The organism is Acidobacteriota bacterium (assembly GCA_030697165.1).
In the GTDB taxonomy this organism is placed as follows: domain Bacteria; phylum Acidobacteriota; class Vicinamibacteria; order Vicinamibacterales; family UBA2999; genus 12-FULL-67-14b.
The window spans coordinates 1-57340 of the sequence record JAUYQQ010000003.1 but is presented as its reverse complement, the minus strand read 5'-3'; the positions used below and the strand labels follow the sequence as shown (position 1 = coordinate 57340).

Genomic DNA, 57340 nt, shown 5'->3' with positions numbered 1-57340 from the left:
CACCAACCTGTTGATTGCGGCGCTGTCCTGGCAGGACGTCGCCGACACCATCGTGTGCGGTGATGATGTGGCGCAGGGCCGCCCGGCACCGGATCTGATCCTGCGGGCGATGGCCGAGACCGGCGTGACCCGTCCCACGACGGTCGCTACCGTGGGCGATACGACGCTGGACCTGGAGGCAGGCGCGGCTGCGGGTGTGGGCTGGAATATCGGGGTGTTGTCAGGGGCGCACGGGCGAGACGCGCTCGCGCGCTCGCCGCATACACATCTGGTCCAGTCGGTAGCGGCGTTGCCAGAACTCTGGCGGCCGGCGTAGAGGCGGGACTTCAGTCACGCACTGACAGGTCCGGCTAACCACCTTCGCCGAGGCTTCGGCGGTCAAGAAGCCGGACGCCACATCAAGCGCTTTTTGAGCCTTTGAGGATCTCATCCACCACGAACACGTCCGTCAGGAGGGCGCGCACGTGGATCGAGGCATTCACGTTATCCACCATCTGTGAGCTGATGCCCGGCTGGCCAAGCAACAACCGAATGGCGGCCTGCGTCGCCGCGGCGTCGCGCGCCAGCACTTCCAGGAAGCCGTTGAGGGCGTCGGCCGGACCCACGCCGAGGGCGGTCGCGCACGCCCGATAGGTGTCGGCCAGGCCGGTGAGCGCGGTATCGAAGCGGGTGAGGTGATCGCGGAGCTGCCCGCTGTTGGCAGCTCCTTGATCGCTGTGTATCCCCTGGGCCGCGTAGCCCAGCATCAGTTCGTAGCCGCCTTCAATCGCGTCGGCGCGACGGGCCAGCTCCTCGCGTGCCGCCTCGGGCGTCAGGTTCCCCGAACTCAATTGGAACCGGACTTGTCGGCGACCCAGCGATCCGGATCGTGGTGCTCGAGGTACTGCCGGCGCGAGATGGTGCCGAAGATCATCGACTTGGTGATCCAGAGCTTCTCGGGCCGCAGCGCGAAGTAGATGTGCGCGATGACCAGGCCGACGAAGCCGACGCCCATCAAGCCGTGCACGACGTAGGTGATGCCCCACGTGGCGTCGCTCAGGATGTATGGGTTGCGTTCGACGATCCCGGTACGCACGCGCCACATCATCAGGATGCCGGTCGCGATCACCGCCAGCCCAGCCACCATCACCGCGAGGTGATAGAGGCGGTTGCCGAGCGGATACTTGCCCGGCTTGGGCCCCGGCGCGTCGATGCCCACTTCACGCAGCATCTCGGCCTTGAACTCCGGGATGTCCCGCGGCCCCACCCAGATCGACCAGAAGTCGAGGACGAAGGTGGCGTGCACGATGTGGAACATGATCGACGCGGTCAGCAGGATGCCGGCCATCCAGTGCCAGTAGACCCACGCGAACTGGACCCCGACGATGGGCAGGAACGCGGTGATCAACAGGGTCAGCATGGCAAACGCCATCACCCAGTGGAACACCCGCGACACGAAGCTGTGGCGCAGGATGTTCGCCGGGAGACCCTTCATGTCGGCCTCCATGCGATCCACCTCGGACGCCTCGCGCTTGTGGTGCTGCGAGAACAGCATGTAGCCAGCGTGCGCGAGCAGGAACAACAGGCCGCCAACGAGCGCCGCCCAGAACAGATCCCATGAGATGTGGACGAGAACCGACTCACCCCACGGGCTGCGCGCCCATTCTACGAAGTTGTCCATTCAGCCTCTCCACGAATGGCGCGCTTCACCAGCGCCTTGACCAGCGGGATCTTGTACGCGTTGTGTTTGAGCGGCACCGCGCCCTGCACGGCGAGGTCGGCCGCGAGGTCGGCCGTGGCCTGGTCGCGGGCCTTGCCCCTGATGGCGGCCTCGACCGCGTCGAGCCGCATCGGTTCGGCGGACACGCCGTTGATCACCATGCGTGATTCGCTGATGGTCGAACCCGACATGTTCAGCGAGGCGGCAATGTTGACCAGCGCGAAGTCCCACACCTGGCGATCGCGCACCTTCTCGAAGTAGTGCGCCTTCCCTGCCCACGTGGCCGGGATGCGGATCGCGGTAAGCAAATCGCCCTGTCGCAGCACCGTGAGCCGGGTGATGTCGATGCCGGGGCCGATGAAGAACTCGCGGGCCGGCACGACGCGCTCGGCCGAGCCGCGCCTGATCACGAACTCGGCATCGAGCGCGACGAGCGCTGGGGCCGTGTCGGACGGGTTCACCGCGACACACCGGTCGGCGTTGAAGATCGCGTGCTCGCGATTGAGCGCCGTAGGCGTGTCGGCGTAGCAGATGTTGCCACCGGCGCGATAACACGGCCAGCCGGCGCGGTAGTACCAGCAGCGCGCGTCCTGCGACACGTTGCCGCCGACGGTGCCCTGGTTGCGAATCTGCGGCGAGGCGACAATCAACGCCGCCTCGGCCAGCAGCGGGAACCGCTCCTTGACCAACGGGTCGTTGGCAACCGTCGTCAGCGTCGTCATGGCGCCGATCTCGAGGCCGCCGGCGGCGTCCTTGATGCCGCGCAGTTCATCGACCATGCCGAGGTCAACGACGACCTTCGGCTGCTTGATGCGATCCTTCAACCAGTCGAAGGTATCCATCCCGCCGGCCATCACCCAGGCGTCGGCGCCATGGCGGTCGAGAATTCCGAGCGCATCACCCACACTCGCGGGTTGGAAGAGCTCAAATGCCGACATTACGTCACGAATCGGTGGCATCTTCGTTTCCCCTTTAGATGAACGCCTGAAGCGGGTTGGCCATCATCGACTTGCGTCCGTTGGCCAACGTCGCGGCGATGTCTTCCGGCAGCACCGGTGTGCGCCGGATGATGTCGTCGCCGACCGCGTCGGCCAGCGCCGCCAGCACCGCGCCGGCTGCCGCGACGGTTGACGGCTCGCCGATGCCCTTGGCGCCGGTTGGGTTGGTCGGATCCGGCAGCCCCACGGCGGCCCACCTGGCATTGGTGGGGACATCCAGCATCGTCGGCGGTTTGTTGTTATACATGCGGCCCGAGAGGCCCGCGCCGTACTGCGGGTCGTAGACCAGCTTCTGGCTGCGGATGTGGCCGATGCCCTGCAAGCTGCCGCCGTTGATCTGGCCGCCGAGCGAGTTCGGGTGAATCACCGTGCCGACGTCGGCGACGCCGACGAAGTCAACGATGGTCCAGACGCCGGTTTCGACGTCGACCTCGACTTCGGCAAACGCCGACATGAAGCCGTAGGTCTGGCCATCACGCGGCAGGTTGTCGCGGGCCACGCCCATCAACCCCCGGCCCTTGTGCGCCGCCGCGGCCGCCTTGGTCATGGCGTTCAGTTCCTTCGGCACTTCCGTGCCGTCATAGATCCCGCCGAGCGCAATCGCGCGTTCGGCCGCCTTGGCCCAGGTCAGCCGGAGACCGCCGCCCTTGCGGATGACGCCCTGCGCATTGGTGTCGTACTGATCCGGGGTGCCGCCAAAGTCCTTCGCAGCGATCTCGGTCAGCTTCTTCTTCAGGTCGTTGCCCGTCGCGAAGTTGGCGCGGGTGTGGGCGTAGGTCGTCTGGCTGCCCGCCTGGATCGAGGACCACGGCAGGCCCTTCGAGGTGTCGCCCCAGACCACTTCGCAGTTTTCCCACGGCACATTCGAGACCTCGGCGATGACGCGCGCCGTGTCCATCACCGAGTGCGTGCCGAGGTTGCCGATGCCCTGGTGAATCTCCAGCTTGCCGTCAGGCCGCAGGATGCAGAGGCCGTCAACACCGATCGAACCGGCGGTGTAGGCGCCCGTCCCGACGCCGATGCCACGCACCTTGCTGCCGGTGCGCTTGCCGCTGTTGGCCTTGCGCGCTTCCCACCCGAACAGCTCGGCGCCCTGGTCGAGGCACTCTTTCACGAAGCAGCTGGTCAGCTTGTTGCGCGGACGTCCCGGTGGTGTGTCTGGCGCGACGAGGCCGAACAGTGCCTGACCTTCGGGCGCGTTCATCCGTCGAATCGCGACCTGGTCGATGCCCAGTTTCTTCGCGGCTTCATGCACCAACGGCTCGAACCAGACCGAGGCCTGCAACCCGCCCGGCGCCCGCTGCGACGTGCCCGGCGGCGTGTTCGTCGCGACCGAGAGGCCGCGGAAGCGCATGTTCGGCGCCTGGAACAACAACGAGCCCAGGTTCGCGGTGGTGGCGTGATCGCCCTGGCGGCGATACGGACCGGCGGCTTCGACGATGAAGGTGTCGATCGCGGTGACGCGGCCGTCCTTCTTGAAGCCCATCTTGATCCAGCCCTGATAGCCGGGACGCGTGCGGCCGATGTAGGTCTCTTCGGCGCGCGAAATGCGCATCATCACCGGGCGGCCATTGAGCTTCTTCGACATCAGCGCCGGAATCGCCATCGACTGCGCGCCCGGAATCTTGCTGCCGAAACCGCCGCCCGTGTACTCGCTGATCAGCACGAGCTCTTCGGGCTTCACGCCCACCCAGTTGGCCACTGCCGCCACCGTGCGCGCCAGGCTCTGCGTCGACACGTGCATGTAGCACTTGCCGTTCTGCCAGTACGCCATGGCCGACCGCGATTCAAGCGGCTGGTGCGACGTGGTCTGTTGGTACATGTCGCGCTCGACGATGAGATCGGCTTCGGCGAAGCCCTTCGCGACATCGCCGAATACGGTGGTCTCGGTGGCTTCGGCGTTCACGGGGAACTTGCCGGAATCGACAATGGCCATGTCGTCGGCCGTCCACTTGAGCGTGCGCATGCTCGGGCCCACGAACACGTTGCCCTGCGTGCGACCGTTCGGCGAGCCCGGCCGCAGGGCCTGGAGCGGATCGATCACAAACGGCAGCGGCTCGAACGTGACGACGATCTTGTCGATCGCAGCGGAGGCCAGCTCTTCGCTGTCGGCCGCGACCGCGAGAATGGGCTCACCCTCGTAGACCGGCTCGTCGGTGAGCGCGAACTCGGGGGGCATGGGCGGCGAAGGCGGCGCGGCCGCAGCAGCGGCAGCAGGTGCGCCAGCGGCGCCAGCAGCCGGAGCGGCACCGGCAGCGGGAGCGGCGCCTGCGGCCGGGGCCGGAGGAGCGGCCGCCGGAGGCGGTGTGGGCGGAGGCGGCGGTGCCGGCAAGTCCTTGGCGGTCAGGATGCCGTGCACGCCCGGCATGGCCAGGGCGGCCGAGGCGTCGATGTTGATCACGCGCGCATGCGGGCGCGGGCTCGGCATCAACTTGATGAAGACCATGCCCTCGGCACGAAAGTCTTCGGCGTACCTGGCCTTGCCGGTGACCTTCGCGACCAGGTCGGCGGTGACGTAATTCTTGCCGAGGAGCCGGAACTCCATCTTCTTGGGCGGCTCGACGGGCTTGGCCGGCGCGACGGGTGTAGCCGGCGCGACCGGCCTCTGCTGTTCAGCCATGGTTTACGCCCCCCTCGACTTGTCGGCTGCCACCATCATGACATCCAGGATCTTGTTGTAATCGGCGCACCGGCACAGGTTGCCGGAAATGCCGTGCGCCATTTGCTCGCGCGTCGGCGTGGGATTGGTCTTGAGGAAGCCCACCGTGGCCATAACGAAGCCCGGCATGCAGAAGGCGCACTGGAAGCCCTGGCCATCGACCACGGCCTGCTGCACCGGGTGCAGCGTGCCATCGGGAGCCGCGAGTCCTTCAATGCTCTGAATCTTCTTGCCGCGCACGCTGTGCGTCAGCACTGAACACGCATACCGCGGCACATCGTCCACCAGCACCGTGCAGGCGCCACACTCCGACCGGTCACAACCGAGCTTGGTGCCGGTCAGACCGAGCTTGTAGCGCAAGGTGTTGGAGAGCGTCTCGTTCTTCAGCACGTCCACACGGCGCTGCTGGCCGTTGACGTCGAGCGTGATGAGACGTTCGACCGCACCCGCCATGCCATCGTTTTGGCCCATGATGGTGGTGCGGAAGAGGTATGCCGACGCAGAAACGGTCGCGCCAGCTGCGATCACACCCTTGATGAAGTTCCGTCGCGAATGGCCGGGCTGTGGGCCCGGAACGCCTGTCATACCTTCTTGACTCATTGAGCCATCCCCCCAGAATTTCTGCGCATGATAGCACCAACTGTTCCGATGGAATACGCCGACTGCGGTCGTAGATTCAACCTGAACGAACGTTCAAGACTGGACTAGACCCTGCGGACTCGCCCCTCGGCCGCACGCGTGAGCCGATCCACGACGGCGAGCCCTAGACCGCCGGCGTCGGTGGCGGTCGCCAGGATATAGGAGACGCCGCAGGCATCAAGCGCCCTCAACCCGGCGAACAACTCCCGCGCCGACCGCTCCGGATCGCTTCGCGACCCATAGGGCTGCACTTCCACGCGCCCCGTTGCCGCCAACGGAGCCAGCTCCGGCGCGAGAGCACGGAGATCCTCCTCGGGCGCGAGGATGCCGACGCGCGCGCCCCTGGCGGTCAGCGTCCTGGTATCGGCGGCCACTCGAGCCACGGCCAGGTGGGCGGCGCCCAGATAGAGGGTCAATTCCGCTTGCGGCGCATAGTGCCGCGTCAGTTGACCGGGCGCAACCTGCGCCACCCCGGCGCTGCCCTGATCGTTGACGGCCACCACTTCCGGCACCACGCTGCGGATCTGCTCGAGCGTCAATCCACCGGGCCGGCGCATCACGGGCGGGTCCACGGTGAAGTCCACGATGGTCGACTCGACGCCGATGTCGGTGGCGCCGCCGTCGAGCACGACATCGATCCGGCCGTCGAGATCGGCGAGCACGTGCGCGGCGGTCGTGGGACTCGGCCGCGAGAACCGGTTGGCGCTCGGCGCTGCCACCGGCACTCCCGCCATCTCCATCAGCGCGCGCGCGACCCGGTGCGAGGGCACCCGCACCGCGACGCTGGGCAAGCCGGCGGTCACGCTGTCGGGGATCTGCGGCTTCTTCGGCAGGATGATCGTGAGCGGCCCTGCCCAGAAGGCCAGGCCCAGCTTCCGCGCCGCCGGCGGCACCTGCGACGCGCACATGGACAGTTGCCCGATGTGGGCAATGTGCACGATGAGGGGATCGGTAGCGGGCCGCCCCTTGGCCTCGAAAATCTTCGCCACCGCCGCGGGATCCAGCGCGTTGGCGCCAAGGCCATAGACGGTCTCGGTCGGAAACGCCACGAGCTTGCCGTCGCGAATGGCCTGCGCCGCTTCCTCCACGACGCCGGGATCGGGCTGGCTGGGATCGACTTTCAGGACACGGGTCTTCATTGGCTCGGAATCTTCAAGGCATCACTACCAATCAGGAGTTGGATCACGCGGCTGTAGCTTCGCACACCTTCTTCGACCCCTTGCGACTTCAGCAACTGATCGTACGTGGACCATGCCACGCGTTCGACGGGTTGCACCAGCGCTTTCAGCCGTTCACGAATCGCCTGCTGATCCCGGCGCGGCCCTTCTGCCAACGGCTCGAGCACCAGCCGCTGCGTCACCGGCTGCAGCTGGTTCGAGGCTTCCGACACCAGGTCCAGCCACACGCTATATTCCGCGGCGGGGCCCGCACGCAGCGCCGCGAGGTAGCCGACGAAGCTGGCATCCGATTCAGGAGCGAAGCCCGACAAGTGCGCCCACTCGTGCGCGAGCACCGCCGGCCGCTCGGGGCCGGTCAGGTCCGGATTGAGCAGCGTCTCGAGGAAGAACGGCGCGAGTTGTCCACTGACGCCGGAAGCGCGATAGAACGGCGACAGGATCGACGACTTGGGCTGCGCCAGCAGGGTCGGACGTGGACGTCCCAGTTCGCGCTCCACCTGGTGCAGCGCGTCGGCCAGTGCCGACGGCCGGTCGTGAATCCCGGGGAACCCGGCGGCATGCGCCGCCGCGTAGGTGCGGTTGGCCTCGCGAACCGCGTGCTCCGCGAGCAAGCGCACGGCGATTGGCGTGATGCGCGACTCGTCGAAAGACATGACCGACTCGAGCGGCGGACGCACGTAGTTCAGCCCCCACGCAGCGACGAACCACAGGTAGACGATCGAGGCGCCAGCGAGCGTCGCGAACAAGCCGCGGCCAATCGGCTTAAACCACCGCTCGCGACGAATACGGCGCAGCCAGTAGATCCAGCCGCCGATCAGCAGCGCGATGACGATGCCGAGAGTGAAATCAAACAGCGGCCACGCCGCGCGATTCGAGAACGCCGTCAGGTTGGCTTGAAGCGCGGGATACAGCCAGCGCGCGTAGAACCGTTCCACGGTTACCGGCGCGGGCGGAAAGCCAGCAAGAATCGCCGCGATGGCGATCGGTGTCAGTTGAAGGAGAGTCTTTGCGGAGAGTTTCAAGGTTGGTCGGGATGCCGAGATTCGAACTCGGGACCTCCTGCACCCCAAGCAGGCGCGCTACCAGGCTACGCTACATCCCGTCCAGACTTGCGCTGACGGACTTCAGGGGTAAATCGATTCTATTTTCTCTTGGCGGCTTTCGCTACTGTCTTCTTCTTCGCCTCGGCGGGCGCAGGCGGAGGCACCAATTGCAGCTCTGCGGCCTCGACACCGTCTTTGGAGAGCATCTGCAGGATCGACTGCAGCCCGGTCTTCACGTGCCGCAGGCGGTCCAGCACGCGATCGCCGACGACCTCTTCCACCAGCATCGCCGCCGCGCCGCTGTCGGGGCCTTCGCCGTCTTCGTCCAGGCGCCTGCGGGCGCCCGACAAGGTCAGGCCTTCATCGAAGACGAGCTGCTTGATGCGGAGGACCAGCTCGACGTCCGAGCGGCGATAGAGGCGCGGGCCGCCGCCGGCCGGCACCTGGCCGATTTGCGGGAACTCGGCTTCCCAGGACCGCAATACGTACGGCTGAACCTGCACCACTTCGCAGACGTCCGCGGCCTTGAATAGCTCGCGCTTGGGTGCAGCCATCGAGGCAATATCCAGCGGGGAGTATAGCACGCAGGCCCTAGCGGCCCGACCGCCGCGGCCCCTTGCCGGCGCGCGACTTCTTCGACAAGTTCGGCTGCGCCGCGCGCGACTTCTGCTTCGCCGACACGGGCTTGCTCTTCCCCTTACCCGCCTTACCCGCCTCACCCGCCCGACCAGCCCCACCCGCCTTACCAGCCCCACCCGCCTTACCCACCCTGGCTCGGTCGTGAACAGGCTTGTCCCAGGCCCCACCCGCCTTACCTGCCTTACCAGCCCTACCCGCCCCACCCGCCTTACTAGCCGCCTTCAAGCGCTCGTGCTTGGAGCGCTTCGAGCCGGGCCCCTTGCGAACCGGGCTGCGCCGCTCGGGCGCACGCTCTCGCGCCGTCTTGCGCGCATCGTCGCCGCGCTGCTCGGCGCGGCCGCGAATCTGGATGCGGATCGGCGCGCCCAGAAACTGGTATTCCTCGCGCAGGCGGTTCTCGAGAAAACGCTCGTACGAAAAGTGCAGCTTCGTGAGGCTGTTGGTGAACAGGATGAACGTCGGCGGCGCCACGGCCGCCTGCGCGGCGTACATGACGCGCATGTTGCGGCGGCTCGCCGTGACCGGGGGCGCGGCGCTCGTGATCTTCTCGATGAAGCGATTCAGTTCACCGGTGGGCACCCGCTTGCGCGTCGCGGCGTAAACCTTGTCCACCATCTCCAGCAGTTTCGGCGTGCGCTCGCCGGTGGCGGCCGAGATGTGCAGGATCGGCGCGAAGTCGAGGAACTTGAGTTGATACCGCAGGTTCTCGTCGAACACCTTCGCCGCCTCGGGTCCCTGCTCTTTCATGAGGTCCCACTTGTTGGCGGCGACAATCACGCCGCGGCCAGCATCCTTCGCGGCGCCGGCAATGGCGCCGTCCTGGTCGGTGGGGCCGACGGTCGCATCGATCACCAGCACGACGACGTCGGCGCGCTCGATGGCGCGCTTGGCCAGCATCACGCTGAGGGTTTCGACCTGCCCCGACTTCGAAACCTTACCGGGCTTGCGAATGCCGGCGGTGTCGACGATGCGGAACTGCCGGCGATGCCACATCAGTACCGAATCCACCGAGTCGCGCGTGGTGCCCGGCATCTCGGACACGATCATGCGCTCCTCGCGCAGCAGCCGGTTCACCAGCGACGACTTGCCCGCGTTGGGCCGGCCGACAATGGCGATGGCGGTTTCGACGGGGGTATCGTCGGCGGCCTCAACCGCGGCTTCGTCATCAATGACAGGCTCCGGCTCCACCGCCCTCGACCGGGTCTGCGGAAGGATCGCCACGATCACCTCGAGCAGGTCGCCGACGGCTTGCCCATGCTCGGCGCTGATTTCGACGACCGAGTCGAAACCCATCTTGTACAACTCGAGCGCGCCGTCGCGGCCGCGGCGGTCATCCATCTTGTTAATGGCCAGGATCACGGGCACGCCGGTTTCACGGGCGGCGGCGGCAATCTCCTGGTCGCCGGGAATCAGGCCCTCGCGGCCATCGACGACGAAGATGATGAGCTCGGCGGACTTGAGCGCGCGTTGTCCCCGCTCGACCACCAGTTCGTGCAGCGGATCTTCACTGGCCCCGAACAGGCCGCCGGTATCGGTCAGGTCAAACCGCGCGTCGCCCCACGTGACCGGATGGGTAATGACGTCGCGCGTCGTCCCGGCAATGGAGGTGACGATCGACCGCCGGGCGCCGCTCAAGCGATTGAACAGCGTCGACTTACCGACATTTGGCCGGCCGACCAGCACGACGCGGGGCAAGGGCTTCTGTGACACGATTCCCTCTATCTTACAGGTTTAAAAGGGCTTGCGGCGGACTCTCCCCTACAGCCCTGCACGCGGCTGCCGATAAATACATCCAGACAAAGCACTTATCCGTTTGACAGCGTAAGTGCCCTGATTTAAGCTAGTTACACTGATCGAGGAGCGACCAGGGAGCATGATCAAGGTCGACATCGTGAACGAGGTCTCGCGGGTGGCAGACGTCACCAAGGTGAAGGCCGAGCTGGCAGTGGATGCGGTATTTGAAGCGATGCGTCACTCGATGCAGCGCGGCGAACGCATTGAGCTGCGGGGGTTTGGCGTGTTTCAGGTAAAGCCCAGAAAGCGCGGGATTGGCCGCAATCCCCGGACCGGCAAGGAAGTGCGCATCCCGCCGGGCCGGACCATTCGCTTCAAGCCCGGCAAGGAACTGCAGAACATCGGTTAAGGCCCGTGCACCCGCCCCCGGGGCCGCCAGGTCCCTCGTCTTTGCCCATTCCAGATCCGGTCGATCGGTACGACGATTTCGTGCCGGTCTTCGTGCCGGCCGAGCTGCCACCACCCGACCACGGCAGGCTGTGGGTCCAACTCGCCTTGCTGGCCGCAACACTCGTCACGACCACGCTGGCCGGCGGTTGCCACTACTACAGCTTCTCGATCGACCTGGCGACGGTCAATGACCTGCCGGCTGATCCCGCCGCGAGTTCCATCTTTGCCGAGCCGATGTTCTGGGTCCGCGGCCTTTGGTATAGCCTCACCATCCTGGCCATTCTCGGCTGCCACGAGATGGGGCACTACATCGCGTGCCTGCGCTACGGCGTGGAGGCAACGCGTCCCTACTTCCTGCCGGCGCCCGTCTTCCTCACCGGCACGCTCGGCGCCTTTATCCGGATCCGAACGCGCATCCCGAACAAGATTGCCCTTTTCGATATTGGCATCGCCGGCCCGCTGGCCGGCTTCGTCGTCGCGGTGCCGGCGTTGTTCATCGGGGTCTGGCTCTCGCGGGTCGATCGGCTGCCCGCCGACGCCTCGAACCTGATCGAACTGGGCGAGCCGCTGCTGTTCCGGTTCGCGGCGTGGCTGATCTGGGGCGACGTCGGCGACGGCTACTCCATCAACATGCATCCGATGGCGTTTGCGGCGTGGTTCGGGCTGCTCGCCACGGCCCTCAACCTTTTCCCGATCGCACAACTGGACGGTGGTCACATTGCCTATGCGGTGTTCGGCCACCGCGCCACGGCCATCACCATCGTGATGGTGGGCGTCGCCGTTGGCCTGACCTACGTCTCATCCAGCTGGATCGCCTGGACGGTGCTGCTGGTGATCATGATTGCGCTGATGGGCCCGCGGCATCCACCGACCCTGAACGACGATGAGCCTTTGGATCGCGGACGGCTGGTGCTGGCGGGCGTCGCCCTGGCGATCCTGATCGTCTGCTTCACGCCCGCGCCGATTGGGCCCTTCCTCGGCGCGCCCTGATCTTCAGCCACGGTCTTTCTTACAGCATCGATAACGGATCGACGTCGACGGCGACGGCTTTCGACATCTTCGTGATCCGCGACAGCGCCAGCTGCAGGCTTTCGCGCATGGCCTTGCGGCTGGTGCCCTTCAGGAACAACTGCACGCGATGCTCGCCGCGCAGCTTGGTGAGCGGCGCCGGGGCCGGACCCAGCACGACAAAGCCCGCCGTGCCGCGCATGGCGCCGGCGAGTGCCTGCGCGCCGGCCATCGCGCCCTCGAAGGTCTGGTCGCGCACCACGACGTTCACCATCGCCACCTGTGGCGGGTAGCGCATGGCGCGACGGAACTCGATCTCCTTGTCGTAGAACGCGCGGTAATCCTGATCGCACGCCAGCTTCACGCTGTAGTGTTCGGGCACCAGCGACTGGATGATCGCCTGTCCCGGCGTCTCGCCCCGGCCGGCCCGGCCGGCGACCTGCGTCAGCAACTGGAAAGTGCGCTCGGCCGAGCGGAAGTCGGCCAGCCCAAGGCCGACGTCGGCCGAGATCACGCCGACCAGCGTACACTCGGGAAAATCGTGGCCCTTGGCGATCATCTGCGTGCCGATCAGCACGTCCACCTCGCGCCGGGCGACCTGCTCGAGGATCTCCACGAGGCTGCCCTTCCGCCGCACGGTGTCGCGATCGACGCGCGCCACGCGCGCGGCGGGAAACGCCGCGCGCACCTCGGCCTCGACGCGCTCGGTCCCGAAGCCAATGCGTTCCATGTACGGCGCGGCGCACTTCTCGCACGCCTTTGGCACCATCTTCGTGAAGTTGCAGTAGTGACAGCGGCCCCGGTAATCATCGCGCCCCTGCGTATGCACGGTGAGGGTCACGCTGCAGTTGGGGCACTCCAGGCTGGCGCCACATTGCCGGCACAGCACCGAGTTGGCGAACCCGCGGCGGTTGAGCAGAATCAGCGACTGCTGCCCTTCGGCCAACCTCGCGGCAATGGCGTCGGCCAGCGCGCGGCTCAGCACCACCTCGGCGCCGGCAGCCGCAATCTCTTCGCGCATGTTGACGACCTGCACTTGCGCCATCGGGCGGTCGAGCACCCGCCGGCGCAGCGTGACCAGTGAGTAGCGGCCGTCGAGCGCGTTGGTATACGACTCGAGGGTCGGCGTGGCCGAGCCGATCACCACCAGGGCGCCGGTGAACTTGCCCCGCATGATCGCGACATCGCGCCCGTGATAGCGCGGCGTCTCGTCCTGCTTGTACGAGGTGTCGTGCTCCTCGTCCACGATGATCAGCCCCGGATTGGCCAGCGGCGCGAACACCGCCGACCGCGTGCCGATCACGACATCGACATCGCCGCGGCGAATGCGATGCCACTGGTCGTGGCGCTCGCCGTCGGACAGGCCGCTGTGCTGGATGGCGACCGCCGCGCCGAAGCGCGCGCGAAACAGCGCCGCCACTTGCGGCGTGAGCGCGATCTCGGGCACCAGCATCAACACGCCACGCCGGCGCTGCCGCACGGCGTCGGCCAGCCGCAAGTAGACCTCGGTCTTGCCGCTGCCGGTCACGCCGTGCACCAGCGCCACGTGAAAGGCGCCGGCGGCGGCGAGCGGCGACAGGTGCGACATGGCCGCGTCCTGCTCGCTGGTCAAGGCCCGCGGCGATGCGGCCACCGAAGGGGTGTGCGCGGTGACCGCGTGCTCGAACGGATCGCGATCGACACGGTCGTGGCGAATCGACACGTAGCCGAGACCGGCGAGGCGCGTGATGGTGGCGGCGGCAATGCCCCGCTCGGCGAGCGCCGGAGCGCTCACGCCGTCGGGAGCGTCAGACAACAGTTGCAGGGCGTGCAGTTGCTTCGCCCCTAGCGAGGTCCGCCTAAAGGCGGACGCTACATCGGACTCCAATGTGGCGTCCGGCTTTAGCCGGACCATCCCAAACGACGATGTGGCGTCCGGCTTTAGCCCGACCATCCCAGACGACGATGTAGTGTCCGGCTTTAGCCGGACCCATCCCTCTGCCGTCAGCGCCACGACGCGCACCGTCTTGAATCGATCGACCCGGTTCGAGAGCCCATATGGCGGCAAGGCCGCGGCCAGCGCGGCGCCAGGTCCCGCGAGGTAGTACTCCGAGACCCACTGCGTCAGCTTCACCACATCGGGCGGGACGAACGCCCCGGCGTCCAGCACCTGGATAATGTCCTTGAGCTTGAACGAGCTGTCGGCAGCACTCACCTGCCCGACGGTGACACCGGTCAGCCGGCGAGGCCCGAGCGGCACGACCACGCGCGCGCCCGGCTCCGGCATGGCCTGGTCGGGCGGCACGCGATACGTGAGCAGGCCGAGCGCGGGCACCGGCACCGCGACAGACACGAGACGTTCGCTCAAGGCGGGCCTACGCGTCGCCCTGGAGGATGGCGCGAACCAGCTTCATGTCTTCCCACACTTCGCGCTTCGCCGACGGGTTGCGCAGCAGGTAGGCGGGATGAAACGTCGGAACCAGCGTGGTGCCGCGGTAGTCGAAACGCCGCCCCCGAAGCCGCGTGATGGGATCGGTCGTCTTCAGCAGGCACTGCGCCGCGAACTTGCCGAGCGGCACGATCACCGCGGGCCGGATCACGTCGATCTGCCGGAACAGGTACGGCTCGCACGCCGCCACTTCGTCGGGTTCGGGATTGCGATTCTCAGGCGGGCGGCACTTGATCACGTTGGCAATGTAGACCTGCTCGCGCGACAGGCCAATTGCCTCGATGATCTTGGTCAGCAATTGTCCGGAACGACCGACGAATGGCTCGCCGCGCTGGTCTTCTTCCTCGCCCGGGGCTTCGCCCACTAACATCAGCCGCGCCTTCGTGTGCCCCATGCCGAACACCACCTGCGTCCGGCCGAGTGAGCACAGCTTGCACCGCATGCACGCCGGGCCGAGGTCGGTCCTGATGTCATCGAGCGATTCGACCGCAACCGCAGATGTAGCGTCCGGCTTTAGCCGGACCGAGTCGGCCTGGCTAAGGCCAGACACCACATCGTCAGGTCCCTTGTCCGCGCGCTCGCGCCAGGCGGGATCGCGGCTGAGGCCGGTAACGCCCATGTCCGCGTAGTAACGCAAGTGGTCGGCAATTTCGCGAGACATGGCTAGGAGTCCGTCTGTTTAATCGGTGTCAATCGGTGTGAATCTGTGGCCTACGCCTTGGCGGCAGCGTTACGGACCGGCACGGCGATCAGCAACTGCTCCACGCGATCGAGAATGCGCGCGGCCACTGCGGCCTTGCTCTGCAGCGGCACGTCTTCCACGCCGGCCGCCGTGACCAGCGACACGGCGTTGGTGTCGACATCAAAGCCGGCATCGGCCCGCGAGACATCGTTGGCCACCACCAGGTCGACGGCCTTCTTCTCGAGCTTGCCCTGCGCGTACTTCACGACGTCGTGGGTTTCGGCGGCAAAACCAATCAGCACCGGCACGCCCTGGGCGCGCGACGGCAAGCGGCCCAGGTCGCCCAGGATGTCCTTGGTGCGGTTGAGCGTGATCGTCAGGTCGCCCTCGGCCTTCTTGACCTTGCCTGCCGACGGCGCCGCCGGCGTGTAATCGGCCACGGCCGCGGCCATGATCACGGCGTCCTGTCCGTCGCTCCGCGACATCACCGCGGCGTGCATCTCGGCCGCGCTGCGGACGGCCACGACCGCGGCACCGTTCGGCGCGGTCAAATGGGTCGGACCGCTGATTAGCGTCACGGCGGCGCCGCGGCGCAGCGCTTCGGCCGCCAGCGCGTAGCCCATGCGCCCGCTCGATCGGTTCCCGACAAAGCGCACCGGGTCGATGTCCTCGAACGTCGGTCCGGCGGTGACCAGGACGCGCCGGCCGAGGAGAGTACTTCCGCCCTTCGACGCCAGCACCATCTCCGCCGCGGCCACCACGGCCTCGGGCTCGGCCAGCCGGCCCTTGCCAATCCAGCCGCACGCCAGGTAGCCGGAGCCGGGGTCGACCACGTGCACCCCGCGCGTCATCAAGGTCTCGAGGTTCTTCGCCACGGCCGGGTGCTCGAACATGTTGGTGTTCATCGCCGGCGCGATCAGCACCGGCGCCTTGGTCGCGACGAACAGCGACGAGAGAAAGTCGTCGGCCAGGCCGTTGGCAAACTTCCCCACCGTGTTGGCGGTGGCCGGCGCCACCAGCAGCAGGTCGATGGTCGAGGCAATCGAGATGTGTTCGATATCGGCGTTGGCGCCGGTCTTCCACTGGTCGGTGATCACCTCGCGCCGCGTAATCGCCTCGAAGGTGAGCGGGCCGACGAACTCGGTGGCCGCGCGGGTCATGATCGCCACGACCTCGTGGCCGTTCTTCTGGAGTCCGCGCGCGATCTCCACCGCCTTGTAGGCGCCGATGCCGCCGGTCACGCCGAGTGCGATGAATGCCATGCCTGGGTTCTTCGTTCCTGGTTACTTCTCAAACGACTTGATGATCTCTTCCGCGATCGGGGTCATGCGATGGGTCCGCGACCGTTCCGCGGCGATGATCTCCTGCAGCCGCACCACCGTCGGCTCGAGCTGATCGTTGATCACGACGTAGTCGTAATCGACGTAGGCACCCGCCTCGGCGCGCGCCGCGGCCAGCCGCCGTTGCATGGCCTCTTCGCTGTCGGCGCTGCGGCCGCGCAGCCGCCGCTCGAGAATCTGGAACGACGGCGGCAACACGAAAATCGCCGTGTGATCGACCCCGGTCGTCTTCACCTGCCGGGCGCCCTGCACGTCGATCACGAGCACCACGTCCTGGCCCGAGGCGAGCAGTGCCTCGGTGTCGGACCGGCAGGTCCCGTACAGGTTCCCGAACACGTCGGCCCACTCCAGGAAGTCGTGGCGCGCGATCATGCCTTCGAAGTCGGGCCGTGAGACGAAATTATAGTCGACGCCGTCGCGCTCGCCGGCCCGCGCCGGACGCGACGTAAAGGACCGCGACATCCGCAGGTTGGGCAGAATCTGCACCAGCCGCTCGGCCAGGGTCGTCTTGCCGGTACCCGACGCGGCCGAGACGATGAACAGCAGTCCCCGATCGGTGTTCTGCGTCAGCTGTGTCATCAGTGGCCGTTACTCAACATTCTGGACCTGCTCGCGCATCTTCTCCAACTCGGCCTTCGCCTGGATCACGACCTCCGACACCTGCAGCCCGTCGGCCTTGGAGCCAATGGTGTTGATCTCGCGGTTCATCTCCTGCAGCAGGAAGTCGAGCTTGCGGCCGCACGGCTCGGCGCTATCCGAGAGCGCGTCCCAGTGCGCCAGGTGGCCGTGAAAGCGGGTCACTTCTTCGGTGATGTCCGAGCGCTGTGCCACGCGTACCACCTCCTGCGCAAGCGCGGCCTGGTCGATCGGCAGCGCGCCGGCCAGTTCACGCGCGCGTTCCAGCAGCCGCGCCTCCAGCTCCACGCGCCCGGTGTCGGCCGCGTCGGCAATGCGGACGATCAAGTCCGCCAGCATCGCCTTGCGCATGTCGAGATCCGCACGCAAGTGCTGCCCTTCGCGCACGCGCATGGTTTCGAGCTGCTCGATCGCGGCGTCCACCGCCGACGTCACCGGCGCGCCCAAGGCCTCGGCCAGGCCGCCGGAATCGGGCATCTGGTCCTGGATGGTCAGCGCCTGCGGCAGCCGCAGCAGGTCACCAGGGGTCAACGCGCCGCTGACCAGGCCCTGCGACCGGGCCTGCTCCATGACCGCCGCGAGCGCCTGCGCGAACGCGGCGTTCAGCTCGACGCGCGGCGCCGACGCCTGCCGGGTCTGCAGCGACACGCCAATCTCGACCCGGCCGCGCGCCAGGCGCTTCTGCACCAGCGCGCGCAGCGGCGGCTCGAGCGCGGCCAGCGGCGTCGGCAGCCGCAACTGCAGGTCGAGAAAGCGGTGATTGACCGCGCGAATGGTCACCCCGATCGTGCCGCGCTCATCGTCGCTCGTGAGTGAAGCAAACCCGGTCATGCTCTTGATCATAGGGTGCTCTCGGCCTTCAACCGCCGGCTGGTCCTCAGTTCGGTGACCGGGCCGTCGGTCCGGTCCTTCGCGTCGGGCCTGGCCTCGAGCAGTTGCTGCTCGTTCAGCCTGGCATACGCGCCGTTGGGCCGCGCCACCAACTCGTCGTGCTTGCCGATCTCGACCACGCGGCCGCGTTCGAGCACGATGATGGCATCGGCCTTCTGCACCGTCGACAGGCGGTGCGCGATCACGAACGACGTGCGGTTCATCATCAGCGTCGCCAGCGCCTGCTGCACCAGCCGCTCCGACTCGGAATCGAGAGCCGACGTGGCCTCGTCCAGGATCAGCAGCGGCGAGTTCTTGAGCAGCGCGCGGGCGATCGCCAGCCGTTGGCGCTGCCCGCCCGACAACCGCTGCCCGCGTTCGCCGATGCGCGTCTTGTAGCCGTGCGGCTGCGCCGCGATGAAATCGTGGGCGTGCGCGGCGCGCGCCGCCGCCTCGATCGCCGGCAGCTCCGCCCCTGGCGTGCCGTACGCGATGTTGGCGGCAATGGTGTCGTCGAACAACACGGTTTCCTGCGTCACCATGCCGATCTGCGCGCGCAGCGAGGCCAGGGTAATGTCGCGCAGATCGTGGCCGTCGATGGTGATCGCGCCGCTCGTGACGTCGTAGAAACGCGGCAACAGGTTGACCAGCGTCGTCTTGCCGGCGCCGCTCCTGCCGACGATCGCCACCATCTGGCCGGCCTGGACCGAGAACGACACGCCGCGCAGCGTGCTGCGGCCATGGCCGTCCTCGTAGCCGAAGCTGACGTCGCGGAACTCGATCACCCCGGCAAACGGCGGCAGCGCCGCCGCACCCGCGCGCTCCGTCACTTCGGTGTGCGTGTCGAGCAGTTCGAAAATGCGGTCCGAGGCCGCCATCGCCTGCTGCAGGTTGGCGTTGACGCGCGACAGTTTCTTGACCGGCCCGTACATCAGCAGCAGCGCCGCCAGGAACGAGGTGAACTCGCCGGCGGTGAGCCGGCCCTGGGCAATCTCGCGGCTGCCGTACCACAATGCGCCGGCAATGGCGACGCCGCCCAGGAACTCCATCAGCGGCGGCAGGGTGGCCAACACGCGCGTCACCTTCAGGTTGGTGCGGAACAACGTCGCCGAGGCCCGCTCGAACCTGGTCGCTTCGCGGCCCTCCGCGCCAAAGGCTTTGACGATCCGGTGACCGGTAAAGGCTTCACCAGCCACATGCGACATGTGTTCCTGCGCCTCCTGGCTCCAGCGCGACACCGTGCGCACGCGCTTGCCGAGGCGAACGATCGGATAGACGACCAGCGGCGCCGCGGTCATGCAGACCAGCGCCAGTTTGGCGTCGTAGTAGAACAACAGGCCGGCGCAGCCGACCAGCGTGAGCGACTCGCGCGCCAGGTCGCCGACGGTTTCCGACACGGCCCGCTGCACCATGCCGACGTCGTTGCTGATCCGCGACAGCAGTTGCCCCGCCGTGCGACGTGAGAAAAACGCCGCCGATTGATCCAGCAGGTGGCGGAACAACTGGTTGCGCACCACCATCACCACCCGGTGCCCAAGGCCCTCCATCAGGTAGGTCGAGAAATACGAGCCCAGGCCCTTCAACAGGTACACCAGCAGGATCGCTGCCGTGATCGACGCCAGGTTGTCCTGCGTCGTCAGCACGTCGTCGATGATCGGCTTGATCAGATACGCCAGCGCCGCGGAAGCGGCGCCATACACAATCATCGCCACGGCCGCGCCGGCCATGACCGCCTTGTGGGGGGTCGCGTAGCGAAGGAGGCGCAGAAAGGGGTTCATCAGCGGGTGTCAGACACCCTATACCCTCTCGGATGGGTCGAATGCCACTGCCAGGCGTGGCGCACAATGACCTCGAGATCGGCAAAACGCGGCGTCCACTGCAACTCCGCCTGCGCGCGATCGCTCGCCGCATACAGCTGGGCGGGGTCCCCGGGGCGCCGGGGCGCGGCTTCCCACTGCACCGGCTTGCCGACGATGCGGCTGACGGTGTCGATGACGGCGCGCACCGACTGGGGCGTGCCGGTGCCGATGTTGTAGGCCGCCGACGGGGCGCCCTGCTCGAGCGCGGCGAGCGCGCGCAAATGCGCCTCGGCCAGGTCGCACACGTGGATGTAATCACGCTGGCAGGTGCCGTCGGGGGTCGGGTAGTCCTCGCCGAACACCTTCAGCGGCTGGCCGCCGATCGCCGCCTGGATCGCGAGCGGAATGAGGTGCACTTCCACCGCGTGATCCTCGCCGATGGAACCATCGGGATGCGCGCCGGCGGCGTTGAAATAGCGCAACGCCATCCACTTCAACCCAAACGCGCGCTCCAGGTGCGGCAGCGCCCGCTCGATGGTCAGCTTGGTTTCGCCGTAGGCGTTGATCGGCCGGGTGGCCAGCGACTCGACAATCGGCACGCGCTCGGGCTCGCCGTACACCGCGCACGTGGACGAGAACACGAACCGCTTCACGCCGGCATCGCGCATGGCCGCGAGCACGCCGAGGGTGCCGGCCACATTGTTCTGGTAGTACTCGAGCGGCTTCTGCACCGACTCGCCCACGGCCAGCCAGGCCGCGAAGTGCATCACCGCATCGGCGCGATGGTCGACCAGCAGTTGGCGCACGGCGGCCACGTCGTGGATGGCGGCGCGCACGAGCGGCACGCCGACCGGCACCGCTTCCGGGTGCCCGGCCGACAGGTCGTCGAGCACGGCGACCGCGTGGCCCGCATCCACCAGGGCGCGCACCGCGTGGCTGCCGATGTAGCCCGCGCCCCCGGTCACGACAACGCGAGCCATGGCTACCGTCCGATCGAGAAGTAGGTGAAGCCGAGCGCCTTCATATCATCCCGCTGATAGATGTTGCGGCCGTCGAACACCACCGGCGCGCGCATCAACTTCTTGATGCGAGCGAAGTCGGGCTCACGAAATTCCTGCCACTCGGTGATCACCGCCAGCGCGTCGGCCCCCTTGAGGGCGTCGTAGTTGCGGGTGGCGTAGGTGACGCGGTTGCCGAACAACTGTTTGGCCACCTTCATCGCCTCCGGATCGTAGGCCTGCACCTTGGCGCCCTTGGCGAGCAGGGCCTCGATGATGGGAATGGCCGGCGCCTCGCGCATGTCGTCGGTCTTGGGCTTGAACGCCAGGCCCCACACCGCGATGGTCTTGCCCTTCAGGCCGGCCCCGAAGTGGGCCTCGATCTTCTTCACCAGCACGCGCTTCTGGTTCTCGTTGACCGCGTCCACCGCCTTCAGGATCTTGAAGTCGTACTTCTTGTCGGCGGCGAACTTCGTCACGGCCTTGACGTCTTTCGGGAAACAGCTGCCGCCGTAGCCCACGCCCGGGAAGAGGAACGACGTCCCGATCCGGCGGTCGGAGCCGACCGCCTGCCGCACCCGATCGACATCGGCGCCGAACAGGTCGCAGACGTTGGCAATCTCGTTCATGAACGAGATCTTCGTCGCCAGGAAGGCATTGGAGGCGTATTTCGACAGTTCGGCGCTGGGGCAATCCATCACCATGATCGGCGCGCCGGTGCGCGTGAACGGCTGGTGGAGCTTGACCATCAGCTCGGCGGCGCGCGGGTCCTCGGCGCCAATCACCACGCGATCCGGCTTCATGAAATCGTCAACCGCGGCGCCCTGCTTCAGGAACTCGGGATTGCTGACCACGCTGAACGGATGCGTTGTCTCCCGCCGGACCACCTCGCGCACCTTCTCGGCGGTGCCCACCGGGACGGTGCTCTTGTTGACGATCACCTTGTAGCCGTTCATGGCGCGGGCAATCTCGCGCGCGACCCCCATCACGTGACGCAGGTCGGCGGAGCCGTCTTCGCCTTGCGGAGTGCCGACCGCAATGAAGACCACCTCGGCGGCGCGGACCGCCTTAGGCAGTTCGGTCGTGAACGACAACCGGCCTTCGGTCTTGTTGCGCTTGACCATCTCTTCGAGGCCAGGCTCGTAGATGGGCACCTTGCCGCGCCGAAGCATGCGGACCTTCGCGGCATCCTTGTCGACGCACATGACGTCGTTGCCCGACTCGGCCATGCATGCGCCGAGCACGAGTCCTACGTACCCGGTCCCCACCACTGCGATCTTCATTCGCCCCCCAAAACCAAAAAGCCTATCATCCGGGTGGTAGGCTGTCAACATACTGTACCACAAGGACTTGCCGGTCTTGTGGTACCCTCTTTCCCGTGCGGATCCTGGTCGATTACCGTCCGGCGCTACGCGAACGGACGGGCGTCGGTGAGTTCGTGCACGGGCTGGCCACGGCGTTGTGTGCCCGAACCGGGCCGGCCGACTCGGTCACCCTCTTCAGCAGTTCGTGGAAAGACCGCCTGGCGCCCTCGTTGGCCGCCGAGATGCCGGGTGCCCAGCTCGCCGACGTCCACGTCCCCGTCCGCGCCCTCGTCTGGGGCTGGAACCGTCTCGAATGGCCGCCGGTCGAATGGCTGGCCGGCGAGCACGACGTGGTCCACAGCCAAAGTCCCATGCTGATTCCGACTACCCATGCCGCGCGGGTGGTGACGATTCACGACCTCGACTTCTTGCGCCATCCCGATCAGATGGCCGCGGAGATCCGCCGCGACTACCCGCGGCTGGCGCGCTCACACGCGGCCCGCGCCGACGCGATCGTCGTGTCGTCGCAGTACGCCGCCGGCGAAGTGACGCGGGAACTGGGCGTAAGCCGATCGCGCGTGCATGTCTGCCCGCCCGGACGCCCCGACTGGTCGGCCGCGGTGGCGGCGCGCCAGGCGGCCGAGCGCGGCAAGCACATCCTGTTCCTCGGCACGTTGAACCTGCGCAAGAACGTCGGCACCCTGCTCGAAGCCTACGCCCGCCTGCGCGCCCAGGTGGCCGACGCGCCGGCGCTGATCCTGGCGGGGCACACCACGACCGCCTCGGCGCGCTGGGAAGCACGGGCCAACGCCGCGCCGCTCGCGGGACACGTCACGATCACCGGCTACGTTGACACCGCCCGGCGCATCGAGCTGTTCGCCGGCGCGCGCATGCTGGTGCTGCCGTCGTACGAAGAGGGTTTTGGCTTGCCCGTGCTCGAAGCCATGGCGTGCGGCGTCCCGGTCGTCGTCTCGTCGCGCGGCTCGCTGCCCGAGGTCGCCGGCGGCGCCGCGGCGCCGGTCGATCCGGATGACGCCGAAGGCTTAGCGGCCGCCATGCGCGCGCTCCTCGACGATGACCACGCGAAGGCGGCGGCGCAGCGAGGCCTGCTGCAGGCCTCGCAGTACAGCTGGGCCGCCTGCGCGGTGGCGGCGCGGCAGGCGTACGCGTCGGCGATGGAGGTCCATGCGCATCGCGGTTGACGCGCGCGAACTCTGCGGCCACCCCACCGGAGTCGGGCGGTACTTGAGCGAGCTGCTGACCGAATGGGCGGCCAACGCCGCGGCGATGCGGCACGACTGGACGTTGTACGCCCACGCGACGCCGCGTGTCCCGCCGGCGTGGCGATCAGCCGTGCAGGTGGTTGACGGTGGCGGCGGATCGATCTGGGAGCAATGGTCGTATCCGCGCGCGCTGGCCGCACGGCGTCCCGATGTCGTCTTCGCGCCCGCGTATTCGGCGCCGCTGACGGCGGCAGCGCCGGTCGTCCTGACGATCCACGACGTCTCGTTCTTTGCCCACCCCGAATGGTTCTCGGCCCGCGAAGGCCGGCGGCGGCGGCTGCTCACGGCCTGGTCGGCCCGCAGGGCGAAGGCCGTATTGACCGATACCGCCTACTCGCAGGGGGAGATTGCCCGCCACATCGGGCTGCCGGCCTCCCGGATCCAGGTTATTCCGCTGGGCATGCGCCAAATGGTCCGGCTGAAGCCGGACGCCACATTGCCCGAAGGCGGCAGAACCGCGGGACGGGAACCAATCGTGCTATACGTTGGCTCGGTGTTCGAAAGGCGAAGGGTTGATCGATTGATGGCGGCATTTGACGCGGTGGCAGATCGGGTGCCGTCGGCGCAGCTCGAAATTGTCGGCGAGAACCGCACCCGGCGGCCGCGGATCGATCTCGACGCCGTGCGCCAGCGCTCGCGTCATCGCGACCGGATCCACCTGCGCGCGTACGTGGACGACGACACCCTGGCCGGGCTGTACGCGCAAGCCTCGGTGTTTGCGTTCCTGTCGGAGTACGAGGGGTTTGGCCTGACGCCGCTCGAGGCCCTGGCCGCCGGCGTCACGCCGGTGTTACTGGATACGCCGGTCGCCCGCGAGACCGCCGGTCCGGCGGCGCACTACGTGTCCGCCTCGGCCGGCGATGATGCCGTGGCGGCGGCGCTCGTGGCGGCCCTGACCGATGGGCCCCTGCGGCACCGCCTGCGCGACCACGCCCCCGCGGTGCTGGCACGCTACGACTGGGCGACGACCGCCGCACGCACGCTCGCGGCGATTGAAGGGGCGGCGATTGGCCGATAACCTCTCATCGCTGACGATCATCATCGTCACCTACAACTCCGCCACCGAGATCGGGCCGTGCCTTGACTCGCTGGTCGGGCACACGGCGCCGTTTCCCACCACGATCACGGTCGTCGACAACGCCTCGACCGACGGCACGGCGGCACTGGTGCGCGGCCGCTGGCCCGACGTGCAGGTGATCGAGTCGCCCACCAACGTTGGCTTCTCGCGGGCGAACAACCTGGGGATTCGGGCCACCACCAGTGACTACGTGCTGCTGATGAATCCCGACACCGTGGCGCCGCCGGGCGCGATCCAGACGCTGGTGCGCGGGCTCGCCGCGCACCCCGATGCCGCCATCGCCGGCGCGCGGCTGCTGAGCGAACGCGGCTTTCCCGAACTGTCGTGGGGTGAGCCGATCGGGCCGTGGAACGAGTTGAAGCGCAAGCTGTTTTCCGGCCTCTACTACCGCAAGGTGCGGCGCATTGTCCGGAAGGTGGACAAGCTGAGCCGCCAGGCGCGCGAGGTGGCGTGGGTCAGCGGCGCATGCATGGTGATTCGCCGGCCGGACCTCGAAGCCGTGGGGCTGCTCGACGAGCGGTACTTCATGTACACAGAGGACGTCGACTTGTGCGTGGCGATGGCCAAGCGCGGCCGGACCGTGTTGTATGTCGCGGGTGCGGAAGTGCTGCACCATCGCGGCAAGTCGGCCGCCCGCAATCCCGAAACCGAGCGGCGCTATCGCCAGAGCCAACTGGCATACTACGAGAAGCACCTGCCGCGGTGGGCCGGCGTGCTGCGCGTCTATCTCAAGCTGACCGGCAAGACGGCCGGACACTGACCATGCGGATCGCGATCGACGCGCGCAAGCTTCGCGACTTCGGCATCGGCACGTACATCCGCAACATCCTGATCGAGTTGTCGCGGCTCGACCAGGCCACCGAATACGTCGTGCTGTGCCGGCCCGACGACGTGGATGCCGGCGACGTGCTTGGGCGCAACTTCCGGATGGTCCCCGAGACCGCGCCGACCTACTCGATCGCCGAACAGGTCCGCATTCCGCTGGCGCTGGCGCGCGAACGCGTGGCGATGGTGCACGAACCGCACTACGTGCTGCCGCCGGCGATTCGCTGCCGCTCGGTCGTAACCATTCACGACTGCATTCACCTGATGTTCCCGCAGTACCTGCCCGGCAAGCTGGCCTACGTGTACGCGAAGGGTTCGATGTGGAGCGCGACCCGGAAGGCCGACCGGGTGCTGACGGTGTCGGAGGCGTCGAAGCGCGACATCCTGCGGTTCTTCGACATCCCACCCGAGAAGGTCGAGGTCATCTACAACGCCATCGACGAGCGATTTCTCGGGCCGGCCGATCTGCACCGCATGGATCTGACGCGCCAGCGCTACCAGCTGGACCACCCCTTCGTGCTGTACGTCGGCAATATCAAGCCGCACAAGAACATCGAGCGGCTGGTGGAAGCCTTCGCGATCGCCCAGCGCAGCGGCCCTGACAACTTGAAGTTGATCATCATCGGCGACGAACTGTCGAAGTATCCCGTGCTGCGGCAGTCAGTGCACCGCCACAAGCTGGACAAGCACGTCCGGTTCCTGGGCTTTCAGCCGCAGGAGACGCTGGCCGCGTTCTACCGCCTGGCCCGCGCGTTCGTGTTCCCGTCGCTCTACGAGGGATTTGGGTTGCCGCCGCTCGAGGCCATGGCCTGCGGCACGCCGGTCGTGACCTCCAACGTGTCGTCGCTGCCCGAAGTGGCCGGCGGCGCGGCGCTGCTGGTCGACCCGCACGAGTCGGAGGCGATTGCCGACGGGATTGTCCGCGCCGTGACCGACGAGACCTTGCGCACTGACCTGATCGCCAAGGGCCTCGCCCGCGCCCACGATTTCTCGTGGAAGCAGAGCGTGGGCAAGATTCACCAGATCTACATGGAAGTCGCGAACCGGTAGGGGCGACCGGTTCGCGTTGAAGCGTTGTGCCTGAGAGCTAGGTCGGTCGATAGCTGCCGGCCGAGCTCCTGGGTAGCGCTGCGGATTGCGCGGCGGGCGGCGTTGCGGCCGGCGCCACTTCACCCATCACCTCCGCGGCTACGTCCTTCGCCTTCACCGCGACGGCGTCGCGCAGATCACGCGCGGCCTCGCCGGCCTTTTCGACCATCGAATCACGGGTTTCGCCGAGCGTTCGATCCTCGAGCCGGGTGCCCGGAACCACCAAGCCAAGCGCGACACCGGCCGCGACGGCGGCGACACCAACGGCCAGCGGGTTCTCGGTGAGCCATCGCTGCGAGGTGTGGCCAGCACGCTGCCAACTCTGCTGCACCTGGTCGGTGGCGGTCGACGCGGCGTCGCGCACCTGGGCGCTGGCGGTCGAGGCGGCGTCGCGCACCTGGTCGACCACTTCGCGGGTCTTATCCTTCGCCTGTGCGACGTACCCCTCCGCCGCGTCCGATCCCTGCCAGTCGTTGGCGACGTTGTAGCCGCGCGTGCCCCGCCACTCGTGGCGATTGTTGCGCGTCAGCAGCCACGTGACTCCGGCCGCCACCAAGGCGAATTGCACGGGGTGGTGCTTGACGTAGTCGGTGGCCTGGTCGGCCGCTCTTCGCGTGGTCCCGGCCACGGCTCCCGCGGCGTGGTTTGCAGAATGCATAATGGTCCTCATCTTTACTGCGGCCGCCTCCTGCACACTGTCCTTGGCTTGCTGGATCAGGTGCTCGGGCTTCAGCCGGTCTTGAATTTCGCCAATCGTGTTGCTCATCTCGCTGCGCGTGCGGGCGATCTCATTTCGGATCGCCCCCGTCTCGCCAGCGACCGTTCCCGTCACCGGGTTTCGTTCTTCAGCCACTGGGTCGTCTCCTTGATTGAATGAATCGTCTGGTCGGGCACCAGGCTGCGGCCCGCGAAAGCCGACAGGCCGGTCTGGACCAGTGCGAAGGCCGTGAGGGCCAGAATGGCCGTGCAGATCACCGCCGCGGCCCACGGGGTGACGCCAAGTTCGATCAGCAACAGCGTCAGCGCCATCGCCGTCGTCATCAACGCCGTCAGCCCGGCGGCAGCACCGGCCCCGATTAGCAGGGCGGGCCGTTTCAGCTCCGTGACCTTTTGGCCCAGCTCCGCTTTGGCCAATCGAGTCTCTTGCCGAACGAGGTCGGCCGTCTGTTGAGACAGATCCGACAACAGGCTGCCGAGCGACTGTTCAGAACGTGACGCATCCATGATTGCCTCCCGTCAGTACTGGCCGGCGTCGCCGAAGGCCGCGCCGGCGCGATCCTGGTAAGGCTGGCGGCTCGTGGGCGCGGAACTCTTCAGGAAGCGCGCGAGGCCCAGTCCGAGGAGCAGGGCGCCGCCAATGAAGAGCGCGGGCCGGCGCCGTCCAAACACCGCCACGTCCTCAACGAGGTCGCCGGCGCCGCGCGTGCGGATGTGCTCGGCGAATTGCCTGAGCTGAGTGCTGGCACCCTCGACGAGCGTGGCCAGGCCTTCGTTCTGCTCGCGCAACCCATCGCCGGCCTGGTGAATCACGTCGGCGATACTGCCGATCCCTTGGGCCGCGCGCTTCTTCTCCTGGTCCACTCGCTGAGCGACCGTCTCTTGTATGCCGCTCATCACTCCGCTCTTGTCGTGGCCGTTCCCTGTCCGGCTGAGCGAGTCGGTCGCCGCGCCTGGCGTCTTGTGTGGTGCGTTTGTGGTCATGTGTTGATGTCCTCCAACACCTCACAAGAGCAAGAGATGGGCCACTCCATCAGGCGCCCAGACGGCGACTGCACGCCGAGGCTCCCCACAAGCCATCCGCAGTTACCACAAATGCGAAGTGTGCTCCCGCGTGGGCTATGATCCCGAGGTGCGCGTCGCACTCATCCACGACTGGATCACTGGTATGCGCGGAGGGGAGAAGGCGCTCGAGGTGTTCTGCGAGCTCTTCCCCGCCGCCGACCTGTTCACGCTGGTCTATCTGAAGGGCACGGTCACGCCGGTCATCGAGAAGCGGCTGGTGAAGAAATCACCCATCCACTGGCTGCCGATGGCGGGCACGCTCTATCGGCAGTACTTGCCGCTCTTCCCCATGGCGGTCGAGCAGTTCGACCTCGACGGCTACGACCTGGTGATCAGCACCAGCCACTGCGCCGCCAAGTCGGTGGTGGTCACGGGCCGGGCGCGGCACCTCTGCTATTGCCTGACGCCCATGCGCTACGCGTGGGACCAGTTCGATGCCTACTTCGGCCCGGATCGGGTCGGCAAGGTGCCAAGCGCCCTGCTGCGGCCGGTGCTGGCCGGTCTGGCCCGCTGGGACCGGGCCACCGAGGGTCGGGTACACCGCTATCTCGCTATCTCTCAATATGTTGCGCGGAGGATCGCGCTGTACTATAATCGTCAGTCGACCCTTGTTCATCCACCGGTCGACACTGAGTTCTACAGCCCCGCCTCGGACGAGGCGGTGACAGCCGTGCCGTCAACCAAATCACCAAATCACCAGATCGCCAATTCACCACATTTCCTGGTGGTGTCTGCACTGGTGCCGTACAAGCGCGTCGACCTGGCCATGATGGCCGCCCGCCAGGCCGGTGTGCGGCTCACGGTCGTCGGCAGCGGCCCCGAACGGCAGAGCCTGGAGCGCCTCACCGGCGACGGCATCGAGCTGGCCGGCTGGCGAACGGACGAGGAGATCCGGGACTTGTATCGAACCTGCACCGCGGCGATCCTCCCCGGCGAAGAAGACTTCGGCATCGTCCCGGTCGAGGCCCAGGCCTGCGGCCGCCCGGTGGTGGCGCTCGGCCGCGGCGGCGCGCTCGACACGGTGATCGAGGGCGAGACCGGCGTGCTGTTCGGCGAGCCGACGGTAGCGTCGCTGGCCGCGGGGTTACAGCGCGCCGCGGCGACGCGGTGGAACCCGGCGCGCATTCGCGCCCACGCGGAAACCTTCTCCCGGCAGCGATTCGTCGCCGCGATCGAGCACGTCGTGGACGACACCATGCGCGCCCCGGCAGGCACCCGGTGGTAAGGCGACACAACCGCCTGCTGGTGGCGTTTCACGTGGCCACCGATGCCGTCCTGGCGATGGTGGCGTTCCTGCTGGCCTACGTCCTGCGCTTCGAATCGGCCCTGTTCGAGATCACCCGTGGTCAGCCGCCGATCGAGCAGTATTTTGGCGTCCTGCCGTTCGTGGCGCTGGTGGTCCCGATCGGGTTCCATTTCCAGGGCCTCTACCGGCTGCGCCGGGGCCGCTCGCGCATCGACGACTTCTTCAACGTGCTGGTCGGCAGCATCTTCGCGGTGGTGCTCGGCATTGTCAGCACGCTGTATTTCCAGGCCTACTACGCGTCGAACGCGCAGCGCGACATTGGCGCGTTTGAAGTATCGCGCCTGGTCTGGGGCCTGTTCCTCGGCTGCAACATCGCCTTCGGCTACCTGTCGCGCAAGTTCATTCGCGAGGCGCTTGAACGGCGCTGGCTGGCGGGCGTTGGGCTGCGGCGGATCCTGATCGCGGGCGCCGGCGAGCTCGGCCGCGTCGTCGCCGACCGCATGCTCGAGCATCGCGAGTTGGGATACCAGCTCGTCGGATTCGTGGACGACAAGGCCGGCGGCGATCACCTGGGCTATCGCGGCCTGCCGCTGCTCGGCTCGCTCAGCGAGGCGGCCGAGATTGTCGCCAACGAGAAGATCGACGACCTCTACGTCGCGTTGCCGCTCGAAGAGCACATGAAGCTGCTCGACCTGGTCGAGTCAACCAGCCGCGAGGGCGTTGACATCAAGGTGGTGCCCGACCTGCTGCAATTCATTGCGCTCAGGGCGCGACTCGAAGACCTCGACGGCGTGCCCGTCATCAACCTGAACGACGTCCCGCACCAGGGCCTGAGCGCGTTCATCAAGCGCGCCCTCGACATCGTGATTTCCGCCGGGGCGCTCGCGGTCATGGCGTTGCCGGGCTTGCTGATCTCGTGGCTGATCAAGCGCAACTCGCCCGGTCCGGTGTTCTACACGCAGGAGCGCATGGGCCTCGACGGCAAGCAGTTCCACGTCTACAAGTTCCGGACCATGCCGATCGATGCCGAACCCGAGGGGCCGGTGTGGGGCGACGAGAACGACCCGCGCGCCACCGGCATCGGCGCCTGGCTGCGCGCCCACGACCTGGACGAGTGGCCGCAGTTCTGGAACGTGCTGGTCGGCGAGATGTCGATTGTCGGCCCCCGGCCGGAGCGGCCGTTCTTCGTCGAGCAGTTCAAGCACCGCATTCCGCAGTACATGCTGCGCCACAAGGTGAAGGCCGGCATCACCGGCTGGGCCCAGGTCAACGGCTGGCGCGGCAACACCTCGCTCGAGAAACGCATCGAGTACGACCTGTATTACATCGAGAACTGGTCGGTAACCCTGGACATCAAAATTATGTGGCTGACCCTGCTCCGCGTCCTCACCCCTAATCGCGGGGCCGCGTAGCGTGCCGCGCGTAGTCATTACCGGCGCCGCCGGCTTCATCGGCTCTCACCTGTCCGAGGCGTTGCTCGACCGCGGCTTCTCGGTGGTCGGCGTCGACAACCTGTTGACGGGTGACCTGGCGAACATCGCGCACCTGCGCGACCGCAACTTCCAGTTCATTCGTCACGACGTCACCAACTACATCGACATCGATGGCCCGGTGGACTACGTGCTCCACTGGGCGAGCCCGGCGAGCCCGATTGACTATCTCGAGCTCCCCATCCCGACGCTCAAGGTGGGCGCGCTCGGCACGCACAAGGCGCTCGGCCTGGCCAAGGCCAAGGGCGCGACCTTCATGATTGCCTCGACCTCCGAAGTCTACGGCGACCCGCTCGAGCACCCGCAGAAAGAGACCTACTGGGGCAACGTCAACCCGATCGGCCCGCGCGGCGTTTATGACGAAGCCAAGCGGTTTGCCGAGGCCATGACGGTGGCGTATCGCCGCTTCCACAACCTCGACACCAAGATCGTCCGCATCTTCAACACCTACGGCCCACGGATGCGCATTCGTGACGGCCGCGCCGTGCCGGCGTTCATGACGCAGGCGCTGCTGAACCAGGACGTCACGGTGTTTGGCGACGGCTCGCAGACGCGAAGTTTCTGCTACATCAGCGACCTGGTGGACGGCTTGATTCGGCTGATGCTGTCGAAGGAGAACGATCCGATCAACATCGGCAATCCGCAAGAGATGACGATCGAGCAGATCGCGCGGCAGATCATCAAGATGACCGGCTCGACCAGCCAGATCATCTACAAGCCGCTGCCGACCGACGACCCGAAGGTCCGGCAGCCCGACATCACCCGCGCGCGCACGCTGCTCGGCTGGGAACCCAAGGTCTCGCTCGAGGAAGGCCTCGGGCACACCATCGGTTATTTCAAGACCAAGGTCCTGGGTTCGTAGTTGCCATTCACCACCCTCGGCCTCGGCTCGAAGATCACCACCGCACTCAAGGAACAGGGCTACGTCGAGCCGACGCCGATCCAGGCCAAGGCGATTCCCGTCATCCTGGAAGGCCGCGACATGATCGGCGTGGCCCAGACCGGCACCGGCAAGACCGCCGCGTTCGTGCTGCCGCTGCTCGAGCGGCTGGGCGCCGCGCCGCCGGCGAAGCACATGCGGGCGCTGGTGGTCGCGCCCACCCGCGAGCTGGTGGCGCAAATCGAAGAGAACATCCGCGCCTACGGCCGGCACCTGCCGCTGCGCTACGCCACCATCTTCGGCGGCGTCGGCGAAGGCCCGCAGATCCAGGCGCTGCGCCGGGGCGTTGACATCGCCGTGGCCACGCCCGGGCGCCTGCTCGACCTCATGCAGCAACGTCACGTGAGCTTCGCCGACCTGCAAGTGCTGGTGCTGGACGAGGCCGACCGCATGCTCGACATGGGGTTCCTGCCGCCGATCCGGAAGATCGTCGCGGCCACGCCCAAGGTCCGGCAGACCCTGCTCTTTTCCGCCACCCTGTCGAAGGAGATCGAGGCGGTCTCGAAGGAGTTCCTCAAGACGCCGGTGCTGGTCGAGATTGGCGCGCGCTCGACCCCGGTCGAGGCCGTGGCGCAATGGATCGTCGAGGTGTCGCAGGCCGCCAAGGTGCCCGCGCTCGTCCACCTGCTGAAGGACGCGGCGCTCGAGTCGGTGCTGGTGTTCTCGCGCACCAAGCACGGCGCCGATCGCATTGCCCGCAAGCTCGAGGACGCCGGCATTCGCTGCGCCACGCTGCACTCGAACCGCACCCAGGGCCAGCGCATCCTGGCGCTCAAGCGGTTCAAGTCGGGCGACGTCCGCTGCCTGGTGGCGACCGACATCGCCGCCCGCGGCATCGATGTGGACGGCATCTCGCACGTCATCAACTACGACTTCCCGCCGCAGCCCGAAGACTACGTGCACCGCATTGGCCGCACCGGCCGGGCACACGCCATCGGCGACGCCATTAGTTTTGTCTCGCACGACGAGATGGATGATCTGCGCCGGCTCGAGCGCTTCCTGGGCCGAGGCATCGCCCGCCGCAAGCTCGAGGGATTCATTGCCAACACGCCTCATCCACCTTCGCGTTCCGCTACGGTGGACAGGTCCGCGTCGCGTTCCGCTCCGGGGGACAAGCCCAACGCCGCCGCTGGTGTAAGCATTGGTCACCGGCCGCCCGGTGGCGGACGTTCGCATGCGCGGCCCGGCGGTCATCGGCCCGGCGGCGGTGCCGCTGGCGGTTCCTGGCGGCCACGTGGGCCCGGCGGCCAGCGCAGCGGCCCCTCAGGCCGGCGCGGCCGCACGTAGCGCCGCCCCAGGCGGGTCTAAAGACCCGCCCCTACTTGTTGATGATTCGCGCCAGCCGCCAGACGTAATCGACCCACGAGGCCAGCGTGACGGCCAGCGACACCCAGATCGCGACCTCGACCCACACGGACGCGTACCCGAGGTAGTTGAAGAACATCACCACCACGCACGCCACCACGAAAATCGCGGTCGCGAGCTTGCCCAGTGGCGACGGACGGAACGTGCGCGGACCCATCGCCAGGCTGACGATGGCGACGGTCAACAGGATGCCGACGTCGCGACTAATCACCGTCACGGTGAGCCACAAGGGCAGGCGGTTGACGAGGCCGATGTTCGGCAGCGTCAGCACGATGAAGGTCGCCCCGATCAGCAGCTTGTCGGCGATCGGGTCGAGCCACGCGCCCAGGTCGGTCTGGCCGCCGGTCTTGCGCGCGGCGAGTCCGTCGAGCAGGTCGGTCATGCCGGCGAACATGAACGTGAGCAGCGCCCAGCCGAACCGGCCGTACAGCATCAGCAGCACGAACACCGGCACCAGCAACATGCGCAGCATGGTGAGCTGGTTGGCCAGCGTGAAGACCTGCGTGGTCATGGCCGGGCCAGTGCCTCGAGCCGGCTGATCACTTCGTAAGCCTCCGCGCCGCTCACGTTGCGCAGCAGGTCGAAGTTGCCGTTGGTGAGCGACATGACGCCGGCGGCCACGGCCTGCGAGACGTAGGGATAACTGAGGTGACTGGCCGGGACGTCGGCCACCGGCACCTTGGCCGCCTGCCATTTCTTCTGCAGCCCGGGCCTGCCGGCGCCAATCAGCGCCAGCAGCCGCGACACGGTGAGGGCCAGTTCACCGCGGCGGACCCGCTGGGCAGGCTGGAACGCGTAATTGGGCAGCGGATCCATGATGCCGGCCCTGGCCACGGCGTTGATCCACTGCTGCGCCCAGTGGCCGCGAGTGTCGGTGATGATCAACTGGCGCGGCCGCGCCCGCGCGACGAGCGTGTCGAGCCGAATGCCAATCAGGGCCGCGACCTCGCCTCGCGCGATGCCGGGGTTGGCGGGAATGGCGCGATACTCGGCCGGCAGCTTCAGCAAGGCGGCGCGGTCGCGTACCCGGGTGACCGCTGCCTCGGGCACCTCGTCCGGATCGACAGCTCTCGCCCGTTCATAAGCCGTCAACGCACCCACGACATCATCGTTGACTTCGAGCAGCCCGCCGATGGCCGCCCACGAGCGCGCGTCACTCGCGTCGAGTTCCACCGCCTTGCGGTAATGTTCGAGCGCCCCGGCCGGGTCGCCGGCCTGCTGCTCCACCGATGCCAGTTCGCGATAGAGAAACGCCGACTCGGGCGAGGCCGCAATCGCTTGCTGGTACGCCGCCTTTGCCTCGTCCCATCGCCGGCCGTCGGTCGCGGCCTTGGCGCGGCCCAGCATGTCCTGGGTCGCGCGGAAGCGCAGCACATCGACGCGCCCCTTCAGGTCAACGAGCGTCGGATCCACGGCGAGCGCCGCCTCGAAATTGACCAGGGCTTCGCCGACGCGATCCAGTTCCAGCAAGGCCCGGCCTCGTCCGACGAGCGCGGGGACGTAGGTCGCCTCGGTCGCGAGCGCCCGATCGAACCGTGCCACGGCGTCGGCCTCGTGGCCGCGTGCCAGGGCGACGTATCCGAGAGCCGCGTCGGCCGGATAGAACGCGGCCTGCTGCTTGATCGCGGCCAGGAACTCCCGCTCAGCGTTGCGCGTGTCGTCGATCTGCAAGTACTGCCAGCCGCGGTCGAGCCGCGACACCTGCGCCGGGAGCGTCCCCTCGGGCGCCACCGGAAACATGAAGTCAGGATGCTTCGGCGCACCGACGACGGCCGGCGGCGCCTTGGGCGCGCAGGCCGCGCCAAATGCGATCACGGAAGCACAGAAACACAGAACCACGGCAACCCGCCAACCGAATGACCCGTGCTTCGGTGTTTCCGTGTTCCAGTGAAATGCATTTGTCCTACGCACGGCGTCCTCGCGCTTTCGGCGCCACCGGTGTCGCCATTCCAACCTTCGGCAGCAGGCGGCGGGGCAAATCCACCTCCAACGTGGCGTGATCACCCATGGTCGCGTGGCTGTGCACGGTGGCATGGCGATAGACCCAGGCCAGGCGCTCGGCTTGCGCCGGATCCGAGAGATCCAGGTCGAGGGTGACACGCTGCTGATCCAGCGCCAGACGCGAGGCCACGCTTTCGAGCAGGGCGTCACAGCCCTTGCCGGTCGCGGCCGAAATCAGCAGCGCTGAGGGATCCGTTTCTTGCAGGCGGCGACGCTCGTCCGCCGACAGTTGATCGACCTTGTTGTAGACCTCGATCCGCGGAACCAGGTGTGCGCCCACTTCTTCGAGCACTCGCGTGACCGCGGCCATGTGCCGTTCGTGCTCTGGATTGGCGGCATCAATCACGTGGAGGACGAGGTCGGCATCGGCCGTCTCCTCGAGCGTGGCCCTGAACGCGGCGACCAGCGTGTGCGGCAGGCGGTCGATGAAGCCGACGGTATCGCTCATCAACAGCTCGCGCCGGTCGGGCAGCGAGACGCGGCGCACCAGCGGATCGAGCGTCACGAACAGCGCATCCGACGCCTCGGCGTCAGACTTGGTCAGCCGGTTGAACAGCGTCGTCTTGCCGGCATTGGTGTAGCCGACCAGCGCCACGGTCGGCGCATCCATCTTCTGGCGCCGTTCCCGCAACTGCGTGCGCCGGCGGCGGACGACATCGATATCGTCGGACAGCACCTTCATGCGCACCCGAATGCGCCGGCGATCCGCTTCGAGCTTGGTTTCACCGGGGCCGCGAGTGCCGATGCCGCCCCCTTGCTGTGACAGGCCGGCGGTGGCGCCGACCAGGCGGGGCAACAGGTACTTGAGCTGGGCCAGTTCGACCTGCAGCTTGCCCTCGCGGGTGCGGGCACGCCGGGCGAAAATGTCGAGAATCAGCTGGGTGCGGTCGACGACCTTGCGATCCAGGCGCTTGCTGAGCTCGCGCAGCTGCGCCGGCGACAACTCGTTGTCGAAGATCACGACGTCGGCGTCGGCCTCGGCGCTGGCCGCGGCCAGCACCTCGACCTTGCCGCTGCCCAGGAACGTGGCCGAGTCGGGTTTGGGCCGCTCCTGCAGCACGCGCAGCACGACGCGGGCACCCGCGGCCTCGGCGAGGCCGCCCAACTCTTCGAGGGAATGTTCGGCGTCGACTCGCCGCGCGCCGCCCGTGACCAGGCCAACTAGCGCCGCTCGTTCGACGAGCACGGGACGACGAGCACTCATTGCTGGATCGAGTCTACTCCACAACTATAATCGGGAGACCGATGCCGGAGCTGCCTTCCGAATTTCCGCGAGCGCTGAGCTCGTATCCATCCACTGACGGCCAACCACTGTGGGACATCCTGGCAGCCCGGATTGAGGCCGAGCCCCTCAATGCGGTCGCGACGGTGATCTTTCTGCTGGCGGTCACCCACACCTTTTTCGCCGCGCGGTTCAAGGCGGCCGCGCACCACGCGCAGGAACACCACGACGCGGCCAGCCGCGCCGCCGGTGTGCCGCCCCTGCCAAGCGTCAAGGCCGAGCTGCTGCACTTCCTCGGCGAAGTGGAAGTGATCTTCGCGTTATGGGGCGTGCCGCTGCTCGTGGCGATCGCGGCGTCGCGCGATTGGCACTCCGCCGTGGTCTACCTGAACGACACGGTCAACTATCAGGAGGCGATGTTCGTCGTGGTGATCATGGCGCTCGCCGCCACCCGCCCGGTGGTTCAGCTCGCCGAGACCATTCTTCGCCGCATCGCCAGCCTGGGTGGCTGCACGCCGGCCGCCTGGTGGATGACCATCCTGATTGTCGCGCCGCTGCTCGGCTCCCTGATCACCGAGGCCGCGGCCATGACCATCGGCGCGCTCCTGCTGGCCCGACAGTTCTTTGATCTGCAGCCGTCGCCGACGCTGCGCTACGCCACGCTGGGGCTGCTGTTCGTCAACGTCTCGATCGGCGGCACCCTGACCCACTTCGCGGCGCCGCCGGTACTGATGGTGGCGGGTCCCTGGGGATGGGACACGCCGTTCATGCTGGGACACTTCGGCACCCGCGCGACCATCGCCATTCTGATCTCGACGTTTGCGTATGCCTTGGTCTTCCGTCGTGAATTCGTCACCCTCGGCACCCGTGCGGCGGTGCCGGAGGATGAAATTCCCGCCGTCGAGGCCGTCGACGGCCGCCAGCTGCTGCCCATCCCGTGGTGGGTGACCATGGTCCACCTCGCGTTCATGGCGTGGTCGGTCTTCAACCTCCACTACCCGGCGTTGCTGATTGGCGGCTTCCTGTTCTTCCTGGGCTTCTCGGTCGCCACCGCCGCCTATCAGACGACCGTCGACATCAAGACGCCGCTGCTGGTGGGCTTCTTCCTGGCCGGCCTCGTGGTGCACGGCGGATTGCAGGGCTGGTGGATTGGGCCCGTCCTCGGCAGGCTCACAGAAGAGCCCTTGTTCTGGAGCGCGACCCTGCTGACAGCGTTCAACGACAACGCCTTGATCACCTACCTCGCCACCCTCGTGCCACTGAGCGACAGCCTCAAGGTGGCCGTGGTCGAAGGCGCGGTCACCGGCGGCGGCCTCACCGTGATTGCCAACGCCCCCAACCCGGCGGGACAGGCACTGCTCAGCCGGTTCTTCGGCGGTGCCATCAACCCCCTGAAACTCTTGATGGCCGCCGCCATCCCCACCCTCGTGTCCGCCGCGATGTTCCGCTGGGTCTAGGGTTCGGAGACCGCTGTCGCGGGCTGCAGGCGTCTCGCGACCAGGACGGCCAGCACCACGAGCAGTGCGACGTCGGCCACGAACACGATCCGTAGCCCCGAACCGCCGATGAATCCGGCGACGACCGGACTGACCGCCAGGCCGATCAGCGACGCCGTGGTCATGACGCCGAAGCCGGTGGCATGGGCATCGGCCGGCAGCAACGCGCCGGCCACCGAGTAAATGGTGGTGGTGGCGACACCAATCGCCAGGCCGACCGCGGCCATCGCCACGCCGACCATCCACAGTTCAGGGGCAATGACGATGGCGGCCATGGCCAGCGCGGCGACCCCGGTCCCGGCGACGATGACCCCCTTCGCGGGCCGGCGCTTCAGCAGCCACGGGGCCAACTGCGAACCAAGCGCCGCCGAGACCGCGCCAAGCGAGAACAGGATGCCCGAGACCAGCGGGATCCGGTCGGGCGCCACGCCCACCTGCGCCACAAACAGCGGCAGGACGGGCCCGAAGCTACGGTCGACCGTCTGCAGACCGAAGATCACAAACAGCGCCAGCACGAACCCGGGCAGGCGCAACAAGTGCGCGAACACGTCCCAACCGCCCCGCCGGGAGGCGGCGGCGGGCGGCCGCGGCGGATCCTTGTAAAGAACGAGCACCAGCACCATGGCCGCGGCGTAGAACGCGGCGGCGAACAGGAACGAACTGCGCAAGCCGACCAACGGCGCCAGCAGGCCGCCGATCACGGGACCAACCGCGGGCCCCAGCCGATGGCCGGTTTGCACCGTGCCAATGGCCCGCGCCATGCGATCGCGTGGCACCGACTGCGCCGCCATTGAAATGGTGAGGGCGCCGTACCCGGCAAACACCCCGAGCAGGGCGCGCAGCGCAAACAGCTGCCAGGGCGCCGTTACGAACGCCATGGCCGCCTTGGTGAGGATGAATGCGGTCAGTGACCGGATGACGAGGAGCTTGCTGCCGTACTTGTCACCGACCCGGCCCCAGAGCGGAGCGCTGATCGCGGTCACCGTCGGCGTGGCGCCGAGGGTCAGGCCGGTCCACATCGCGATCTCGCCGAGGTCGGTGACGCCCAACTCGGCGATGTAGAGCGGGAGAAACGGCATGACCAGCGTGAAGCCGGTGAAACCGATGCCGCCGGCCGCGGCCGCGGCAAAGACGTTTCTCCTCGACTGGCGTTGGTCCAATCAGAATCGGATCTTGACCGACGGACCGGGATGCACCTGGATGCTGTCGATGAACCGGATACGATGCGGGTTGGTCTGCATCACCACCGAGCTGCAGCGGATGCCGGCGCCGAAGAACTGCACGCCTTTCATCAGCGAGCCATCGGTCACGCCGGTCGCGGCAAACACAATGTCCTTGCCGCACGCCAGGTCTTCGGACTTGTAGATCCTCTTGATGTCCTTGATCCCCATGGCCGTGGCCCGCTCCTCGTCGCCGGGCTTGGCCACAACCAGGCGCGCGAAAATCTCGCCATTCAAGCAACGCATCGCGGCAGCGGTCAGCACCCCTTCGGGCGCGCCGCCGGTGCCCATCACGGCATGGACGCCGGTGCCGGAGACCGCCGCGGAGATGCCCGCCGACAGATCGCCGTCGCCAATCAGGCGAATGCGCGCCCCGGTTTCGCGAATGTCGGCGATCAGCTTTTCGTGGCGCGGCCGGTCGAGTACGACCACCGTCAACTCATCGACCTGGCGGCCGAGGCTCCGGGCGATGGCACGCAGGTTGTCGCGTACGGGCGCGTCCAGGTCAACCAGGTGCTTCGACGCCGGCCCGACCACCAGCTTCTCCATGTACATGTCCGGCGCGTGCAGCAACCCGCCCTTTTCGGACGCTGCCAGCACGGCAATGGCATTCGCAGCGCCAGTCGCGCACAGGTTGGTCCCTTCGAGTGGGTCAACGGCGATGTCCACTTCGTCCCAGGCGCGCCGGTTGGTCTGGTCCTTGTGCGCCAGCCCGACCTTCTCGCCAATGTAGAGCATGGGCGCTTCGTCGCGCTCGCCCTCGCCTATCACGATGGTGCCGTCAATCGGCACGGTATCCATCTCGCGCCGCATGGCCTCGACCGCGACCTGGTCGGAGCCGTGGCGATCACCCTGGCCCATGGTGTGCGCACAGGCAATGGCCGCCTGCTCGGTGACGCGTAGGAACTCGAGGGAGAGGTCAGATTCCATGGATTTGGTGATCTCGTGATTTGGTGAGTTGGTGATTTGGGCTACGGGATTTGGTGATTTGGATTTGGAGATTTGGAGATTTGCGATTGGGCCCGTGGCAAACAGCAAATCGTATCAGTTTTATGGTGTCAGGCGCACGGTGACGGCGGCGCCGCGGCCCAGGGCCAGCTGGGACGCCGCGTCACCGGCGTTCACGGCAATCTCGAGGTGGTCGGTGCTGCCAAACAGCGCGCACAGCTCCCCGGGCGGCGCCTCGGCATAGGTCGCGACCACCCGGGCCACGTCGTGGTCACCCGCCCGCACGGCAATAGCGCCCGTCGCGGCCAGTTGTTCGAACGCCCGGCGTTCGATGTTGGAAATCAGGTTTCCGAAGCGATCCACCCGCACCACTTCCCCGCGAATCTCACCGGCATCGGTCTCTGGTTTCGGCAGGTCGAGCACGTGACAGTCGCCGATGCCCTTGCCGAGCGACGCCAGGGCAATGCCCTTGGCCAGCCAGCCCGCGGCCGGCGCGAACCGATCGCGGCCCTCGAACGTGCGGCTCACGGTGGGGCGAGCGTACTTGCGTTCGGTAAGCTCGACGACCTTCTTCGGCGGCGACTCGCGGAACACCGCCGACAGCACGCCGTTGTCGGGCGCCACGAAGCGGTAACCGCCGGCCTCGGCGGCAATACCGCGGCGCGACGATCCCACGCCGGGATCGACCACCACCAGGAACACCGTGCCATGAGGGAAATACCGATAGCACGCCGCCAGTTCGAGCGCCCCCGCCATCACGTCGTGTGCCGGAATGTCGTGACCGATGTCGACCAGCGTGGCTTCGGCACACACCCCGAGCACGACCGCTTTCAGGGTACCGGCGTAATGATCGCGCGTGCCGAAATCGCTGAGGAAGGCAACGATCGGTCGGGCCATGAATGCCCGGACCCTAGACCCGTGGCGCGGGCTTGCGGAAGAGCATCTCGCGGAGCTTGCTCTTCATGAGGAAGGAATCGGAAACGCGCAGGTCCTTGAACAACTTGATGATGTCGCCATTCAACAGGCTGCGCTGCCGCTGTCGCAAGGCGGGATAGGTGCGATACCGCAGCGTGGCTTCGTCCACCACCACGTATTTCGTATAGACCTGCTCGCCCGTCTCGGCCGTGCTGAACAACCCGAGGAGGCACCCGTCGGCCTTCAGCAGCCGGCAGAGCGCCGTCGCCAGCGCCTGCGCAGCCGGGCGATCCAGGTAATCGAGAACGTCCCAGCACAGGATGCCGTCGACCGAGCCTGGCGCCTGGGTGAACCGGCCGGCAAAGTACTCGGGCAACAGTTCGAGCTTGCCCTCTTTCACGTGGCGATCGATGTCGGCGGCGACGTCTTCGACGCGAATGCGGCAACCGAGATGTTCGCCGAAGAACGTCACGTTGCTGCCAACGACGGGACCAAGATCGAGGATGAGGGGGTTGTCGGCGCCCTGCAGGCAACCGAGGAATTTCTGGAGCGCCTTGGTTGGATACGATACCTCCGTGACCTGGGTCACGGAGGTATCGGTAACGGCAGCGGTCTCGCTCCCCCGGCGTGGGCCGAGGATTCCGAACAGGTCGGTCAGCGATCTGGCGTCAGCCATGACAGAGTCTGAACGGCTGTCGTTACGCGCCGACCTTCTGGGTCTGCGGCTGAGCCTGCCCCGGGGCGGCAGGCGCCGCCGGCTTTGCCTGCGCCTTGGCGCCGGCACGCTGCATGTCGACGGCGCCACGGAAGTGCGCGCCTTCGGCAATGGCGACGCGCGGCGAGGCGATGTCGCCATCGACCGAGCCGTTGTCGCGAATGTCAACCTTCTCTGACGCGGTGACGTTGCCGGTGACCTCGCCAAGGACGACCACGGCCTTCGCAAAGACCTCGGCCTTGATCTTGCCGTTCGGGCCAATCGTGAGGACGTTGTCCTTCAGATCGATCCGGCCCTCGACGTGGCCTTCGATCGTCAGGTCTTCGCTCCCGCTCAACTCACCTTTGATGATGACGGACTTTCCGATATTCACGTTATCTCTCCCAAGTTGGGTACGCGGCTCGCTGGCAGCCGGCGCAGCGGCTCCTGGTGCCGAGGGTGTCGCCGCCGGCGTGTGCGCCGGTGGCGTGGCCGGCTTGACCGACTCATCCCGCTTCCACATCGCTGAAACCTCCCCCTCTGTCGGAAAGCCCGTTCGAGGGTGCCCAATTAATTTCTTGAAACCCGGGGAAGTGGGCTTCGGTGATGGAGTCCTGCCAGTATAGAAGCCCCTGCAAACCGTTGTCTAGTCCTTTTATTGCTGCGAGTTAGCAGGAATGTTACGATCACGTTTTGCAGCCATGCGGATCTATCTGGACCATAACGCGACGACCCCGCCCGACCCCCTGGTCACCGAGCGGATGGCCCAGGCCTTCCGAGAGGTTTGGGGCAACGCCTCCAGCGTGCACCATTTCGGGCAACAGGCCAAAGCGGCCCTGGACGAAGCCCGGGGAGCCGTCGCCGGCCTGCTGGGCGCCGACGCCTCCGAGATCGTCTTCACGTGCGGCGGAACCGAAAGCGACAACATCGCCATTCGCGGCGCCGCCGAGGCCCTCGAGGCCAGCGGCCGCCGGCACCTGATTACGAGCGCCATCGAACACGAAGCCGTCCTCACCACCATGAAGGCGTTGGCCAAGCGCGGCGCGCGCGTGACGATTCTGCCCGTCGACGCGTCGGGTATTCTCGCGCCAGACCGCCTGCGCGAGGCGCTGACGGATGACACCGCGCTCGTCTCGGTGATGCACGCCAACAACGAGATCGGTACCGTTCAGCCCATCGCCGAACTGGCGGCCCTCGCGCACGAGCGCGGCGCCCTGTTCCATACCGACGCCGTGCAGTCGGCCGGCAAGCTGCCGCTCGACGTCCGCAGCCTCGGCGTCGACCTGCTCTCGATCGCCGGCCACAAGTTCTATGGCCCCAAGGGCACCGGCGCGCTGTGGCTGAAGCGCGGGGTGCGGCTGATCCCACCCATGACCGGCGGCCGGCAGGAGCGCAACCGGCGCGCGGGTACCGAGAATGTGCCGGCGCTCGTCGGCCTGGGGGTCGCGGCAGACGTGGCGAACCGCAAGCTCGCCAGCGAAGCCGATCGACTGGGCGCACTTCGCGATCGTCTCGAAGCCGGCATTCTGGCCGCCGTGCCGGGCAGCGCACGTAACGGCGCCGCCAGTCCGCGCGTGCCGAACACCACCAACCTCAGCATCGAAGGCGTCGAGTCGGAGTCGCTGCTGATCGGCCTCGACCTGGCCGGCATTGCCGTGTCGTCAGGCTCCGCCTGTTCGTCGGGCACGCTCGAGCCGTCACACGTGCTCAAGGCCATGGGCCTCTCGCACGGCCGCACGCTGGGCTCGATCCGTTTCAGTCTGGGCACCTCGAATACCGACGCGGACATCGATCACGTGATCGCCGTGCTGCCGCCGCTCGTCGCGAAGCTGCGCAGCCTCACCACCGTCAGCGGAAGAAAATAGACAGGAGATAAGGAGTTTAAGAGCTATTTCTTGGGTGCGCATTTTGAAAAGCGTCCTCCTGATCTCTTGACCTCCTGTTTCAGTTATGCGGATTGTCGTAGCGATGTCGGGCGGCGTGGATTCATCGGTCGCCGCGGCCCTGCTCGCCGAGCAGGGTCACGACGTGATCGGTGTATCGATGCAGTTGTATGACCAGGGGCAAACCACCGCCTCGGGCCAGAAGGCCTTCGGCACCTGCTGCACGATCGACGACCTCTACGATGCGCGGCGCGTCGCCGCCACGATTGGTATTCCCCACTACATCGTGAACTTCGAATCGCAGTTCGGCGAGCACGTGGTCTCGAACTTCGTGCGCGAGTACGTCTCGGGGCGCACCCCGATTCCCTGCTCGCACTGCAATAGCGAGTTGAAGTTTGCCGAGCTGCTCGATCGCGCCAAGGCCTACGACGCCGACCAGCTCGCGACCGGGCATTACGCGCGCATCGAGCGGGACGCGTCGGGCCGCTACCATCTCTACCGCGGCGCCGACAATACGAAGGACCAGACCTACTTCCTCTTTTCGCTGACCCAGCACCAGTTGGCGCGGGCGGCGTTCCCGGTGGGCCATCTCGACAAGGACACGGTGCGCGCGCACGCCCACCGCCTGAAGCTGCGGGTGGCGTCCAAGCCCGACAGCCAGGAGATTTGCTTCGTGCCCGACGGCGACTACGCCGCCTTCGTGGAACGCCAGGCGCCTGAGGCGCTGCGCGCCGGGACCGTGGTCGATGGCGACGGGAAGGTGCTCGGCATGCACGGCGGCGTGCACCGGTTCACCATCGGCCAACGCAAGGGCCTGGGGCTGTCGTCCAGCGAGCCGTTATACGTGCTGGCGATCAAGCCGGACGCGGCACAGGTCGTGGTGGGACCGAAGGAGTCGCTCGGCCGCACCGCCCTGACGGCGTCCTCGGTCAACTGGGTCAGCGGCGTGCCGCCGGACGACTGGCTCCGGATTTCGGCGCAGATTCGCCATCGCCATGCCGCGGCGCCGGCGCGCGTGCGCGCCAACGACGAAGGGCGCGCCGAACTCCAGTTCGACGCGCCCCAGACAGCGGTGACGCCGGGCCAGGCGGTGGTCTTCTATGACGGAGACGAAGTGCTCGGCGGTGGCTGGATCGACTGAAGCTAGGCGTGCGCCGCGGTCGCCTCGTGTAGGGTTCCCGACAAGAAACGTTCGGCGTCGATCGCGGCCATGCAGCCGGATCCCGCCGCGGTCACCGCCTGGCGGTAGATGTGATCCTGCACATCACCGGCGGCAAACACTCCCTGGACGCTCGTGCGTGACCCGTCGTGGGTCTTCAGGTAGCCGTTGTCGTGCAGCGCCAGCTGCCCCTTGAACAGCGCCGTGTTCGGCACATGGCCGATCCCAATGAACACCCCGTCCACCGCCAGTTCGCTGACGGCGCCGGTCTGTATGTTTTTCAGCACCAGGGACGTGACCTCGCCCTTGTCGACGTCCTTGATGTCGGTCACCTCGGTGTTCCAGATGAACGAGATGTTCGGCATCGACATGGCCTTGTCCTGCATCACCTTCGAGGCGCGCAGGCTGTCGCGGCGATGGATGACGGTGACCGAGGTCGCGAGCTTCGACAGGTAGATCGCCTCTTCCATGGCGGTGTCGCCGCCGCCGATGACGGCGACCGGGCGGCCCTTGAAGAAGAACCCGTCGCAGGTCGCGCAGGTCGACACGCCGCGGCCCGACAGCTTCTTGTCGACGCCCAGGTCGAGCCACTTGGCGGACGCGCCGGTCGCGACGATTAGCGTCTGCGCCAGGTACTGCGTCTTGCCCATCGACACGGTGAACGGCCGCTGCGACAGGTCCACGGACGAGACATCGCCCTGGATGATCTCGGCGCCGAAGCGTTCGGCCTGCGCCCGCAATTCGGCCATGAGGTCGGGCCCCATGATGCCGTCGCGATAGCCCGGCCAGTTCTCGACCATGGTGGTGAGCATGAGCTGGCCGCCGGCCTCGATGCCTTCAATGACCAGCGGCTTCAGGTTGGCGCGCGCGGCATAGAGGGCCGCCGTGAGCCCGGCGGGGCCGGACCCGATAATGATGACTTGTCGCTCAGCAGTCACTGGCGAGCCGCCTTGCGTTGGGCGCCAACGGCGCCCAACCTTGGGTGTTCGAACTTGACCACCATTAGAGGTGCTTGTCGATCATCTTCGCGAGATCGTCCTTGTTGGCCAGGCCGACCACGGTCTCCTTGAGATCGCCATCCTTGAACAGCAGCAGCGTGGGAATGCCGCGCACCATGAACTTGCTGGGCGTCATTGGATTCTCGTCGATGTCGACCTTGGCCACGGTAGCGCGGCCGCTGTATTCATCGGCCAGCTGGTCGACAATCGGCGCAATGCGCCGGCACGGCGCGCACCAGGTGGCCCAAAAATCCACCAGCACGACGCCCTTTTTCACTGACTCGCCGAAATTCGCGTCGGTCAGTGCCTTCACATGCTCGGATGCCATTAACGTCCCTCTACCCTTTGGATGCCGGTGCCCGGCGCGTGGTACGCGCGGGGCGCAGTCGTCTGTATATTTTGACATACTCGGCCGCCGAGCGGTCCCACGAGAAGTCGGCGCGCATGCCATTTTTCTGGAGCCGGCTCCAAATCTTCTTGTTGGCAAACGCCGCCAGCGCCGCCTCGAGCGTCCGCAGCATCGCCCCAGGCTCGTAGTCCGAGAACAGGAACCCATTGCCCTGCCCATTCTTCGGGTTGTACGGCCGCACGGTATCCACCAGGCCACCGACCGCACGGACAATCGGCACCGTGCCATAGCGGAGGCTGTACATCTGGTTGAGGCCGCACGGCTCGAAGCGCGACGGCATCAGGAACATGTCGGCGCCCGCCTCCACCAAGTGCGCACGCTGCTCGTCGAAGCCGATGAACACGCCGATGCGATCCGCGTGACGCTGCGCAAGGAAGCGCCACATGTCCTGGTAGCGGGGCTCGCCGGTGCCGACAATCGTAAACGTCGCGTCCAGTGAAGCGAGCGCGCCGGCCGCGGCCACCGCCGCAATCAGGTCGAGGCCCTTCTGATCCACCATGCGCGACACCATGCCGACAATCGGCCGCGCCAGCGTCTCCTCAGTCACCGGAATCCCAAAGCGCTCCAGCAGGGCGCGCTTGGACGCGCCCTTGGCCGCCAGCCGATCGGCATCAAAGGGCTCCGGCAAGTGGGGGTCGGCCGCCGGGTTCCACTCGTCGTGGTCGATGCCGTTGAGGATGCCGGTCAGCCGATCGCGACGCGAGCGGATCACGCCGTCCAGCCCATGGCCGTACTCGGGGCGCTGGATCTCGTCGGCGTAGGTCGGGCTCACCGTCGTGATGGCATCGGCGAAGTTGATGCCCGCCTTCAGGAACCCGAGCCGATCGAAGAACTCGAAGCCATGCATCGTGAAGTCTTGCCAGCCGAGTCCGAGCCGCGGCACCCAGCCCTTGTCGAAGATGCCCTGGTAGGCGAGATTGTGGATGGTTAGTACGGTGCCTAGGGTGCCTAAGGTGCCTAGGGTGCGGGCGTAGACGGGCGCGAGGCCGCCCTGCCAGTCGTGCGTGTGGATGATGTCGAACGGCTCGGGCCCGTCGGCACTTGGCCGACGTTGCTGCGCGGCGAAGTCGAGGGCGGCCGCCGACAGGAACGCATAGCGAATCGGGTTGTCCGGGTAATCGACCCCACCCTCGTAGTAGATGCCGCCGCGGTCGTACAACTCCGGGCAATCGAGCAGCAGCACCCGCGCGCCGGGACCCGTTACCTGCTCCAGCAGCCGCGCCCGGAAGCGATGGCCGGCCACCTCCAGGGCGACGGTGCCCGCCACCGGGCCGTCGGGTGCGCCGCGATAGCGGGGCGTGATCACCGTCACCTGGTGACCGAGCCGGCCCAGGGCCTTGGGCAGGGCCGCGACGACGTCGGCCAGGCCACCTGTCTTCGAGAACGGCTGCGCCTCGGACGCGATCATCAAGACACGGAGCGGGCCGGGACTCGCCTTGGCCTTGGGCTTCGCCGCTTTTGCCATGCTCGTCCAGTATTGCACCACCTGCCGGGAGTCGGGAGTCGGGAGTCGGGAGTCGGGAATCGGGAATGCGCGCCTGATTGATCGACTCCCGACTCCCGACTCCCGGTTCCCGGTATGATTCAGTCGTGTCTGGCTCCTCCCCGAGCAGCGCGCGGGGCCTGCCGCGCGACATCGCCGAACTGAAGGCGCTCGCCGAGCGCCAGCCCGAACTGGCGTCGGCCGCCCAGTTACAGGTCAGCCTCATCGAAACCGTGCGCCGGGTCCAGGGACGCCTGACCACGCCGTGGATTGAAGCCACTCCCGAAGAGCTGACCGCCCGCCTGGCGCGCGGCCAGTCGCTGCTCGAGTTCGACCAGATCCTCTTCGAGTGGAACGACGTGCGGCTGCTGATTCGCCAGATCGCCGACATCCTGCGCCGCTACGACGCCATCGACGCCGACGGGGTCATTGCCTTGCACAACGCCGGGCGGGCCGACGACCTGCCGGCGCGCATGCGCGCCTGGTTCAATGGCACGCCGTCACCCGATATCGAGATGCTCGACGAGGTGCTGATGTGGGCGGCGCGGCCGTACGTCCAGCGCACCGCCGAAGTCTTGCAGCAGCGCGTGAACTTCGACGGCTGGCGCCGCGCCACGTGCCCGGTCTGCAACGGCGAGCCGGAGTTTGCGGTGATTACGACCAGCGGCGAACGCCAACTGGTGTGCGGACGCTGCCTGGTCCGCTGGGCCTTTGCCGCCACCGACTGTCCCTACTGCGGCAATCGCGACCGGTCGACCATCACCTCGATGGCCACGGCCGATGGCGTCTACCGCGTGACCATCTGCCAGCCGTGCGGCCGCTACCTCAAGGCGCTCGACGCCCGGAAGTCGTCGCGCCCGCTACTGCCCTATGCTGATCCGATTGTGACGCTGCCGCTGGACGCGGCGGTGATGCGAAGAGCGAGATAAAGAGGTTACAGGAGGTAAGGAGATCAGGAGAAGAATTAACTCTTTATCTCTTGAGCTCTTGTTAATGCTGTTGCTGTTGTTGCTGCGCTTCGCCGTCAGCAACGGTCTTGGTGCGCGCGGTCATCCAGTTGAACAGGTGACGCGTTTCCCAGAAGCGGCTGGCGTTCGATTTGGCGCCGAGAACCACCACGGCCACCTGCTCGCCGGTGGACGGGAGCCGCAGGAGCGTCGCCAGGCAATACCCGGAACGGTTGATGAACCCGGTCTTGCCGCCGACGACATCGATGTCGCCGCTGCGAACGATGTGGTTCGTGCTGCGGGCGGTAATGGCCTGCTTGCCCGACTTGGTCGAATAGGTCTGCTTGCGCATGATCCCGCCGACACGTTCGTCGGCCGAAGCGTGCGCGATCAGCCGGGCCTGGTCATACGCGGACGACACGTTGTCGGCCAGCAGGCCTGACGGATCCGCGTAGCGCGTGCTGACGAGTCCGAGCTCGAGCGCCTTCTCGTTCATCTTGGCGATGAACCCCTGGGCACCGTACGGTGAAATGCGGGCCAGCGCACGAGCGGCGGCATTGTCGGAGCCGACGAGCAACAGGTTCAGCAGGTCCTCGGCGGTCAGCTTGAAGCCGCTGCGCAGGTAAGTCGTCGAGGCGCGGGTCACGTCGGTGCGCACCACGGTCTCCGGCTGGTTGAGCGGTGCGCCGCTCTCGAGGAACACCAGCGCCGTCATCACCTTGGTGATGCTGGCAATCGACCGCTGATCCTGCGCGTGATCTTCCCACAGCACTTCGCCGGTGGTCGGGTTGTAAATGATGGCGGCTTCGGCGCGCACGTCCGGCACCTCGCGGCCGAACTCGTCGACGCGGAAGCGCGGCGTCTGCAGCTCGCGCAACTCGCGCGCCGCCGCCGCAGCGCGGGCCTTCGCCAACTGCTGGCGACGGGCCTTCGCAGTGGTCGCAGAATACGCTTTCTTCTTGGGGGTGCTCCGCGCCGGCGCGGCCTTCGGCGTGGTCGCCTTGGTAGATGGCGCCTTGGCCGCGGGCTTCGACTGCTTGGCTTGCGCCCGGGCAGCGTCAACTGGCATCGGAAGAGCGACGATGGCCGTGGCGACAAACGCCAGGCACACTGCCAGTTTCGTGACGCGGTTAGGCTTCGGCATCAGCAACTTGCGGGCATTGTAGTCACACTATCCCCAAGAATCAATAGGGTTTATCGTTCCTTGGGTTAAGCTAAACCCCTAATGGAAAGACCGGCTGCAACCGAGTACCACGTCCTTAGGGACACCATTGCCGCCCGGGGGAGCCTCCGGCCGGTCCTTGCCTTGGCCGGGCTGGCCGTGTGGGCCGTGATTCTGACGGCGGTGCTGGCCTGGATTCCCTACCCCATGGCGGCGGTTATTCCGCTGCTGGTTCTGCTCGTAACCTTCGAGGTAATAAGGCCTTTACACTTCGGCGCGGAGCGCCTGGGGCGTTACCTGCAGGTGTTTTACGAGGAAGCCGGCCAGCCGGAGCGTTCACTATCTGAGACCCCCGCGTGGGAACGGGTCGCGATGAGGTTGAGCGCGGTTCCGGGCACGGGCGGCCATCCCCTGTTCGTCCCAGTTTTCTTTCTCGCCACCGTGGGGAATACCCTTCCGGTCCTGCTGGCTCAACCGCCAGCGACGCCGATAGAGCTGGCCGCGCTCGGCGTGCCTCACCTCGCGTTCACGGTCTGGCTGTTCCACGCCGACCGCGCCATGCGCAGGCAGAGGACCGCAGAACTGGAGCAGTTCCGGGCGCTACATAAGTCCGGCTAACTGCCTTCGCCAAGGCTACGGCGAGTCAAGAAGCCGGACTCCACATTGGGTAGGCGGACCTACTGCTGCGCGAGCGCAATCGCGACGAGCAACGCGCGCTGCGATCCCTGCCACGAGTTGGTCGGATCAAACGCTTCATCCAGCGCATGCGCGCCGGTCCCGCGACCGCCGCCATCGATCGTGATCGCCGGTATGCCCAGGTTCATCGGGATGTTGGAATCGGTCGAGCCCTCGTCCAGCGTGACCGGGAAGCCAAGCGCGCGCGTCACCGAAACGGCGGCCTGCACCATCGGCGAGGTGGCCGCGGTCTGGCCGGCCGGCCGGTTGCCGACGAGCGCCTTGTCCACCGTCAGCCCACTCTTCTTCCAGCGCGCGTCCTCGGCTTTCACCGCGTCATCGACGGCGCGATGAAACTTGGCGTCAAGCGCCTGCAGCGCCGACGGGCTCGCCGAGCGCATGTCCATCTCGAACCACGACTCGAACGGAATGGCGTTGACCGACGTGCCGCCACCAACCCGCCCGACGTTGAACGTCGTCTTGGGATCGCTCGGGACCTCGAACTGGGAAATGGTGTCCACGGCGCGTCCGAGCGCGTGCAGCGGGTTCGACAAGCCAAAGGCACCGTAGCTGTGGCCGCCGGGCCCCTTGAACGTGACCCGGTAACGGAGGCTCCCCACCGCGATGTGGGTAATGCCGAGACCGGTGCCGTCGACTGAGACGAAGCGATCGATCTGCCCTTTCATCCCTTCGTTAAACAGGTACTTCACGCCGCGCAGGTCGCCCAGGCCTTCCTCCCCCACCGTGCCGACGAAGGTGATCGAACCGGCGGTCTGAACCTTGGCCTGGTTCATCGCGCGAATCACCGCCAGCACCACGGCCAGGCCGCGGCAGTCGTCGCCAATGCCGGGACCGCGCAGGATCTGGCCATCGCGCTTCACCTTCACGTCGGTCCCTTCGGGAAACACGGTGTCGAGGTGCGCGCTAAACACCAGGCGCGGGCGCGGCTGCGCGCCGGGGCGATCGCCGAGCACGTTGCCTTCCTTGTCGATGCGCACGTTCTGCAGGCCGGCCTCGCGGAACATGCGGGCGTAGAGCTCGGCGCGCTTCTGTTCCTTGAACGGCGGCGCCTCGACCTCGCATAGCGCAATCTGATCTTCGATCGTCTTCGGCTCGGCGGCCTTGATCGCTTCGACCGCGGTCTTCACCGCGGCGTCGGCCATGAGCCGGGCGCCGATGTCGGTCGCCTCCTGCTGCGCGGCCGCCGGCAGCGCCGCGACAAAAACGAGGGCGAATGCGAATGCTGAAGCGAGGCGAATGGCAGATTGCGTCATGACTGGAGTATAGATTTTCGCAGCCGAGTCAGGAAATCACGCCACGACGGACGGCGTAAAGGACGAGTTCCGCCGTGTTGTGAATGTCGAGCTTCTGCAGAATATGCGCGCGGTGGGTTTCGACGGTGGCGGGGCTGATCTGCAGCAACCCGGCCACTTCCCGATTCGTCCGCCCTTCCGCCACCAACTGGAAAATCTCCCGTTCCCGCTCCGAGAGCGAATCGTACCGATCGGCGACCTGTGTCCCCGACACCCGTCGCACATAGTCGTCCAACATCAGCCGCGCCACCGCCGGGCTGAAATAGGACTGGCCCGCTGCGACCGTCGCCACCCCCTTCAGCAAGTCCTTGCCGGCCGAGTCCTTGAGCATGTATCCGGTGGCGCCGGCCTGGAGGGCCCGCGTCACGTACGCCTCGTCTGAATGCATGCTCAGGATCAGGACCCGGGTGTGTGGCACCTTGCGAACAATCTGCTGGGTGGCGTCGATGCCGTTCAACTGCGGCATGCCGACATCGAGAATGGCGACGTCGGGCTTGAGGGCAATGGCCTTCTTGACGGCCTCACGGCCGTCGCCGACTTCGGCGACGACTTCCCATTCGGGCCGCTCTTCGAGGATCTTGCGAAAGCCCTGCCGCACCAGAGTGTGGTCGTCGCCAATCAACAATCGCAAGTTAGGCACGGGCGGCACCTGTCGGCAACTCGATGAACAGCCGGGTCCCGGCGCCGGGTGCGCTCAGCACCCGAAGGCTGCCGCCGAGCATCGCCGCGCGTTCGCGCATCCCGATCAGGCCGACGCTCTGCGACGCCGGCCGGTCAAGGTCGGGATCGAACCCATCGCCGTCGTCTTCAATCTCCACGCGCAGCGTTTCGGGCAGCCGCATCAGGCGGACGCGGCAGTGCGCGGCGTCGGCATGGCGGGCGACGTTGGTCAGGGCTTCCTGGACTATGCGGTAGGCCGCAATCTCGGTCTCGGGCGCCAGCCGGTCGGCCATGCCGCTCTGCAACAGCTCCACCTTGATCTCGTGGCGACGCGCCAGGCCGCGCAACGACGCGTCGATCGCCGCCGGCAAGCCGAGGTCGTCGAGCGCCGCCGGCCGCAGCAACTGCGAGAGATCGCGCACGGTCGTCAACGCGCCGTCGGCCAGGGTCTGCGCCTCTTTCAACGGATCAACCGAAACACCGGCCTCCGCCAGGCGCCGATGAGCCAGGCTGAGCTCGACCTGCAGCGCCGTCAAGACCTGGCCGACCTCATCGTGCAACTCCCGGGCGATGGCGCGGCGCTCGTCTTCCTGCGCGCCCAGCAGCTTGACCGTGGCGCCGTGCAAGTCCCGGGACATCTGCGAATCGCGCTGCAGTTGCCGCCGCAAGCGGTTCTCGAGGCGGCCGGCGTAGGTGGCGGCCAGCAGCAGCACCGCGAGGCTGGTTGCCAGCGCCAGTCCAAGACGCCGCCAGCTCTGCGCTTCCGCCAGGCGATGGATCGCCGCAATGTCGGCCTGCTGGCGAACGTAGGCCATCCGGTTCAGGCCCTGGATGTCCTCTGAAATCTTCACCGCCGCCTCGCGCCTGGGAATGATGCGCCGATTCAGCAAGTCCCTGACCGTCGCGTTGGACGGCGTCCCCAGGTCGGCCAGCACGGCCAGGCTGGTCTGATGAAACTGATCGACCTCGACGCGCAGGCTGCGAACGTGGTCCTGCCCTGGCGCAGTTTCCAGGACGGGTTCGTAGGCGTCAAGCGCCGCGTTGATGACGCGTTGAATGTCCTCCAACTGCGCGCGATAGCCGGCCGTTAAGGACGGATCCGGATTGAGGAGCGCGTCGCGGACGCGGACCGAGCTCACGAGCAACTGGGCGCGGACGGTCGACAACAACTCTTGCGCACGGGTGTAGCGGCTGGCGACGCCCGCCGCCTGCCGTTCGACGTCGGCGATGCGCCGGGTGAACGTGTAGCTCGTGAACAACCACAGGCCGAGCGTGACGAGGATGCCGAGCCCCAGGGCGGCGCGGATCGAGAGACGTTCGAGGGGGGCGCGTCTCGTCACGGCGGGTTCATTCTACTCCCGGCGGAATACGGGCTGAAGAAGGAAAAAAGGGAGGGCACCCAGGCGCTGGTGTGCCCTCCCTACGGACTCCCCCACAGGAGTCGAGCGCGTTTACCAGAGGAAGCGGAAGCCGACGCGCCCCGTGCGAGGCGCGAGAATGGCTGACGGCTTCTGGTAGCCCAGGCCCGTGGCCCGGCTGATGGTCTCTGACGAGTGGCTGTTGGCGATGTTGAAGAGGTCGAAGAACAGCCGGGCGCGCGTGCGCGACCCGAAGTTCACGGTCTTCTCCGCGCGAATGTCGAACACCCAGATGTTGTCTTCGCGGTTGGAATCCATCGGCTCGACGTAGGCGGTGCCGCTGGCGATCAGTCCGGACCCGGCCGGGACCGAGATCGACACGGTCCGGGCATAGTTGGAGCCCGACTGGTGACGCAGCACCGGCGACAGGCGGATGCCCCACGCGGCGTCGTAGCTGCCGGTGGCCTTGAGGTTCCACGTGGTGCGATCCTCGAACCCCGGTTCATTCGGGTTGTTCGGGAAGCCGTTCGGGAAGTCGCTCAGCATCGTGTAGGCGCCGCCGATCGACGCCGACCACCGGTTGCTGTAGCGGCGGTTGGCCGAGAGTTCGACGGTCTTGGCTCGCGAGTAGGAACCGGCGTTGGACACCACCACCGTGGTCGGGAAGTTGCCGGCTTGCGCCGATGGCAGGCCCAGCATGGTGAGGTTGACGTCGTCGGACGTGCCGCGGCGGCCGTCGAGACCGATGTCGACGTAAGTGAACGGGACGGTGAACGCAGCCGAGTTGCGGAACGGCTGATAGCCGGTGTCGACCAGGTCGTCTTCGGTCTTGTAGACGAAGCCGCCACGCACACCCATGGTGTCGGTGAGCTGGCGCTCGATCCACATGCTGGCTTCGTGGGTGTAAGGCTGCTCGATGCCGTCCTGCAGCCGCACGCCGCCTTCCAGTGCCTGGGTCAGCAAGTTGCCCTGCTCGCCTTGCTGCCAGCGGCGATCGCCGTTAATGTCGTTCCACTGGTAGGTGGCCTGCTTGGCCGCCGTGTTGGGATTGGCGGGGCTGGCCACGCCGACACCGGGATTGTGCAGGAAGTAGCCGTAGTTGCCCTTCAGCACGGTGCGGCCGTTACCGGTCAGGTCGAACACCACGCCAACGCGCGGTGCGAACCCGCTCCAGGTGAACATCTGCTGCTCGGCGAAGGTCTTGGCGGCCACCGTCACCGGGCCAACCGTGCCGGCGAGCTGCTGCTGCTCGGGCAGGAAGGCCTTGTAGCGGTCGTAGCGCACGCCGGCGTTCACCGTGAAGCGGCCGCGGCTGAAGGTGTCGTTGGCGAAGAAGCTCTGCACGTCGATGGCCGACGACGCGGTCAGCGCTCCGGATTTGCCGAGACCGAGCTTGCCGGAGTCGGTGGCCGTCGGGATGCGGAAGATCACCTGGTTCGAGCGGCCGTTGTTGTAGACGTGCTCGATGTTGCCGCCGACGCCCTGCAGGAAGCCTTCCCAGCCGACTTCCTGGAGAATCTCCCCACCGAACTTGAAGGTGTGGCTGCCGGCCGCGGTGTCGAGGAAGTAAGTGGCCGCAGCGGTCGCCTGCTTGCGGTCGCGATCGAGCTGCCACTTGCGGTGTCCGCCCTCAATGGCCAGCGTGCCGGAGTCGCGCCAGAAGTAGGCTTCGTCGCTGTTGGCGAGGGTCGGGAAGTAGTAGCCGAAGTCACCGAAGCGCGCCTCGACATACAGCTTGTCGCTGAGCGTGCCGTTCCATTCGCCCTTCCACACCCAGCTGCCCGAGTCCTGCTTGAAGGTGGGCTCGGCCGAGTTGTAGGTGTAGGCGCCAAACGGCAGGCGGGTGGGCTGCAGCTTCTGCCCCCACTGGTAATAGCCGACGAACTTGTTCTTCTGGTTGGCTTGGTAGGTGACCTTGCCGACGGCGTTCCACAGCGTCGTGTCGAACGTCGAATCGAAGTTGAAGTTGGGCTGCGCCACCGCGTTGTGCTGCTTGCGGTAGGTGCCGAACCACCACACCTTGTCGCGCACGATCGGGCCGCCGATGTTAAGCGCCGTGTCCCAGTACTTGTCGATCTCGTTGCTGTGCGCACGGATCGGGCTGTTGTTGAACGCGGTCGGCGCGGTGTACGAGTCGGGGATGTTGGTGCCCTGCAGCGCGTTGTTGTACCAGTCGAGATAGGCCTCACCGGCGAAGGTGTTGCCGCCGGACTTAGCGATGAACTGGCTCTGCACGCCCGGGTTCGGCATTTCGGCCGACTGCCCCGAGGTGCCCAGGAACACTTCCTCGAGCGACGAGTAGTCGAAGTAGAAGCCGGCGCCGCCGGTGCCTTCCGTGGTGTTGATGCCCTCGATCAGCACGCGCACCTGGCCGGTGAAGCCGTAGGCGGTGTAGCCGGTCTGCGTGCCGGCGCGGTTGCCGCCGACATCGATGCGCGACATCTGCACCGCCGGGGTCACCGCCAGCAGCGACCACATGTCGCGGCCGTTCGGGATCGATTGCAACTCGGACAGCTTGAAGTTCTGCACCGTGCGGGTCGTGGTGGTGTCGATGATGGGCGAGGCGCCGCTCACCGTCACGGTCTCCTGGAGGGTGGCCAGGGCCAACTCCACGTTCACGTTCGCCGTGAAGCCCAGCCGAATTTCGACGCCATCGCGCTTCAGGCTGTTGAAACCCGACAGTTCATACGTGAGCGCATAGGTGCCCGGCGGGATGGCCGGAAAACGGTAGTTGCCGGTTTCGGACGTCACGGCCGTCTGCACACCGGGCATGGACGGACTGGTCGCCGTCACCGTTACGCCCGGCAGAACCGCGCCCTGCGAGTCGCTGACGCGGCCCTGAATGGTGCCGGTGCTGCTGGCGCCGCCGCCCTGCGCGAAGGCCGTGGTCGCTACCATCAGCGCCAAGGCCACCAGCCAGCCTGTGAGTCTGGGGAGCTTCATTCCTATTTTCCTCCTGCAGCGGGCGCGATCGACGAGCACCGCCGGCGAATTGCAAACACAACACCGAATCGGCTCGGCACGCAGCCAAGACAACTCGACACAACATGGGGCGCACTTGTACCTCGCGTGACCTACCGGCACAATCCGGAGAGCGCGTTCTGAAAACTACAGACTTGTCTGGATGCGCCCGCGCCCGCGAACGCCGTATCCCGGAAAGGCATGAGTTTCCAGGGGGGTGAGACCGGATTGTGTTGCTCAGCCCCGCGCGGTACAACCCGTTACGTACGTCGCCCGCGATTGGTCTGACTTGTTCTAGGGGCGGTCCCCATTGGAGGAATGAATGCGAATGCTGAAGGCGATCCTAGTGATCGGCGTGTGTGTGCTAGCCGGCGGCCTGAGCCCGGCCGTGGCTCAGGATTTTCGAGGCCGAATTAACGGCACGGTCACCGATAACACCGGCGCAATTCTGCCCGGCGTGACGGTGACGGCGACGAGCCCGTCGATGATTCAACCGCAGGTGCAGGTCACCGGCGGCGATGGTTCGTTCCGGTTCCTCGCCCTGCCTCCGGGCACCTACGAGATCAACTTCGAGCTCGCCGGCTTCCAGAATGTGAAGCGCGACGGCGTCCGCGTGGTCATCAACCAGACCCTG

The 57340-nt window shown here is 66.8% G+C and carries 53 protein-coding genes and 1 tRNA gene (1 of these 54 cut by a window edge); 17 read left to right on the top strand and 37 right to left on the bottom strand.

The window, feature by feature from the left end:
* Positions 1-316, top strand: the final stretch of a protein-coding gene (locus Q8T13_03075; protein MDP3716730.1) for a phosphonatase-like hydrolase. It extends 341 nt beyond the left edge of the window; 316 of the gene's 657 nt are visible here — the last part of the coding sequence; its start codon lies beyond the left edge, outside the window; the stop codon is at positions 314-316.
* 82 nt (positions 317-398) lie between these two features.
* Here the strand turns inward: Q8T13_03075 and Q8T13_03070 are convergent, their stop codons facing one another.
* From Q8T13_03070 to der, 10 genes are all read right to left on the bottom strand, one after another.
* Complete coding sequence (locus tag Q8T13_03070; protein MDP3716729.1) at positions 399-830, bottom strand: hypothetical protein; 432 nt, start codon at positions 828-830, stop codon at positions 399-401.
* A complete protein-coding gene (locus Q8T13_03065) occupies positions 827-1660 on the bottom strand; it encodes a cytochrome b/b6 domain-containing protein (GenBank protein MDP3716728.1) in 834 nt (277 codons plus the stop codon). The genes Q8T13_03070 and Q8T13_03065 overlap by 4 nt, the downstream gene beginning before the upstream one ends.
* Positions 1645-2658, bottom strand: a complete 1014-nt coding sequence (locus tag Q8T13_03060; GenBank protein MDP3716727.1) for a xanthine dehydrogenase family protein subunit M — start codon at positions 2656-2658, stop codon at positions 1645-1647. The genes Q8T13_03065 and Q8T13_03060 overlap by 16 nt, the downstream gene beginning before the upstream one ends.
* 13 nt (positions 2659-2671) lie before the next feature.
* A complete protein-coding gene (locus Q8T13_03055; protein MDP3716726.1) occupies positions 2672-5317 on the bottom strand; it encodes a xanthine dehydrogenase family protein in 2646 nt (881 codons plus the stop codon).
* Positions 5318-5320: 3 nt separating this feature from the next.
* Positions 5321-5884: a (2Fe-2S)-binding protein gene (locus tag Q8T13_03050; protein ID MDP3716725.1), complete on the bottom strand. Its 564-nt coding sequence runs from the start codon at positions 5882-5884 to the stop codon at positions 5321-5323.
* A gap of 176 nt (positions 5885-6060) precedes the next feature.
* Positions 6061-7134, bottom strand: a complete 1074-nt coding sequence (locus Q8T13_03045; protein MDP3716724.1) for an L-threonylcarbamoyladenylate synthase — start codon at positions 7132-7134, stop codon at positions 6061-6063.
* Positions 7131-8195: a DUF3810 family protein gene (locus Q8T13_03040; GenBank protein ID MDP3716723.1), complete on the bottom strand. Its 1065-nt coding sequence runs from the start codon at positions 8193-8195 to the stop codon at positions 7131-7133. Before Q8T13_03040 ends, Q8T13_03045 begins: the two co-directional genes overlap by 4 nt.
* Before the next feature lie 3 nt (positions 8196-8198).
* Positions 8199-8275: transfer RNA gene (locus Q8T13_03035), tRNA-Pro, on the bottom strand.
* 39 nt (positions 8276-8314) lie between these two features.
* Entirely contained in the window at positions 8315-8770 is a 456-nt protein-coding gene (locus tag Q8T13_03030; GenBank protein ID MDP3716722.1) for a MerR family transcriptional regulator, read from the bottom strand.
* A 37-nt stretch (positions 8771-8807) separates the two neighbouring features.
* The gene (der, locus tag Q8T13_03025; GenBank protein ID MDP3716721.1) at positions 8808-10565 is read right to left on the bottom strand and encodes a ribosome biogenesis GTPase Der; all 1758 of its coding nucleotides are present in this window, start codon (positions 10563-10565) and stop codon (positions 8808-8810) included.
* Between the two features lie 163 nt (positions 10566-10728).
* On the opposite strand from der, the gene Q8T13_03020 reads away from it, so the two are divergent.
* Both Q8T13_03020 and Q8T13_03015 read left to right on the top strand, forming a co-directional pair.
* Positions 10729-10998 (top strand): HU family DNA-binding protein, encoded by a 270-nt coding sequence (locus Q8T13_03020; protein MDP3716720.1) that lies wholly within the window; start codon positions 10729-10731, stop codon positions 10996-10998.
* A 41-nt stretch (positions 10999-11039) separates the two neighbouring features.
* Positions 11040-12029 (top strand): site-2 protease family protein, encoded by a 990-nt coding sequence (locus Q8T13_03015; protein ID MDP3716719.1) that lies wholly within the window; start codon positions 11040-11042, stop codon positions 12027-12029.
* A 19-nt stretch (positions 12030-12048) separates the two neighbouring features.
* Here the strand turns inward: Q8T13_03015 and priA are convergent, their stop codons facing one another.
* Genes priA through Q8T13_02975 form a run of 8 tightly spaced genes read right to left on the bottom strand, consistent with a single transcriptional unit; the run spans position 12049 to position 22083 of the window.
* Positions 12049-14394 carry a primosomal protein N' gene (priA, locus tag Q8T13_03010; protein MDP3716718.1) on the bottom strand — a complete coding sequence of 782 codons (2346 nt, stop codon included), beginning with the start codon at positions 14392-14394 and terminating at the stop codon, positions 12049-12051.
* A 7-nt stretch (positions 14395-14401) separates the two neighbouring features.
* The gene (locus tag Q8T13_03005; protein MDP3716717.1) at positions 14402-15136 is read right to left on the bottom strand and encodes a uracil-DNA glycosylase; all 735 of its coding nucleotides are present in this window, start codon (positions 15134-15136) and stop codon (positions 14402-14404) included.
* Between the two features lie 50 nt (positions 15137-15186).
* Positions 15187-16419, bottom strand: a complete 1233-nt coding sequence (gene coaBC, locus Q8T13_03000) for a bifunctional phosphopantothenoylcysteine decarboxylase/phosphopantothenate--cysteine ligase CoaBC (protein ID MDP3716716.1) — start codon at positions 16417-16419, stop codon at positions 15187-15189.
* A gap of 21 nt (positions 16420-16440) precedes the next feature.
* Positions 16441-17076 (bottom strand): guanylate kinase, encoded by a 636-nt coding sequence (gene gmk / locus Q8T13_02995; GenBank protein ID MDP3716715.1) that lies wholly within the window; start codon positions 17074-17076, stop codon positions 16441-16443.
* A gap of 9 nt (positions 17077-17085) precedes the next feature.
* The gene (locus Q8T13_02990; GenBank protein MDP3716714.1) at positions 17086-17964 is read right to left on the bottom strand and encodes a YicC/YloC family endoribonuclease; all 879 of its coding nucleotides are present in this window, start codon (positions 17962-17964) and stop codon (positions 17086-17088) included.
* A gap of 8 nt (positions 17965-17972) precedes the next feature.
* Positions 17973-19781: a lipid A export permease/ATP-binding protein MsbA gene (gene msbA / locus Q8T13_02985; protein ID MDP3716713.1), complete on the bottom strand. Its 1809-nt coding sequence runs from the start codon at positions 19779-19781 to the stop codon at positions 17973-17975.
* The gene (gene galE / locus Q8T13_02980) at positions 19781-20782 is read right to left on the bottom strand and encodes a UDP-glucose 4-epimerase GalE (protein MDP3716712.1); all 1002 of its coding nucleotides are present in this window, start codon (positions 20780-20782) and stop codon (positions 19781-19783) included. The genes msbA and galE overlap by 1 nt, the downstream gene beginning before the upstream one ends.
* Positions 20783-20784: 2 nt before the next feature.
* Positions 20785-22083 carry a UDP-glucose/GDP-mannose dehydrogenase family protein gene (locus tag Q8T13_02975; protein ID MDP3716711.1) on the bottom strand — a complete coding sequence of 433 codons (1299 nt, stop codon included), beginning with the start codon at positions 22081-22083 and terminating at the stop codon, positions 20785-20787.
* A gap of 95 nt (positions 22084-22178) precedes the next feature.
* On the opposite strand from Q8T13_02975, the gene Q8T13_02970 reads away from it, so the two are divergent.
* The 4 genes from Q8T13_02970 to Q8T13_02955 are packed head-to-tail and all read left to right on the top strand — an operon-like array spanning position 22179 to position 26340.
* Entirely contained in the window at positions 22179-23306 is a 1128-nt protein-coding gene (locus Q8T13_02970; protein MDP3716710.1) for a glycosyltransferase family 1 protein, read from the top strand.
* Positions 23290-24405 (top strand): glycosyltransferase family 1 protein, encoded by a 1116-nt coding sequence (locus Q8T13_02965; protein MDP3716709.1) that lies wholly within the window; start codon positions 23290-23292, stop codon positions 24403-24405. Before Q8T13_02970 ends, Q8T13_02965 begins: the two co-directional genes overlap by 17 nt.
* Positions 24395-25225: a glycosyltransferase family 2 protein gene (locus Q8T13_02960; protein ID MDP3716708.1), complete on the top strand. Its 831-nt coding sequence runs from the start codon at positions 24395-24397 to the stop codon at positions 25223-25225. Before Q8T13_02965 ends, Q8T13_02960 begins: the two co-directional genes overlap by 11 nt.
* Before the next feature lie 2 nt (positions 25226-25227).
* Positions 25228-26340, top strand: a complete 1113-nt coding sequence (locus tag Q8T13_02955) for a glycosyltransferase family 1 protein (GenBank protein ID MDP3716707.1) — start codon at positions 25228-25230, stop codon at positions 26338-26340.
* Between the two features lie 37 nt (positions 26341-26377).
* Here the strand turns inward: Q8T13_02955 and Q8T13_02950 are convergent, their stop codons facing one another.
* Genes Q8T13_02950 through Q8T13_02940 form a run of 3 tightly spaced genes read right to left on the bottom strand, consistent with a single transcriptional unit; the run spans position 26378 to position 28080 of the window.
* Positions 26378-27232: a DUF3618 domain-containing protein gene (locus Q8T13_02950; protein ID MDP3716706.1), complete on the bottom strand. Its 855-nt coding sequence runs from the start codon at positions 27230-27232 to the stop codon at positions 26378-26380.
* Positions 27208-27603, bottom strand: a complete 396-nt coding sequence (locus Q8T13_02945; GenBank protein MDP3716705.1) for a phage holin family protein — start codon at positions 27601-27603, stop codon at positions 27208-27210. Before Q8T13_02945 ends, Q8T13_02950 begins: the two co-directional genes overlap by 25 nt.
* 12 nt (positions 27604-27615) lie before the next feature.
* On the bottom strand, positions 27616-28080 hold the full coding sequence (locus tag Q8T13_02940; GenBank protein ID MDP3716704.1) for a hypothetical protein: 465 nt from the start codon (positions 28078-28080) through the stop codon (positions 27616-27618).
* A gap of 148 nt (positions 28081-28228) precedes the next feature.
* Here Q8T13_02940 and Q8T13_02935 point away from each other — a divergent pair, with 148 nt between their 5' ends.
* The 4 genes from Q8T13_02935 to Q8T13_02920 are packed head-to-tail and all read left to right on the top strand — an operon-like array spanning position 28229 to position 33124.
* On the top strand, positions 28229-29386 hold the full coding sequence (locus Q8T13_02935; protein MDP3716703.1) for a glycosyltransferase: 1158 nt from the start codon (positions 28229-28231) through the stop codon (positions 29384-29386).
* A complete protein-coding gene (locus Q8T13_02930) occupies positions 29380-30819 on the top strand; it encodes an undecaprenyl-phosphate glucose phosphotransferase (GenBank protein MDP3716702.1) in 1440 nt (479 codons plus the stop codon). Before Q8T13_02935 ends, Q8T13_02930 begins: the two co-directional genes overlap by 7 nt.
* 1 nt (position 30820) lies before the next feature.
* Positions 30821-31759, top strand: coding sequence for an SDR family oxidoreductase (locus tag Q8T13_02925; GenBank protein ID MDP3716701.1), 939 nt, complete (start codon positions 30821-30823; stop codon positions 31757-31759).
* Positions 31760-33124, top strand: a complete 1365-nt coding sequence (locus Q8T13_02920; GenBank protein ID MDP3716700.1) for a DEAD/DEAH box helicase — start codon at positions 31760-31762, stop codon at positions 33122-33124. It begins immediately after the preceding gene.
* A 31-nt stretch (positions 33125-33155) separates the two neighbouring features.
* Here Q8T13_02920 and Q8T13_02915 read toward each other — a convergent pair whose 3' ends face one another.
* From Q8T13_02915 to hflX, 3 genes are all read right to left on the bottom strand, one after another.
* Positions 33156-33713 (bottom strand): CDP-alcohol phosphatidyltransferase family protein, encoded by a 558-nt coding sequence (locus tag Q8T13_02915; protein ID MDP3716699.1) that lies wholly within the window; start codon positions 33711-33713, stop codon positions 33156-33158.
* Positions 33710-35017, bottom strand: coding sequence for an S-layer homology domain-containing protein (locus Q8T13_02910; protein MDP3716698.1), 1308 nt, complete (start codon positions 35015-35017; stop codon positions 33710-33712). Before Q8T13_02910 ends, Q8T13_02915 begins: the two co-directional genes overlap by 4 nt.
* An 88-nt stretch (positions 35018-35105) precedes the next feature.
* Positions 35106-36407, bottom strand: coding sequence for a GTPase HflX (hflX, locus tag Q8T13_02905; GenBank protein ID MDP3716697.1), 1302 nt, complete (start codon positions 36405-36407; stop codon positions 35106-35108).
* Between the two features lie 41 nt (positions 36408-36448).
* Here hflX and Q8T13_02900 point away from each other — a divergent pair, with 41 nt between their 5' ends.
* Positions 36449-37882 (top strand): putative Na+/H+ antiporter, encoded by a 1434-nt coding sequence (locus Q8T13_02900; GenBank protein ID MDP3716696.1) that lies wholly within the window; start codon positions 36449-36451, stop codon positions 37880-37882.
* Here the strand turns inward: Q8T13_02900 and Q8T13_02895 are convergent.
* The 5 genes from Q8T13_02895 to Q8T13_02875 form a co-directional block, all read right to left on the bottom strand.
* Positions 37879-39081, bottom strand: a complete 1203-nt coding sequence (locus tag Q8T13_02895; protein ID MDP3716695.1) for an MFS transporter — start codon at positions 39079-39081, stop codon at positions 37879-37881. The genes Q8T13_02900 and Q8T13_02895 overlap by 4 nt on opposite strands.
* Positions 39082-40071 carry a class II fructose-bisphosphatase gene (gene glpX, locus Q8T13_02890; protein ID MDP3716694.1) on the bottom strand — a complete coding sequence of 330 codons (990 nt, stop codon included), beginning with the start codon at positions 40069-40071 and terminating at the stop codon, positions 39082-39084. It lies immediately after the preceding gene.
* A 120-nt stretch (positions 40072-40191) separates the two neighbouring features.
* Positions 40192-40986, bottom strand: coding sequence for an SAM-dependent chlorinase/fluorinase (locus Q8T13_02885; protein MDP3716693.1), 795 nt, complete (start codon positions 40984-40986; stop codon positions 40192-40194).
* Positions 40987-40999: 13 nt separating this feature from the next.
* Positions 41000-41680 carry a class I SAM-dependent methyltransferase gene (locus tag Q8T13_02880; protein ID MDP3716692.1) on the bottom strand — a complete coding sequence of 227 codons (681 nt, stop codon included), beginning with the start codon at positions 41678-41680 and terminating at the stop codon, positions 41000-41002.
* A 22-nt stretch (positions 41681-41702) separates the two neighbouring features.
* The gene (locus Q8T13_02875) at positions 41703-42092 is read right to left on the bottom strand and encodes a polymer-forming cytoskeletal protein (protein ID MDP3716691.1); all 390 of its coding nucleotides are present in this window, start codon (positions 42090-42092) and stop codon (positions 41703-41705) included.
* 307 nt (positions 42093-42399) lie between these two features.
* On the opposite strand from Q8T13_02875, the gene Q8T13_02870 reads away from it, so the two are divergent.
* Both Q8T13_02870 and mnmA read left to right on the top strand, forming a co-directional pair.
* Positions 42400-43563 carry an aminotransferase class V-fold PLP-dependent enzyme gene (locus Q8T13_02870; GenBank protein ID MDP3716690.1) on the top strand — a complete coding sequence of 388 codons (1164 nt, stop codon included), beginning with the start codon at positions 42400-42402 and terminating at the stop codon, positions 43561-43563.
* A gap of 85 nt (positions 43564-43648) precedes the next feature.
* The gene (mnmA, locus tag Q8T13_02865) at positions 43649-44722 is read left to right on the top strand and encodes a tRNA 2-thiouridine(34) synthase MnmA (protein MDP3716689.1); all 1074 of its coding nucleotides are present in this window, start codon (positions 43649-43651) and stop codon (positions 44720-44722) included.
* Between the two features lie 2 nt (positions 44723-44724).
* Here mnmA and trxB read toward each other — a convergent pair whose 3' ends face one another.
* From trxB to glgA, 3 genes are all read right to left on the bottom strand, one after another.
* A complete protein-coding gene (trxB, locus tag Q8T13_02860; protein ID MDP3716688.1) occupies positions 44725-45678 on the bottom strand; it encodes a thioredoxin-disulfide reductase in 954 nt (317 codons plus the stop codon).
* Between the two features lie 64 nt (positions 45679-45742).
* Positions 45743-46066 (bottom strand): thioredoxin, encoded by a 324-nt coding sequence (gene trxA, locus Q8T13_02855; protein ID MDP3716687.1) that lies wholly within the window; start codon positions 46064-46066, stop codon positions 45743-45745.
* 10 nt (positions 46067-46076) lie between these two features.
* Positions 46077-47612, bottom strand: coding sequence for a glycogen synthase GlgA (gene glgA / locus Q8T13_02850; protein ID MDP3716686.1), 1536 nt, complete (start codon positions 47610-47612; stop codon positions 46077-46079).
* Between the two features lie 125 nt (positions 47613-47737).
* Between glgA and Q8T13_02845 the strand changes: the two genes are divergently transcribed.
* Positions 47738-48559, top strand: a complete 822-nt coding sequence (locus Q8T13_02845) for a formate dehydrogenase accessory protein FdhE (GenBank protein MDP3716685.1) — start codon at positions 47738-47740, stop codon at positions 48557-48559.
* Positions 48560-48620: 61 nt separating this feature from the next.
* Here Q8T13_02845 and Q8T13_02840 read toward each other — a convergent pair whose 3' ends face one another.
* Complete coding sequence (locus tag Q8T13_02840; GenBank protein ID MDP3716684.1) at positions 48621-49721, bottom strand: serine hydrolase; 1101 nt, start codon at positions 49719-49721, stop codon at positions 48621-48623.
* An 81-nt stretch (positions 49722-49802) separates the two neighbouring features.
* Here Q8T13_02840 and Q8T13_02835 point away from each other — a divergent pair, with 81 nt between their 5' ends.
* Entirely contained in the window at positions 49803-50357 is a 555-nt protein-coding gene (locus tag Q8T13_02835) for a hypothetical protein (protein MDP3716683.1), read from the top strand.
* A 59-nt stretch (positions 50358-50416) separates the two neighbouring features.
* On the opposite strand, the gene Q8T13_02830 is transcribed toward Q8T13_02835, so the two are convergent.
* The 4 genes from Q8T13_02830 to Q8T13_02815 form a co-directional block, all read right to left on the bottom strand.
* Positions 50417-51688 carry a M20/M25/M40 family metallo-hydrolase gene (locus Q8T13_02830; protein ID MDP3716682.1) on the bottom strand — a complete coding sequence of 424 codons (1272 nt, stop codon included), beginning with the start codon at positions 51686-51688 and terminating at the stop codon, positions 50417-50419.
* A gap of 28 nt (positions 51689-51716) precedes the next feature.
* Positions 51717-52367 carry a response regulator transcription factor gene (locus Q8T13_02825; GenBank protein MDP3716681.1) on the bottom strand — a complete coding sequence of 217 codons (651 nt, stop codon included), beginning with the start codon at positions 52365-52367 and terminating at the stop codon, positions 51717-51719.
* Positions 52360-53727 carry a sensor histidine kinase gene (locus Q8T13_02820; GenBank protein MDP3716680.1) on the bottom strand — a complete coding sequence of 456 codons (1368 nt, stop codon included), beginning with the start codon at positions 53725-53727 and terminating at the stop codon, positions 52360-52362. Before Q8T13_02820 ends, Q8T13_02825 begins: the two co-directional genes overlap by 8 nt.
* Positions 53728-53838: 111 nt before the next feature.
* Complete coding sequence (locus Q8T13_02815) at positions 53839-56688, bottom strand: carboxypeptidase regulatory-like domain-containing protein (GenBank protein MDP3716679.1); 2850 nt, start codon at positions 56686-56688, stop codon at positions 53839-53841.
* Positions 56689-57028: 340 nt separating this feature from the next.
* On the opposite strand from Q8T13_02815, the gene Q8T13_02810 reads away from it, so the two are divergent.
* Positions 57029-57340, top strand: a 312-nt coding sequence (locus Q8T13_02810) for a carboxypeptidase-like regulatory domain-containing protein (protein ID MDP3716678.1), incomplete at its 3' end; no start/stop codon positions are given.

Excerpts from the sequence above, each read along its gene's own strand:
- Q8T13_02840 (MDP3716684.1), bottom strand. The coding sequence starts at position 49,721 with ATGCCGAAGCCTAACCGCGTCACGAAACTGGCAGTGTGCCTGGCGTTT.
- Q8T13_03055 (MDP3716726.1), bottom strand. The coding sequence starts at position 5,317 with ATGGCTGAACAGCAGAGGCCGGTCGCGCCGGCTACACCCGTCGCGCCG.
- Q8T13_02955 (MDP3716707.1), top strand. The coding sequence starts at position 25,228 with ATGCGGATCGCGATCGACGCGCGCAAGCTTCGCGACTTCGGCATCGGC.
- Q8T13_02945 (MDP3716705.1), bottom strand. The coding sequence starts at position 27,603 with ATGGATGCGTCACGTTCTGAACAGTCGCTCGGCAGCCTGTTGTCGGAT.
- Q8T13_02880 (MDP3716692.1), bottom strand. The coding sequence starts at position 41,680 with ATGGCTGACGCCAGATCGCTGACCGACCTGTTCGGAATCCTCGGCCCA.
- Q8T13_02870 (MDP3716690.1), top strand. The coding sequence starts at position 42,400 with ATGCGGATCTATCTGGACCATAACGCGACGACCCCGCCCGACCCCCTG.
- Q8T13_03045 (MDP3716724.1), bottom strand. The coding sequence starts at position 7,134 with ATGAAGACCCGTGTCCTGAAAGTCGATCCCAGCCAGCCCGATCCCGGC.
- gmk (MDP3716715.1), bottom strand. The coding sequence starts at position 17,076 with ATGACACAGCTGACGCAGAACACCGATCGGGGACTGCTGTTCATCGTC.
- Q8T13_02885 (MDP3716693.1), bottom strand. The coding sequence starts at position 40,986 with ATGGCCCGACCGATCGTTGCCTTCCTCAGCGATTTCGGCACGCGCGAT.
- Q8T13_03030 (MDP3716722.1), bottom strand. The coding sequence starts at position 8,770 with ATGGCTGCACCCAAGCGCGAGCTATTCAAGGCCGCGGACGTCTGCGAA.
- Q8T13_02990 (MDP3716714.1), bottom strand. The coding sequence starts at position 17,964 with ATGACCGGGTTTGCTTCACTCACGAGCGACGATGAGCGCGGCACGATC.
- Q8T13_02965 (MDP3716709.1), top strand. The coding sequence starts at position 23,290 with ATGCGCATCGCGGTTGACGCGCGCGAACTCTGCGGCCACCCCACCGGA.
- glgA (MDP3716686.1), bottom strand. The coding sequence starts at position 47,612 with ATGGCAAAAGCGGCGAAGCCCAAGGCCAAGGCGAGTCCCGGCCCGCTC.
- Q8T13_03005 (MDP3716717.1), bottom strand. The coding sequence starts at position 15,136 with ATGTCTCGCGAAATTGCCGACCACTTGCGTTACTACGCGGACATGGGC.
- Q8T13_02815 (MDP3716679.1), bottom strand. The coding sequence starts at position 56,688 with ATGAAGCTCCCCAGACTCACAGGCTGGCTGGTGGCCTTGGCGCTGATG.
- Q8T13_03060 (MDP3716727.1), bottom strand. The coding sequence starts at position 2,658 with ATGCCACCGATTCGTGACGTAATGTCGGCATTTGAGCTCTTCCAACCC.
- Q8T13_02915 (MDP3716699.1), bottom strand. The coding sequence starts at position 33,713 with ATGACCACGCAGGTCTTCACGCTGGCCAACCAGCTCACCATGCTGCGC.
- mnmA (MDP3716689.1), top strand. The coding sequence starts at position 43,649 with ATGCGGATTGTCGTAGCGATGTCGGGCGGCGTGGATTCATCGGTCGCC.
- glpX (MDP3716694.1), bottom strand. The coding sequence starts at position 40,071 with ATGGAATCTGACCTCTCCCTCGAGTTCCTACGCGTCACCGAGCAGGCG.
- Q8T13_02940 (MDP3716704.1), bottom strand. The coding sequence starts at position 28,080 with ATGACCACAAACGCACCACACAAGACGCCAGGCGCGGCGACCGACTCG.
- Q8T13_03020 (MDP3716720.1), top strand. The coding sequence starts at position 10,729 with ATGATCAAGGTCGACATCGTGAACGAGGTCTCGCGGGTGGCAGACGTC.
- msbA (MDP3716713.1), bottom strand. The coding sequence starts at position 19,781 with ATGAACCCCTTTCTGCGCCTCCTTCGCTACGCGACCCCCCACAAGGCG.
- galE (MDP3716712.1), bottom strand. The coding sequence starts at position 20,782 with ATGGCTCGCGTTGTCGTGACCGGGGGCGCGGGCTACATCGGCAGCCAC.
- Q8T13_02900 (MDP3716696.1), top strand. The coding sequence starts at position 36,449 with ATGCCGGAGCTGCCTTCCGAATTTCCGCGAGCGCTGAGCTCGTATCCA.
- coaBC (MDP3716716.1), bottom strand. The coding sequence starts at position 16,419 with ATGGCATTCATCGCACTCGGCGTGACCGGCGGCATCGGCGCCTACAAG.
- hflX (MDP3716697.1), bottom strand. The coding sequence starts at position 36,407 with ATGAGTGCTCGTCGTCCCGTGCTCGTCGAACGAGCGGCGCTAGTTGGC.
- Q8T13_02975 (MDP3716711.1), bottom strand. The coding sequence starts at position 22,083 with ATGAAGATCGCAGTGGTGGGGACCGGGTACGTAGGACTCGTGCTCGGC.
- trxA (MDP3716687.1), bottom strand. The coding sequence starts at position 46,066 with ATGGCATCCGAGCATGTGAAGGCACTGACCGACGCGAATTTCGGCGAG.
- Q8T13_02835 (MDP3716683.1), top strand. The coding sequence starts at position 49,803 with ATGGAAAGACCGGCTGCAACCGAGTACCACGTCCTTAGGGACACCATT.
- Q8T13_02830 (MDP3716682.1), bottom strand. The coding sequence starts at position 51,688 with ATGACGCAATCTGCCATTCGCCTCGCTTCAGCATTCGCATTCGCCCTC.
- Q8T13_03065 (MDP3716728.1), bottom strand. The coding sequence starts at position 1,660 with ATGGACAACTTCGTAGAATGGGCGCGCAGCCCGTGGGGTGAGTCGGTT.